Below are 55,455 nucleotides of genomic sequence, written 5' to 3' on the forward strand. Positions count from 1 at the left end.
CCGCCCCCGGGGGCTCGACCGCTCCCCCGTCCGGCGCCGTGAACGACCCGGCCGGCGCGAAGGCCTACGCCGCGAGCCAGGTCGGCACCGGTGCCGAGTACTCCTGCCTCGTCCAGCTCTGGAACAAGGAGTCGGGGTGGCGGACCACCGCGACGAACCCGTCGGGAGGCGCGTACGGCATCCCGCAGGCCCTGCCGGGTTCGAAGATGGCCAGCGCCGGCCTCGACTGGCGGACGAACTACCGGACCCAGGTCGACTGGGGCCTCAGCTACATCCACGGCCGGTACGGCACGATGTGCGCGGCCTGGGCGCACTCCGTCGCGAACAACTGGTACTGACGGGCGCTTCGGCGGCCCCGGAACGAGGACGGCCCCCCTCCTGCGTGCAGGAGGGGGGCCGTCGTCGAGACGTGCGGTCGACTAGCGACGGAGACCGAGGCGACCGATCAGCGTGCGGTAGCGCTCGATGTCGACCTTGGACAGGTAGCCCAGGAGGCGACGGCGCTGGCCGACGAGGAGGAGGAGGCCACGACGCGAGTGGTGGTCGTGCTTGTGCTCCTTGAGGTGCTCGGTCAGGTCGAGGATGCGCTGCGTCATCACGGCGACCTGGACCTCGGGGGATCCGGTGTCGCCGGGGTGCGTCGCGTACTCTTCGATGATCGCAGTCTTGACTTCGGGTGCAAGGGCCATGTCTGGGATCCCCTTCCTCTTCGTTGCGCGGCGCCCGTCACAGGATGTGCAGGCTCTCTTGATCCGCGGCCGTTCTGACGGCAACCTGAGGAGCTTACCAGGCCGGGCTCTGCCGCGGCGACCGGCCGCGGCGACGCGACCGGCGACTCCTCGGCAGGACGAGGCCGACGAAGGCCGCGCCGATCGCGGCTCCGAGGGTGTTCATCAAGAGGTCCTGCGGGTCCGCGAAGCGCGTCGCCGACAGCACCGTCGCCTGGTACGACTCGATGGCCACGGTCGCGACGAGGCCGACCACGACGCCGACCCACCACGCCCGCTTCGGCAGCAGCAACGCCGGGAACATGCCCATCGGCACGAACATCGCGACGTTCGCGGCCGCCTCGACCCGGGCGAAGGTGATCCAGTCGGTCTCCTCGTGCCGGGCGGCGAGGTCGAGCACCCGCCAGAGCAGCTCGGAGGTGCCGTCGCCGTAGACGGTGGGTCGGAGGGTCATCCAGGCGACCCCGGCGAGGTACGCGAGGGTGGCGAGGAGGAGGACGGCGCGGCGCATCCCTCCATGGTGGGGCACGCCCGGCCGAGACAGCTGCCAGGCGGCCGAGGTTCATCCCTCGGACGGAGCCCGGGAGGCGCCTCCTAGGCTGGCCGGATGACCACCGCACCCGAGACCGTCGCCGACCTCTGGGCCCGGGTCGCCGAGCGCGCCGCGCCCCTGCCGCCGGAGTGGACGGCCGCGGCGGTCGCCGTCGGGGCGCTGCTCGTGCTCGTCCCGACGACCTGGCGCCTCGTGCGCCACGCGGTCACCGTCGTGCACGAGGGCGGGCACGGCCTGGCCGCGGTGCTCAGCGGGCGACGCCTCTCGGGCATCCGCCTGCACGGCGACACCTCGGGCCTCACGGTGTCGAGCGGGCCGCCGACCGGCCTCGGGATGGTCGTCACGCTGCTGGCCGGCTACCCGGCGCCCGCGCTCGCCGCGCTCGGGGCCTCGTGGCTGCTCGCCGCGGGGTTCGCGGCGGGGCTGCTCTGGGCGCTGGTGCTGCTGCTGGCGCTGATGCTCGTGCAGATCCGCAACTGGTTCGGGCTCTGGGTCGTGCTGGTCGGGGCCGCCGTCGTCGGCGGCGTGACGTGGCTCGCCCCCGTGGTGTGGCAGCAGTCGTTCGGCCTTGCGCTCGTCAGCGTGCTCGGCCTCGGAGCCGTCCGTGCCTCGCTCGAGCTGCAGTCCAGCCGCCGCCGCAGCGCCCGCCGCGGCGGGTCGACGCAGTCGGACGCCGACCAGCTCGCCCGCCTGACGCACGTGCCGGGAGTGCTGTGGGTCGGCGTCTTCGTCGCGGTGACGGCGGCCTGCGTCGTGGGCTGCGGCCTGCTGCTCTTCCCCGGCTGGCCCGCGCCGTAGGGCCCCGGCCTAGGCCGGTGCGCTCGAGAGGGCGTGGACGGGCAGGCGGGAGGCGAGGCGGTCGCGCCCGGGCAGGCCGTCGAGCTCGAGCAGCACGGCGATGCCGACGACCTCGTAGCCCGCGCGCTCGAGGAGGGTGACGGTCGCCTCGGCGGTGCCGCCGGTGGCGAGCACGTCGTCGACGACGAGCACCCGGGTGCCCGCGGGCAGCTGGCTCGGGCGCAGCTCGAGGGTCGCCTCGCCGTACTCGAGCGCGTAGCTCTCGCTGAGCACCTCGCCGGGGAGCTTGCCGGCCTTGCGGACGGTGAGCACGCCGACGCCCTGCTCGATCGCGATGCCGCCGGCCAGCGCGAAGCCCCGGGCCTCGATGCCGGCCACGGCCTGGAAGGCGCCGTCGAAGGGCTCGCTCAGCGCGGCCGTCACCGTCGCGAAGGCGTCCGCGTCGGAGAACAGCGGCGTCACGTCGCGGAAGAGGATGCCCGGCACGGGGAAGTCGGGGACGACGGCGATCATGCGGTCGACCAGGGCGGAGGCGTCGGAGGCGGTCATCCGGTCAACGCTACCGGGGCGGCGGGGCGGCCCCGTGCGCCGGGTCGCCGAGCGAGTGTGGGGGCCGGCCGGTCGGAGGCGCGGCGCAGGCCTGCGGGAGGCGCGGTGCGGGCCCCCGGAGCGCCTCCCGTGACGATCGTGTGAACTGTCGGGCCGATGTCGGGGGCCGGTGCGAGAGTGCAGCCATGACCCGCTTCATCGTGCCGCCCTACCTGCTCGACCACCTCGCCCGGGCCGACTCGCCGCGCCTGTCACGGGCCCCCGAGGCCGCCCGCCAGGGCCTGCGGCAGATGGAGGAGGTGCGGGCGCTCCGCGCGGCGGTGCCTCCGGCCCGTCAGGCCGCCGTGGCCGTCGACGGCCCGCTCGAGCGCACGATCTCGGACGCCGGGGGCACCGAGGAGCTGCCCGGCCGCGTGGTGCGCCGCGAGGGCGAGCCGCCGACGGACGACGTCGCCGTCACCGAGGCCTACGACGCCCTCGGGGCCACGCACGCGCTCTTCCTCGAGGCGTACGGCCGGTCGTCGATCGACGGCTCGGGCCTGCCGCTCGACGCGACCGTGCACTACGGGCTCGACTACGACAACGCCTTCTGGGACGGCCGGCGGATGGTCTTCGGCGACGGCGACGGCGAGGTGTTCCGCCGCTTCACGGCGTCGGTGAGCGTCGTGGGCCACGAGCTCGCGCACGGGGTGACGCAGTACACGACGGCGCTCGAGTACCAGGGGCAGTCCGGGGCGCTCAACGAGTCGATCAGCGACGTCTTCGGCGCGCTCGTCGAGCAGCACCTGCTCGGGCAGACGGCCGACGAGGCCAGCTGGCTGATCGGTGAGGGCCTCTTCACCGACGAGGTGCAGGGGCGGGCGCTGCGCTCGATGGCCGCCCCGGGGACGGCCTACGACGACGACGTGCTCGGGAAGGACCCGCAGCCGGCCCACATGGACGACTACGTCGAGACGACGGAGGACGCCGGGGGCGTGCACCTCAACTCGGGGATCCCCAACAAGGCCTTCCACCTCGTGGCCACGGCCCTCGGCGGCCCCGCGTGGGAGCGCGCCGGGCAGGTCTGGTACGACGCGATCACGAGCGGCGACGTGTCGCCGGCCTCGACGTTCGCCGAGTTCGCCGCCGTCACGGTCGCCGCCGCGGAGGGGCGGTGGGGCGCCGGGTCGAGCGAGGCCCGCGCGACGACCGAGGGGTGGCGCGGGGTCGGGGTGCTGCCCGCGGCCTGAGGCGGGGCGACGGGGCGACGGGGCGGCGGGGCGGCGGGCACGCTCCCCAGCGCCCGGCGGGCGCCCTGCCGTCGCCCTGCCGTCGCCCTCCCCTCGCCCTGCCGGCCCCGGGGCACCCGGGGTAGCATCGCGGCCATGATCGTCACCGTGCAGCGCACCGGCGGCTTCGCGGGCCTCACGCGGTCCTGGCAGGTCGACGTCGAGGCCGAGCCCGACACCGAGTCGTGGCTCGTGCTCATCGACGGCCTCCCCTGGTTGTCGACGCCGTCGACCGCCGACGGCGCGCAGCCCGACCGCTTCGTCTGGGTGATCGTCGTCGAGGCCCAGCCCGTGCGCGAGGCGACGCTGCCCGAGCAGCAGCTCACCGGACCGTGGCGCGAGCTCGTCGACCGGGTGCGCACGGTCGGGTCGGCCGTCGCACCTCACGCCGACGCGACCTCTGCCACGGGCGCCGGCGCGACCTCCACCACGGGAGCCGGTGCCGCCTCCGGCACGGGCGCCGGGGAACGATGAGCCCTTCCCGGCGGGCCCTCCTCCCCCTCGTCGCCAGCGCGCTCGTCGTCGTCGGCGGCGGGGTCGGCGTCGCGGTGGCCCAGTCGTCGAACCCCGCCCGCGTCGTCGGGGCCGAGACCGCCCCGCCGTGGCCGGTGCCCGACGTCGACGACCGGCCCGGGCGGGCTGAGCTCGCCGGCCTCGAGAACGTCTGGGGCCAGGACCTCGCCATGCACGTGCACAGCCACCTGTCGATCACCGTCGACGGCGAGCCGGTGACCGTGCCCGGCGACATCGGCCACGACTCGGGGACGAAGTTCGCGGCGCCGATCCACACGCACGACACGTCGGGCATCGTCCACGTCGAGTCGCCCCGCCGTGAGTCGTTCGTGCTCGGCCAGCTCTTCACGGAGTGGGGCGTGCACCTCGACCAGTCCGGCGTGGGCGACCTCGGGGGCGACGACGGGCGGTCGCTCACCGTGTTCGTCGACGGGAGCCGCTACGGCGGCGACCCCGCGGGCATCCGGCTCAGCGACTTCGAGGACGTGGCGCTGGTGCTCGCGCCGGCGGGCGAGGCCGTCACCGCGCCTCCCGGGTTCGCCTGGCCCGCCGACTACAACTGAGCCGGCCCCCTGCCCGACCCGACACGACGCCGACGGGGGCGACGGGGGCTGGTGCCGGGAGCCGCGACGCGGCACCCTGGGGGCCATGGACCAGAAGGAGACGCTGCAGCGCTACCTCTCTCGCCAGCGGGGCGACCTGCTCGGCAAGCTGGAGGGCCTCGGCGAGCACGACGCCCGTCGACCGCTCGTGCCGAGCGGGACCAACCTGCTCGGCCTCGTCAAGCACACGGCCCTCGTGCAGCTCGGCTACCTCGGCGACGTCTTCGGCCGGCCGTCGCCGCTCTCGCCCGCGTGGTCCGACGACGAGGTCGACCCCGACGCCGACCTGTGGGCGACCGCCGACGAGAGCCGCGCCTCGATCGTCGACCTGGCCCGGCACTCCGCCGAGCACGCCGACGCGACGGTGCGCGAGCTCGACCTCGACTCCCCCGGCCTCGTGCCGTGGTGGTCGGCGGGTCGACAGGAGGTCACGCTGCACACGGTGCTCGTGCACCTCTGCGTCGAGACCGCCCGGCACACGGGGCACGCCGACCTCGCCCGTGAGCTCGTCGACGGTCGCCTCGGCTCCGGGCCGGGCGACCCGAACGTGCCCGACCGAGACGCGACGGGCTGGCGCGCCCACCACGACCGGGTCGCCGAGGCCGCCCACCGGGCGGCCGGGCTGGAGCAGCCCCTGCGCTAGCCGACGACGGTGAGGCGCTGCGTCGGGCGGGTCATCGCGACGTAGAGGCTGGCGGCGCCGCGGGCCGACGAGGCCCGCACGCCCTCGGGGTCGACGATCACGACGGCGTCGAACTCGAGGCCCTTCGACGTCGCGGGGCTGAGCACCGAGATCGGCTTGGTCAGCGACGCTGTGCCGGGGGCGACCTGCCCCGGGAACAGCTCGACGAGCCGGTCGACGAGCGGGCCCACCAGGCCCTGCGGGGTGATGACGGCCAGCGTCCCGGAGTCGTCGACGGCCCGGTCGGCGGCGACCGCCTCGACGCCGGCGGCGACGAGGGCGTCACGACCCGCGACTCCCCCTGCTCCTCCGGCCCCGACGGCGACCTCGCGCACGGGCCACTCGCTCGACCGGACGGAACGGCTGGGCGTGATGCGCAGCCCCGCCTCGATCGCCAGCCGCTCGGCGTGGTCGACGATCTGGCTCGGCGTGCGGTAGTTGACGGTCAGCTCCTCCAGGCGCCAGGGCGCCGAGGTGCCGGCGACCGACGAGCCCCGACGGCGACCGAGCAGGCTCTGCAGCGCGACGTCCCACGAGGAGGCCGCGGCGGGGCTCGACGCCTGGGCGATGTCGCCCACGACGGTGAACGAGCGCAGCGGGCAGCGTCGCGAGAGCAGGCGCCACTGCATCGGCGAGAGCTCCTGCGCCTCGTCGACGACGACGTGGCCGAAGGCCCAGGTGCGGTCGCCGGCGGCGCGCTCGGCGGTGGTCATCGACGCGGCGCGCTCGGCGAAGCCGCCCGCGATCTGCTCGGCCGAGACCATGCCCTCCACGCCCATGTTCTCGATGGCGCGCTCGGCGTTCTCGATGTCGCGCTTGCGCTGCTGCTTGCGGGCCAGCCTCTCGGGGTCGACGCCGGCCTGGAACTCGCCCAGCAGCTCGGCGGCCTCGTCGAGCAGCGGCACGTCGGAGATCGTGAACTCGGAGCCGCGGGGCCGCTGCAGCAGGGCACGCTGCCGCGGGCTCCAGCGCTGGGTGATCGTCGCGAGCCACTGCGGGCGCGCGTAGAGGTCCTCGATCAGCTTCTCGGCCGACAGGGGCAGCCACGCGGTGTTCAGCAGCACCTTGACGTCGTGGGTCTGGCGGATGTCCTCGCGCAGCACGGCCTCGTCGGACTCGTCGACGGTCGTGCCGTGGTCGCGCATCTGCGCCACGAGCTGGCGGGTCAGAGCCGAGAGAGCCGCCTTGTTGAAGGTCACGCGGCCGACGTTGTGCTGCTTGCCGCGCTCCTGCGCCTTGCGCATCGCCTCGGCGACGAGCTCGGGCTGCACGACGAGCCGCTCGCCGTTGACGTCGATCGTCGTCGGCTGCGTCGGTCGCACCTGCCGCGACCGCACCGCCCGGCGGATCAGGTCGGCCATCTCGGCCGAGCCCTTGAGGGCCGCGACCTCTGGCGCGTCGTCGGTCTGCGCCTCGACGCCCGGGTAGAGCCCGCCGAGGCTCGAGAGCACGACGCCGGTCTCGCCGAGCGACGGCAGCACCTGCTCGATGTAGCGGAGGAACGACCGCGACGGGCCGACGACGAGCACGCCCGACCCGCGCAGGCGGTCGCGGTGCGAGTACAGCAGGTACGCGGCGCGGTGGAGGGCCACCGCCGTCTTGCCGGTGCCGGGCCCGCCCTGGACGACGAGCACGCCGTCGAGGGGCGAGCGGATGATGACGTCCTGCTCGGCCTGGATGGTCGCGACGATGTCGGTCATGCGGCCGGTGCGCTGCGCGGTGAGCGCCGCCATCAGGGCGCCCTCGCCCTGCAGCTGGACGTCGTCGCGGTCGAGCAGCTCGGGGTCGAAGACCTCGTCCTCCAGGCGCGTGACGCGACGGCCGTCGAGGGTCAGGTGCCGACGAGCCCGGGCGCCCATCGGCGTCGCCGCCGTGGCCTGGTAGAACGCGCTGGCGCCGGGCACGCGCCAGTCGAGCAGGATCGGGTGGTGCTGCTCGTCACGGAGGCCGATGCGGCCGATGTAGCGGTAGCGGCCGCCCGTGCCGGGCATCGCCACGGCGTCGCCCTGGCCCAGCTCGTCCGGCTGCTCGAGCTCGAGGCGGCCGAAGGCGAGGCGCTCGTCGACGGCGCCGAGCTGCGCGATGGTGTCTTCGTAGAGACGTGCGTAGGCGTCGCGCTCGCTGCGGCTCTGGTGGTTGCCGCCCACGGACTCGGCCCGGACGCGCTCGAGGCGCACGCGGGCGTCCTCCTTGAGCTCGTCGAGACGGGCGTAGAGCGTGCCCACGTAGGAGCGTTCGCGGTCGAGCTCGGATGATGTCACTGGCGGTCGCACCCCTCGGGAAAGTCGGCGCATCAGTCTACCGTCCACGCGACTCCCCCCGGCTCCACCCCCGGTGCCGCCGGGGCCGCGGGCACCACGACGAGACCGCACCGGCCCGGTGCGGGTCGGTGCGGTCCCGGGGTCGTGCCGGAGGCGCGGTGAGGGCCTAGAACTCCTCGTGCGTCTCCGGGTCGCCGTCCCACAGCCGGCCGCGCTCCAGGCCGCTGATCGCGACGACCTCGGCCTCGGTGAGCTCGAAGTCGAAGACGTCGAGGTTCTCGCGCTGCCGGCCGGGGTCGGCCGACTTCGGCACCGGCACGGCGCCCAGCTGGACGTGCCAGCGGAGGACGACCTGCGTGGGCGTCTTCCCGTGGGCACGGGCGATCTCGGTGACCACCGACTCCGTCAGGAGCTCGCTCTGCTTGGCGAGCGGGCTCCAGCTCTCGGTGACGATGCCCATCCGCTCGTGCACCGCGCGGAGCTCGGCCTGCGGGAAGTACGGGTGCAGCTCGACCTGGTTGACGACGGGCACGACGCCCGTCTCGTCGGCGAGGCGCTGCAGGTGGGCCTCGGTGAAGTTCGAGACGCCGACGGAGCGGACGAGGCCGTCCTCCTGCAGCTTCACGAAGGCGCGGAACGCGTCGACGTACTTGTCGACCCGGGGCAGCGGCCAGTGGATCAGGTAGAGGTCGACGACGTCGACGCCGAGCGTCGCCCGGCTCTCCTCGAAGCTGGCCAGGGCCTCCTCGTAGCCGTGGTGGCGGCCGGGCAGCTTGGTCGTGACGACGAGCTCGTCACGGGGCACGTCGACGCGGCGGATCGCCTCGCCGACGGCGCCCTCGTTGCCGTAGTTCAGGGCGGTGTCGAGGAGGCGGTAGCCCGACTCGATCGCGCCGGCGACCTGCGCCGCGCCCTCGTCGCCGTCCATGCCGTAGGTGCCGAGCCCCAGCGCGGGGATCGTGTGCCCGTCGGCCAGGCCGACCGACGGGGCGGGACGCAGGGCCATCAGCTGACGCCGAGGAGGTCGATGACGAAGATCAGGGTCTTGCCCGAGAGCGGGTGGCCGCTGCCGGCGGGGCCGTAGGCCAGCTGCGGCGGGACGACGAGCTGGCGGCGGCCGCCGACCTTCATGCCGGGGATGCCCTCCTGCCAGCCCTGGACGAGCGCGGCGAGGGGGAAGTTCACGGACTCGCCGCGGCTCCAGGAGGAGTCGAACTCCTCGCCGGAGTCGAACTCGACGCCGAGGTAGTGGACGTCGACGGTCGAGCCGCGCTGGGCCTCGGCGCCGTCGCCGACGGTGATGTCGCTGATCTCGAGGTCGGCGGGGGCCGGGCCGGTGGGAGCGTCGATCTCGGGCTTGGTCTGGGGGTCGTGTGTCATGCCTCCCATCCAAGCACCCGACCCCGGCACCACGGTGCGCGCGCGTGGACGATGATGGAGGCTTGTCCACTCCAGACCCCGCCCCCGAGACCGCGCCGTCCGAGGGCGCCCCGAAGGCCGCCGAGGCGCGCCGGCCGCTCTTCGTCGACACGACCCCGCTCCGGGCGAGCCCCGCCTTCGCACGGCTGTTCGTCGGCAACACGATCAGCGGCATCGGCACGCAGCTCACCCTCGTGGCCGTCGGGCTCGAGGTCTACGAGATCACGCGCTCGACGTTCTCCGTCGCCCTCGTCGGCGTCGTCTCGCTGGTGCCGATGATCCTAGCCGGCCTCTACGGCGGCATGCTCGCGGACGCCTTCGACCGCCGCAAGGTCGCGCTCGTCGCGGCCGTCTTCGCCTGGCTCTCGACCGGGGCGATCGCCCTGCACGCCTGGCTCGGCCTCCGCGAGGTGGTGCTGCTCTACGCCCTGACCTGCGTCAACGCGGTCGCGGGCACCATGATCGCGACCTCCCGGGCCTCGATCATCCCGCGCCTCCTGCCGGTCTCGCTGCTGCCCGCCGCCTCCGCCCTCAGCGGGATCGGCACCGGCCTGATGCTGACGGTCGGCCCGGCGCTCGCGGGGATCCTCGTCGCCGGCGTCGGCTTCCCGCTGACGTACACGGTCGACGTCGTCCTGTTCAGCACCGCCTTCCTCGGCATCGTCACCCTGCCGCCGATCCGGCCCGAGGGCGAGACGCAACGGCCGGGGCTCTCGTCGCTGATGGTGGGCCTGCGCTTCCTCCGCCGCTCCCCCAACATCCGCACCACGTTCGTGCTCGACATGGTCGCGATGACCTTCGGCCAGCCGCGCGTGCTCTTCCCCGTCGTCGGGGCCGTGGTGATCGGAGGAGGCGCGGTGACGGTCGGTGTCCTCACCGCCTCGTACGCCTTCGGGGCGCTGCTGAGCAGCGTGTTCAGCGGCCGCCTCGGCCACGTGCGCCTCCAGGGGCGCGCCGTGCAGCGGGCCATCGCGGTCTACGGCGGGTTCGTGCTCGCCTTCGGCCTCGTGCTGCTGCTCGCCCCCGGCCACGGGTCGGGCGGCCTGACCGAGGGCCTGGCCGAGGCCGACCTGCTGCCGCTCGCGGCGGCGGCGCTGGCGCTGGCCGGCGCGGGGGCGGCCGACAACGTCAGCTCGATCTTCCGCTCGACCATCCTGCAGGCCGCCGCGCCCGACTCCATGCGGGGGCGGCTGCAGGGCATCTTCATCGTCGTGGTGACCGGCGGGCCTCGGGTCGGCGACCTCTTCGTCGGGCTCGTCGCCGTGGCCGGCGTCGCCTGGCCCCCGCTGCTCGGCGGCGCGCTGATCGTGGTGCTGATGGTCGTCGCGGCCCGGCTCACGCCCTCGTTCGGCCGCTACGACGCCGCGCACCCGACGCCGTGACCGCCTGACGCCTGACCACCGGACGCCTGACCGCCGGACGCCTCACCAGTGCGGCGGCGGGACCGGCCGACCCCAGGGGTCGGTCTGCGGCGCCGCGCCGCCGGACTGACCGCCCTGCCAGTACGAGCCCTGCCCCCCGGCGGGCGGAGCGCCCCAGCCGGCCTGCGTCGGCGGCAGCTCGGGCCGCGGGGCGTGGCCCACGAAGGCGGCGGTCGGCGCCTGCAGGGCCGCCCGGCTGCGGGCGAGGGCCGTCAGCAGCTCGCCCTCGTCGCGCTGGGCCGACGGGTCGCCGCCGCGGCTGCCCTTGACCATCCGCTGCCGGGTGAACGCGAGGCGCGTGGCGTCGGAGACGAAGCGCTTCATGGCCGGCCCCACGCCCGCCGCCGCCGCCCAGCGCCGGGCCCGTCGACGACCGGCCGAGGTCGAGAGCATCGCGACCTCGTCGGCGCTGAACCAGCCCACGGCCGCGTACTCCGCGAGACGGGCGTGCGTCACGCGCCGCTCGTTGCGGCGCAGGAAGACCACGAGGCCGATCATCGCCAGGAAGATCGGCACCTGCACGAGCAGGTAGTAGACGAAGAAGGAGTCGCCCACCACGACGAGCGCGCCGTTCCAGAGCGCGTGCAGCAGCACCGCGGGCACGAGCCCGAGGAAGAAGAAGCCGATCGCGCCGTAGGGGCCCGTCCGCCGGGCCGCGTAGCCGAGCGCGATGCCCGTGCACGCGGTGTACATGACGTGGGCGAACGGCGACATCAGGGCCCGCACGACGAAGACGAAGACAAGCCCCTGGCTGCCGCTGAACAGGTCGTCGGTCACCTGGACCGCGAAGTACTGGATGTTCTCGACGAAGGCGAACCCGGCCGCCACGGTCGCGGCGTAGACGATGCCGTCGACCGGCCCGTCGAAGTGGCGGCGGAAGATCCACAGCACGAGCAGCACGCCGAAGCCCTTGGCGGCCTCCTCGACGATCGGCGCCTGGACGACCGCGCCGAGCACCTCGGAGCCGCTCGAGGCGCCGATGCCGACCAGCGACTGGACGGAGCCGACCACGAGGTCGACGATCAGGGCCGTGCCCACCGACACCGCGCCTCCCCACAGGAAGGCGAAGAGCAGGGCGACGCGGGGCTCGGGCTCCCAGCGGTCGACGAGCCAGATGCCGGTCAGCACGATCGCGAGCGGCACGAAGGCGAGCACGCTCGCCGCGACGATGACGGCCGGCTGCAGGAAGAGCAGGAAGTAGACGACCACGGCGAGCGCGAAGACGCCGATGACGGTGAAGCCGACCGCGAGCGAGACGGTGCTCGCCACGCGGCGTCGCGGGGGCGCCTGGGTGAAGACGGGCTGCACGGGGTACCAGACGGGGTCGGGGTTCGAGACCACGGGGCGCTGGGGGTCGTGGGGCCAGGGCTGCTGCCCGCGAGGGTCGGTCCAGGTCATGGCACGACCCTACGCACCCGGCACGGGGAGGGCGCGCCGCGACGGTACCCTCGGGGGATGCCGTCGACGAGGTCCCTGCCGGAGAACCCGTCGCTCACCCGCTACGTCGTCATGCGGGTCTGGCACGACTTCCTGCGGCACCGCACGATCGACGCCGCCGCGGCCCTCACGTTCTTCTCGACGCTGTCGATCCTGCCGACCGCCCTGGCGCTCGTCTCCGGCGTCGCGCTCTTCCAGGAGGGCGAGGAGGCGGTGGACGAGATCTTGGGGGTCGCCCGCTACGTGCTCACCCCGTCGGCGGTCGACACCCTCCGGGGCCCGCTGGAGCAGATGCTCAGCCTCTCGAACCCCGGCGTCGCGTTCGGCATCGGGCTGTGGCTGACCCTGTGGTCGCTCTCGTCGTACACGACCGCGTTCGGCCGGGCGATGAACACCGCCTACGACGTCGAGGAGGGGCGCCGGATCTGGAAGTTCCGGGGCCACATGATGATCGTCACGCTCGTGCTGATGGTGTCGTTCGCCGTCATCGCGACCATCCTGCTCGTCACGCCGACGCTCGCCCGCGGCATCGGCGACGCCGTCGGGTTCGGGGAGCCGTTCCTCACCCTCTGGAACGTGCTGAAGTGGCCTGTGCTCGTCGCGCTGGCGGTCTTCGCGGTCGCGATGCTCTACTACTTCACCCCCAACGTGCGCCCACCGCACCTCCGCTGGGTGTCGTACGGCGCCATGTTCGCCCTCGGCATCTGGGCGGTCTGCACCGTCGGGTTCGCCCTCTACGTGACGACCTTCTCGAACTACGACCGCTTCTACGGCTGGCTCGGCATGGTCATCGTCGTGCTGCTCTACTCGTACATCAGCAACTTCGTGCTCGTCATCGGCGGCGAGCTCGACAGCGAGGTGCTGCGGCTGCGGCAGCTGCGCCGCGGCCTGCAGGCCGAGGAGGTCATCCCCCTGCCGATGCGCGACACCGCCCGCAACCACATCCTCGCCCGCAACTCGGCGTGGGACGTCAGGGTCGGGCGCGCCATCCGCGAGCGGGCGCTCCGCGAGAACGGCGGCGTGCTCGACGCGGACGAGCTGCGGCACCTGCAGCTGCGCGGCGGGCGCCTGATCGGCGAGGGGACCATCCGCCGCGCCTTCGGGCACGAGGACGAGCCCGAGGTCGAGACGGACTGAGGCCGGCGCCCTCGCGTCAGCCCGCGGTCTCGTCGCCGGGGTTCCGCGCACCCGACTCGGCGGCGGCGCGCGTGACGGCCTCGACCGGGTCGGCGTCGACGTCGATGACCGGGATGGCGCTCGTGACCGCTTCGAGCCCCGACAGCCGCGCCGGCGAGAGCACCTTGCGGACCTGCTCCTCGCTCATCAGCCCGGCCGCGACGACGAGCGTCGAGATCGAGGCGTTCGTCGTGAGGGCCGTGTGCGCGATCGAGGCCGCCGCCGAGTAGCCGATGTAGGGCGTCAGCGCCGTCACGCTGCCCACGTTGGTGTCGACCTGCTGGCTGAGGCGGGCGCGGTTCGCCTCGATGCCGTCGACGCAGTTGACCCGGAGGGTGCGGCAGGCCGCGGTCATCCACTGGAGGCTCTGCATCACGGAGTGCGCGATGACCGGCTCGAAGGCGTTGAGCTGGAGCTGCCCCGCCTCGGCGGCCATCGTGACGGTGACGTCGGCCCCGGCCACGGAGAAGGCCACCTGGTTGACGACCTCGGGGATGACGGGGTTGACCTTGCCCGGCATGATCGACGACCCGGCCTGGCGCGGCGGCAGCGTGATCTCGCCGATGCCGGCCTGCGGGCCCGACGAGAGGAGGCGGAGGTCGTTGCAGATCTTCGAGAGCTTGATCGCGCTGCGCTTGAGCGCCCCGCTGAGGGTCATGAACACGCCCGTGTCGCTCGTCGCCTCGATGAGGTCGGGCGCCGTGACGAGCTCCATGCCGCTGAGCTCGCCGAGGTGGCGGCGCACGGCCTCGGCGTAGAGCGGGTCGGCGGTGATGCCCGTGCCGATCGCGGTCGCGCCGAGGTTGATCTCGCCGAGCAGCGGCACGACGTCGCGAAGCCGCTGCACGTCCTCGCCGAGGGTGTGCGCGAAGCCGACGAACTCCTGCCCGAGCGTCATCGGCACGGCGTCCTGCAGCTGGGTGCGGCCCACCTTGAGCACGTCGTGGAACTCGGCGCCCTTCGTGGCGAAGGCCGTCGCGAGCAGGTCGAGCTCGTCGAGCAGGCGGCGCAGCGTGAGCACCATGCCGATCTTGACCGAGGTCGGGTACGTGTCGTTCGTGCTCTGGCTGCGGTTGACGTCGTCGATCGGGTGCAGGTGCTCGTACTCGCCCTTGCCGTGGCCGAGGAGCTCGAGGGCGCGGTTCGCGATCACCTCGTTGCTGTTCATGTTCGTGCTCGTGCCCGCGCCTCCCTGGATGACCCCGACCGCGAACTGGTCGTGGAGCGCCCCGCCGCGGATCTCGACGCAGGCCCGCTCGATCGCCTCGGCCTTGCGCGGGTCGAGCACGCCGATCTCGACGTTCGCCCGCGCGGCCGCCTGCTTGACGAGGGCGAGGGCGACGACGAGGTCGGGGTAGACCGAGATCGGCCGCATGCTGATCGGGAAGTTCTCGAGGGCCCGGGCGGTGTGGATGCCCCAGTATGCGTCGGCGGGGACCTCGCGGCTGCCGAGCGAGTCGCTCTCGACCCGGGTGGCGGCCCGGGCCGCGCGGCGCGTGCGCCCGGCGGCCGCGGCGCCGGTCGCGGGCCCGGCCTCGTGCTCGGGCCCGGGCTGGGGCGCGCCCTGGAGCAGCGGCGGAGCCGCGTCGGGAGCGTCGAGGGGGGTCAGGTCGTCAGTCGTCACGGTCGTCGTGCCTCCGTCGTCGTGCGCCCCGCGGCCTCGTGAGCTGCGGTGGTCGGCCCTGCCGAGCCTAGCGAGACGAGGAGGCGCGGGTCGGGACTCCGGGCGATGATCGACAGCTGTCGGTCACCTCCCGAACTCGTGGGAAGCTTCTCGGGCCGGCGAACGTTGCAGTGCCTGCACCTCGACCCGCTCCACCGCCGCCTCCGGGCCCCTGCCGAGAAGACAGATGACGCTGACCCACGACGACGCCCAGCCGGGCGACCCCACCCCCACGGCCCCCTCCCGCTCGGCCTCGCAGGCCGACGCGACCGCCGCCTCCCCCGGGCCCTCCGCGGAGCCGGGCGACCGGCGCCGCGCCCGGGAGCGCGCCCGGCTGACGCGCACCCGCGACCCCCGCGTCGTGATCGCCGTGCTCGCCTTCTCGGGCATGGTGGCGGCGCTCATGCAGATGCTCGTCATCCCGATCGTGCCGTCGTTCCCGGAACTGCTCGACGCCGACCCGGCCGACACCACCTGGATCATCACGGCCACCCTGCTCGCCGGGGCCGTCGTCACGCCGATCGCGGGCCGCCTCGGCGACCTCTACGGCAAGCGCCGCATCGTGCTCGTGCTCGTCGTCGTGATGGTGATCGGCTCGGTCGTCGCCGCCACGACCTCCGAGCTGGTGCCGCTGATCGTCGGCCGCGCCCTGCAGGGCACGGCGCTCGGCATCATCCCGCTCGCCATCAGCATCCTCCGCGACACGCTGCCGGCCGAGCGCCTCGGCGGCGCCGTCGCGCTCGTCAGCGCGACGCTCGGCTTCGGCGGCGCGATCGGCCTGCCGCTCAGCGCGTACATCTCGGTCACCTTCGACTGGCACGTGCTGTTCTGGACGGCCGCCGCGCTCGGCGTCGTGGTCTTCGCCCTCGTGGCGACGCTCGTGCCCGTCAGCACCCTCAAGACCCCCGGGCGGTTCGACCTCCCCGGGGCGATCGGCCTCGCCGTGGGCCTCACGGGCCTGCTGCTCGCCGTCTCGAAGGGCAACGACTGGGGCTGGGCGAGCACCTCCACGCTCGTCTCCGGCCTCGCCGGCCTCGTCGTGCTCGTCGCGTGGGGCGCCTACCAGCTGCGCGTCGCGAGCCCCCTCGTCGACCTCCGCGTCGCCGTCCGGCCCGCGGTGCTGCTCACCAACCTGGCGTCGGTCGCCCTCGGCTTCGCGCTCTTCGGCAGCAACGTCTCGCTGCCGCAGCTGCTCGAGCTGCCCGCGGAGACCGGGGTCGGCCTCGGCCAGACCGTCATGGTCGCCTCGCTCTGCCTCGCCCCCTCCGGCGTCGTGATGATGTTCATGGCCCCGGTCGCCGCCCGCGCCACCGCCCGCTTCGGCGCCCGGCTCTGCCTCGTCGTCGGCGGCGCGATCATCGTCGTCAGCTACGCGGTCGCGGCGCTCGCCTTCCGCGAGGTGTGGCAGATCGTGCTCGTCTCGGTGCTGATCGGCTTCGGCATCGGGCTCGCCTACGCGGCCATGCCGACGCTCATCATGCACGCGGTGCCCGCGACCGAGACCGCCGCGGCGAACGGCCTCAACACCCTCATGCGGTCGCTCGGCACCACGAGCGCCTCGGCCGTCGTCGGCCTGCTGCTCACCGCGAACTCCGTGCCGTTCGGCGACGCGTCCGTGCCGACCGAGGCGGGCTTCCGCCTCACCTTCGTGCTCGGCGGGGCGGTCGCCCTGGTCAGCGTGCTGCTGGCCCTGGCCATCCCGCGGCGCGAGCCGGAGTACGAGCGCGTGGCGCTGCCGACCGGGCCGGTGCGCACGAGCTGACCCGCGCCTCCCGCACCACCGAGAGGGCCCCGACGTCGTCGACGTCGGGGCCCTCTCGCGCTGCCGCCGCCGCGGGGAGGCGGGGCGGCGGATGAGCGGGGCGACCTCAGCCGTGCAGGCCGGGGACGATCAGGTAGATGCCGTAGAGCACCCCGAGCGCGCAGACCACGAAGCACGCGTAGCCGGCCGCCGCGCGGGCGGTGCTGCGGCCCTCGAGCGTCACGAGCCGCAGGCCCAGCGAGTACACGCTGACGAGCGCGGCCGCCGAGAACAGCGAGACGAGCGCGACGACGACGAACGCGGACCAGTCGATCATCGGTTCTCCTCCTTGTCGGGGCGGGGGCCGCCCGAGAGCGTGCCGCGCGGGGCGACGGTCGGGGCCGCCTCGTCGAGGCGCACGAACGGGGCCTCGACGCCGGAGGCCGGCGTGTCGACGCGGCCCTTCTTCTCGAGCCGACGGGCCCGGCGGCGCGAGAGCACGCTCGTCGCGGCGACGTCGACCTCCATCGCGGCGCCCTGCTCGTGCGGGCGTCGCCGCGACAGCAGGAAGATGCCGCCGATCACGACGATGCCCACCACGACGTCGACGACGAGGCCTGGCGTGCCGAGCGTCGCGATCAGGGCGGCGACGGCGCCGACGGCGGCCGAGGCGGGGAGCGTGATGAACCAGGCGGCGACGATCTTGCCGGCGGTGCTCCACTGGATCTTCGAGCCGCGGCGCCCGAGGCCCGCGCCGATGATCGAGCCGCTGGCGACCTGCGTCGTCGACAGCGCGAAGCCGAGGTGGCTCGAGGCGAGCACCGTGGCCGTCGTCGACGCCTCGGCCGCGAAGCCCTGGGTCGGCTTGACCTCGGTGAGCCCGCCGCCCATGGTCTGGATGATGCGCCAGCCGCCGGTGTAGGTGCCGAGCGCGATCGCGAAGGCGCAGACCACGACGACCCAGAGCGGCGGTCCGCTGCCGGCGCCGAGGGCGCCCGAGGCGATCAACGTCAGGGTGATGACGCCCATCGTCTTCTGGGCGTCGTTGGTGCCGTGGGCGAGGGCGACGAGCGACGAGGTGAAGATCTGGCCGTAGCGGAAGCCCCCGCGCTCGCTCTTGTCGTCGCGGCGGCGCGTGATCGTGTAGGCCAGGCGGGTCGCGGTGTAGCCGACGAGGCCGGCGATCAGCGGCGCGAGGAGCGCCGGCAGCACGACCTTGGAGAGCACGACCGAGAAGTCGACCGAGCTGACGCCCGCCCCGACGACCGCGGCGCCGATGAGGCCGCCGAAGAGAGCGTGCGACGAGCTGGAGGGCAGGCCCCGCAGCCAGGTGATCATGTTCCAGACGACGGCGCCGATCAGGCCCGCGAAGATCATCTCGGGAGAGATCTGCACGCCTCCGTCGCCCTCGCGGATGATGCCGCCCGACACGGTCTTGGCGACCTCGGTGCTGAGGAAGGCGCCGACGAGGTTGAGGACCGCCGCCACCGTGACCGCGACCTTGGGCTTCATCGCCCCCGTCGCGATCGGGGTCGCCATGGCGTTCGCCGTGTCGTGGAAGCCGTTGGTGAAGTCGAAGAACAGGGCCAGGGCGATGACCAGGACGACGATGAGCGTGAGATCCACCGGGGAACTCTCGCAGCATGGTGAACGCCGGTCAACTCGGAGGTGGACGGCGGGGTACAGGCAGGTGGACGACAGGTGTCCGCGCGCCGTCCGCAGGGCTGCCCGGGCCGCCCACCCGCTCAGATGTGCGGCACGAACGCCTGCCAGGCCCGACGGCGCTCGCCCCGGGGGTCGTGCTCGACGCGGTCGCGCGCGTCGATGATCAGGGTGCGCCGTCGGAAGGGGTCGTACGGGGGCCAGCCGTCGACCTCGCCCGTCCGCACGAACTCGATCCAGCGGGCGCGCATCCGCGCCGCCGTCCGCAGGAAGGCCCGGCGCCCGCCGAGGGCGCTCATCGCCCAGCCGAACGCCGAGCCCATCCGGTCGTGCAGGGCCATCAGCTCGAGCCCGTGGAAGGCGTCGACGCCCGCGACGGCGAGCATGCGCGGGGCGGCGTCGAACCGGTAGAAGTACACGGGCTGGTGCACGGCGTGCCGCTCGGCGACCTTGACGGTCGGGAACCAGAACGCGAAGTCGCCCCCGAAGTCGAGGGCGGCCCGGCGGTCGGCGGGCAGGCCGGGGTACTGCCGCTTGATCGCCTTCCGGCTCTTCTTCTCGGTGGCGGCGAAGATCGCGCGGATGCGCGGCTTGGTGGTCGCGAGGATGTCGCGACGCCCCGTGAAGACCGAGCCCTCGCGGTCGTTGGTGCCGATGATCAGCGGGACGGGGTGCGCGCGGCCCGCCTTGAAGGCGTCGAGCGGTCGCTCGGGCAGGAAGTCGCCGTCGATGACGGGGCTGAGGCTGATGGTGCCGGGCTGCTCGTCGGGAGTCCGCAGCTGCAGCTCGGCCGAGGCCCGCACGACCGCCGCGACGGGCGCCTCCGCCAGCATCCGCCCGGCGTCCTCGACGGAGGTCGACTCGAGGTCGTCGTCGCTGACCTGGTGCGTCAGCAGCTCCAGGAACTCCCCCGCCCAGCGGCGCGTGACGTCGGGCGGGTAGAGCGCGTTCGTCGGCGAGCTCTGGGCGATGGCGCGGTGGAACAGCCCCCGCGCGGCCGGGACGGTCATCAGGGTGGTCACCGCGTTGCCGCCCGAGCTCTCGCCGGAGAGCGTCACGGCGCCCGGGTCGCCGCCGAACGCGCGGACCTCATCGCGGACCCACTCGAGCGCGGCCACCTGGTCGCGGAGGCCGAGGTTCGACTCCAGCGGCCGCTCGGGCGTCGACCAGGCCGTGAAGTCGAGGTAGCCGAAGGCGCCCAGCCGGTAGTTGAAGCTCACGTAGACGATGCCGCCCTCGCGGACGAGCGCCTCCCCGTGCCGCGGGTGCTCCCGCGAGGAGCCCACGCTGTAGGCGCCTCCGTGCACGTAGACGAGCACCGGGAGGTCGTCGCCAGGACGGGAGCCCTCGGGGGCGACGACGTTGATCGTGAGGCAGTCCTCGTCGGTCGGCGTCGTCGCGTCGACGCCGACGAACTGGCCGCGGTCCTGCGGGGCGGCCGGCCCGAAGTGCGCGGCGTCGCGGACGCCCCGCCAGGGCTGCGCGGGGGCGGGCGCCCGGAAGCGCCGCGGGCCGGTGGGAGGCGCGGCGAAGGGCATCCCCCGCCACGCGACGACGCCGCGCTCGTGCACGCCGCGCACCCGGCCGTGCGTCGTGTCGCGCAGCAGGTCGGCGGCCTCGACGGCGGGGGCGGGTCGGGCGGCACGGGTCATCCCCCGACCCTACGACCCGCGGGCGCGGACGCCGGGGCGCTGCCGCCCGGGCGACGCCCGTCGTTCATCCGGCCGCCTCCCGCCGGTCGCCTGCGAGACTGGGTGCAGACCGTGCACCGAGCCGCGTCGAGCCGCGTCGAGCCGACCGGCTGGCGCCGCCGCACGCACCACCGCACCGCACCGCACCGCACCGCACCGCACCACGACCCCGGAGGACCCGCGCCGCATGGAGCTCGCCGAACTGCTGATCATCCTGAGCGGCTCGCTCCTCGTCACGGCGTTCGCGCGCTGGCGGGGCCTGCCCGCGCCCCTGCTCACGGTCGGCGTCGCGCTGCTGGTCTCGTTCGTGCCCGGGGTGCCCGACATCGAGATCGACTCCGAGGTGATCCTCACCGTCGTGCTGCCTCCCCTGCTCTACTCGGCGTCGCTCGACGTGTCGCTGCTGAACTTCCGCGAGAGCCGCGTGCAGATCCAGCGGCTGGGCATCGGCGCCGTCGTCGTCACGGCGTTCGTCGTCGGCGGCGTCGCGTACCTGCTCATCCCCGACATGACCCTGCCGGCTGCGATCCTCGTCGGCGCCGTGGTCGCCCCGCCCGACGCGGTGTCGGCGGCGGCGATCGGCCGCAAGCTCGGCCTGCCGCGCAAGGTGATGACCGTGCTCTCGGGCGAGAGCCTGATCAACGACGCGGCCTCGCTGACGCTGGTGAAGGTGTTCCTCGCGATCGTGGGGGGCGCCTCCCTCACCCTCTGGCAGGACCTCGGCATCTTCGGCCTCGCGATCGGCGTGGGGGTCGCGGTCGGCCTCGTGCTCGGCGTCGTGGCCCACCGGGTGCGGATGCGGATCGACGACCCGGTCATCGAGAACGTCATCGGGCTGCTGCTGCCGTTCGTCGCGTACATCCTCGCCGAGGAGCTCAGCGGGTCGGGCGTGCTCGCGGTCGTCGCCGCCGGCCTCTACGTCGGCTTCAACTCGCCCCGCACGGGCTACGCGACGCGGCTGCAGGAGCGGCCGTTCTGGGCCGCCGCCGACGTGCTGCTCGAGGGCTTCGTCTTCGCGCTGATCGGGCTGCAGCTGAAGACCGTCGTGCTCGACGTCGCCGAGAGCGACCGCGGGCTCGCGCAGAGCGTCGGGGTGGCGTTCGTCGTGCTCGCCGTCGTGGTGCTGGTGCGGCCGGCGTTCGTCTTCGCGACCTACTACGCGGCCCGCGTGCTGCGGTACCTGCTGCTCGGCCGCCTGCTCCGTGGCCTGCGACGGGTGCCGGCCCTGCGCCGCCTGCGGTACCGCCCCCAGCCTCGCCTCGACCGGCGGCAGCTCACCGTGATCTCGTGGACGGGCATGCGCGGCGTGGTGACGCTCGCGGCGGTCGTGTCGATCCCGGCCGTGACCGACAGCGGCGTGCCCGTGCCCGCCCGCGACACGATGTTCCTCATCGCGTTCGTCGTGACGGTGGGGACGCTGCTGCTGCAGGGCCTGACGCTGCCGGCCCTCATCCGCCGGCTCGGCGTGCAGGACACCACGCAGCGCGACCGCGACCTCGCGGCGCAGCTGGCGCTCCTCACGACGAGCACCGACGAGACCCTCGCGTACGTCCAGAGCCGCCGCCCCGCGTGGGAGGAGCTCTACGGGCCCGAGCTCACCGAGCGCGCGGTGCAGGCGACGACCGTGCGGCTCGTGCGCCAGTCGGAGGCGCTGCGGCGCGGAGCCCTCGAGGACGCCGAGGACCGCGAGCCGTCGAGCGCCGAGCGCGACCGACGGCGTGCGGTGCCCCGGGCGATCGGCCAGATCCGGCGCGAGCTGCTCGCGAAGCGCCGCGAGGTCGTGCTGCGCGAGCGCGACGCCGGGAAGCTCGACGAGGAGGTCATGCGGCAGGTGCTGCTCGGCCTCGACGCCGAGGAGCTCGCGATGGACACGAACGCGGTGTCGAGCACGCGCTCGTGAGGCGTAGCGTGGCGGCGTGATCGTCGGCCGCGGGGTCGGCGGCGCCGGAGGAGGACGAGGACACGTGACGCGAGGCCGGGCAGACGACGGGGCCACGACCACGGGGGCGGGCCGTGCCACGGGGGCCGGCGGGACCGCCGTCGCCGACGGGGCCGAGAAGCCGCCGGTCGGCGCGTTCCGCCGCTGGTACTCCACCCTCCACCCGTCCCTCCAGCTGATCGGCCTGCAGCTCTGGCTGCCGCTCTTCTTCATCGTCGGGTTCTGCCTCTGCTACATCGCGGCCTTCCACGCCCCGCACCCGCACGACGTGCCGATCGCCGTGGTGGGCTCGTCGTCGGCCGCGTCGACCCTGCAGGCCGACCTCGACGACGCACAGCCCGGCGTCTTCGACGTGCGCTCGTACGACGACCTCGACACGGCGCAGGAGGCGGTGCTCCGGGGCCAGGTGGCGGTCGCGGTCGACCCCGGCGACGCGCAGCTCTACAAGGCGAGCGCCCACCAGTACCAGGTCTCCGCCCTGATCCCCGCGATGCTCACGCCGGTGCTCACCGCCGAGGGCGACGCCCCGACCGTCGTCGACCTCGCCCCGCTGCCGGCGTACGACGAGTACGGCACGGTCTCGCTCTACCTGATGCTCGCCTGGTGCATCGGCGGCTACATGGTCGCCATGTTCATCGGTCTCATGGGCGCGCCCCTGCGGCACCGGACCCGCGTCACCGTGATCCTCGTCGGGGCCGCGGTCATCTCGCTCGTGACGAACCTGCTCGCGGGGCCCGTGGTGGGCGCCGTGCAGGGCCACTTCGCCGAGCTCGCCCTGCTCGGCTGGGCCTGGATCGTCGCCATCGGGCTCGCGGTCAACGGCATCAGCTACTTCGTCGGCCGCTTCGTCGCGCTGCCCGCGATGATCGTCTTCGTCTTCCTGTCGATGCCCGCGTCGGGCGGCGCGTACCCGGCGTGGTTCATGCCCCAGCCGTTCGCCGCCCTGAACGCCGTCGTCGTGGGCAGCGGCATCACCGAGATGCTCAAGCGCGTGCTCTACGACGTGGGGCCGGGGTACTCGCGCGGCCTGACGATGATGGCCTCGTACGCGGTGGCCGGCGTCGTGCTCATGCTCGTGGGCAAGCGGTGGTGGGAGGCCCGGCGCGTGCGGCGGATCGTCGAGGGGCGGACGACCATGTTCGCGGACGCCCAGACCGCGAACCGCGAGTTCCTCACCGCGGAGCGGGACGAGGTGCTCGCCCGCCACGGGCTCGTCGCGACCGACACGGGCACGATCCGCACCGTGCCCGACGACGAGCGGGCGCAGCTCGACGAGGGCGGCGACATGATGTTCGGCGCCGCGGGCGGCCTCGAGGCCGAGGAGCTGCCGACCCGCCCCGTGCGCGTGGTCGACGAGCGGGACGCCCGCCAGGGCTGAGCGAGCCGCTAGAGGTCGACGCCGCCGCGGTGGGCGCCGTCGAGGTGGACGCCCTGCCACGAGGCGCCGTCGAGCTGCTCGGCGAGCGTGCGGGCGGCGGTGCGGTCGGCGCTCGCCGAGGCGAGGGCGGTGACCCCGAACCCGACCAGCAGGGCGAGGAGGCCGAGCGTCGAGACGAGCATGCCCGGCCCCCCGACGACGGCGCCGACGACGAACAGGCCAGCGGCGGCGGTCCAGGCGACCACGACGGCGGCGGTGCGGACGGCCGAGAGGAGACGCGAGGAGGCGGTGGCCCGGCGGCGGATCCGGGGGGCGTCGAGGGCCAGGCCGTCGTAGCTGCTCACAGGGGTCCTCCGCAGGGGGTCGTGGGGGCGTTCTGTCACCCGGTGTGACGTCTCCCCTCGACACTACGGAGGGCCGCGGGGGCCGTCTGCCCCCTCTCCCGGTGACACCCGAGAGGGGGAGGGACAGGCCCGTGTCCCCCTTGTGGCCGACGGGTCAGCGGGGGTCGGACGAGCCTGCGGCGGCCTCCGAGACGACCGTCGCGAGGTCGGCCCCGAAGGTGTACGTCGCCGCGACGTGTCCCCCGGCGAGCACGCCGGGCAGCCAGCGCCGGGCGTCGTCCCACATGGCGTCGAGCGGCAGGGCGTCGACGTCGTGCCACGCGGGGTCGAGCTCGTCGGTCTCGACCGGCTCGCCCCGCCAGCGGCGCGCGACGAAGACGGACGACCGCTGGCTCCAGGCGGGCCGGTGCGGGAAGAGGTAGAGCAGCTCGCCCCGCGCCTCGAGGTCGGCCGGGTGCACCTCGACCCGCGCCTCCTCGACGATCTCGCGGACGGCCGCCTCGACGGGCGTCTCGGAGCCCTCGAGCTTGCCGCCGAGGCCGACGTGGTAGCCGACGCCGAGCCCGGTCTTCTTGCGGCCGAGCAGCACCTGCCGGCGCCCGTCGACCTCGCGCAGGAGGTAGGTGACGCACACGTCGTAGGCCATGTCGGCAGGCTAGCGGTCGACCGGGTCGTCAGCCTGCCCGGCGTAGGCTCGACGGCATGCCCGAGACGCCCGACGCCCTCCGCGGCGGCGTGCCCGAGTTCCGCGGGGCGGGTCGCAGCCTCGAGGTGCTGCGCGCCGAGGCCCACGACGAGCTGGCGGCCCTGATCGAGCTCCGCTGCCGGGGCGGCGAGGACCCGTGGGACGTCATCCCGGGCCTCCCCACCGTCGACGAGCAGGTGGTCATCTCGCTGCGGGCCGACGCCCGCGGGGTCGACGGCGTGCCCTACGGGGGCGGCGGGGGCGCGGACGACGAGCTGCGGTTCCTCCGCGGCGTGGCCCTCTGGCACCCGGAGCTCTCCCGCGCGGTGTGGTCGCTGATGGGCCGCATCGACGCCGCCTCGCGCTGACTCCCCCTGTCGGTGGGCGGCCGTAGCCTGGCCGCATGCTCTGGACCGACGTCGTCACCGTCACGCTGGGCGCCTTCGTGGGCGCCGGCGCCGCCTTCGGCGCCAACCTGCTCGTGCGCTGGCTCGAGTCGCGGCGGGCCGAGGCCTCCGCGCTGAACGAGCTCGTCACCGAGATCCACTTCCGCCGCGTGCTTCACCGCATCGTGCCGACGCGCAGCCCCGACGCCGAGACCGCCGACCCCGACTGGGCGACCGCGCGGCGCTCGATCGGCGGCCTGCGCGGCGTCGTCCGCTCGGCCCGGCGGCAGACCCGCCCGCGGTCGTCGGCGCTGCCCGTGCTCAACGAGATGACCCTCGCCTGCAACACCTTCCTCGACGACAGCGAAGACGCGCCCGACCTCTACCGCCTGCACCTCATGCAGCTGCACGCCCGGCTCAACGCCGGCGTGCGGCGGCTGCGCTCGCAGCGTCGCGCGATCGCCGACCTCGAGCCGGGCCAGGCGCGGCTCGGCCCGACCGTCGCGGGGCTCCGGGCGCCGACCGCCGTCGCCGACGGGCCGGCCGACACCGAGGCGGGGAGGCGCGGGTAGCGTCGGCCGCATGAGCGACGCACCCGAGACCCCCGCCCCCGCCGACGCCACCGCGACCGACCCCGTCGAGGCGGCCGACGAGCAGGCCCAGTTCGACGCCGCCCGCCTCGCCGCGGGCGAGGACGTCGACGGCACGGCCACGCTCTCCACCGCCTCCTCGGCCGCCGCGCCGGAGAAGGCCGGCACGCAGGACGCCCTCGACGACGCGGCCCGCGAGGCGGCCGCGCCCGACCCCGCCGACGTCCACGTCGCCTCCGACGAGTACCCCGAGCGCCCGCGCCTGGGCGGGATCACCGCGAGCGACACGCAGATCTGACCCGCGCCTCCCCGGGGGCCCTCGAGCCTCCGCGGGGCTCGGTGGCCCGTGCCCGCCCGGGTGGCGGCGACGGGGGGCGCCGGCCAGGACGGGAGCGCTGGCTAGGCTGGGCAGATGGCCTCGTCCCCCGCGCCCCGCGCCCCCCGGAAGCCCGTCACCCGCCGCCACCACGGTCACGAGTTCGTCGACGACTACGAGTGGCTGCGCGCCAAGGAGGACCCGGAGGTCATCGCCCACCTCGAGGCCGAGAACGCCCACACCGAGGCCGAGACGGCGCACCTCGCCGCCCTGCGCGAGACGATCTTCGAGGAGATCAAGGGCCGCGTGCAGGAGACCGACCTCGGCGTGCCCGTGCGCGAGGGCGAGTGGTGGTACTACTCGCGCACCGCCGAGGGGGCCCAGTACGGCATCCACTGCCGGGTGCCCGTCGCCGACGCCGACGACTGGACCCCGCCGACGATCAGCCCCGACTCCGCCCCGGCGGGCGAGCAGGTGCTGCTCGACGGCAACGTCGAGGCCGACGGCCACGACTTCTTCTCGCTCGGCAGCTTCGACGTCTCGGCCGACGGCAGCCTGCTCGCCTGGGCGATCGACACCACCGGCGACGAGCGCTACGAGCTGCGCGTCCGCGACCTGACGACGGGCGTCGACCTGCCCGACCGGGTCGCCGACACCGCCCCCGGCGCCGTCTTCGACGCCACCGGACGGTTCGTCTTCTACCCGACGGTCGACGAGTCGTGGCGCCCCGACACCATCTGGCGCCACGAGGTCGGCGGCGGGGGCGACGACGTCACCGTCTTCACCGAGCCCGACGACCGGTACTGGATCGGCGTGGGCCTCACGCGGAGCCGCCAGTACCTCGTCGTCGACGTGGGCTCGAAGATCACCAGCGAGACCTGGCTGCTCGACTCGGCCGACCCGACCGGGGAGTTCCGCGTGGTGTGGCCGCGGCGCGAGGGCGTCGAGTACGACGTCGAGCACGCCGTCGTCGCCGGCAGCGACCGCCTGCTCGTCGTGCACAACGACGGCGCCGAGAACTTCGAGCTCGTCGACGTGCCCGCCGACGACCCGACCTCGGCCACCGACCGCCGCGTCGTCGTCGCCCACCGCGACGACGTGCGGCTCGAGTCCGTCGACGCCTTCGCCGGCCACCTCGTCGTCGAGCACCGCCGCGAGGCGCTGCCCCGGCTCTCCGTGCTGCCGCTCGGCCCCGACGGCTACGGCGACCTCGTCGAGGTCGAGTTCGACGAGCCCCTCTTCGCGGCGGGCGCGGGCGGCAACCCCGAGTTCGCGCAGCCCACCGTGCGCTTCGGCTACGCCTCGTTCGTCACGCCGTCGACGGTCTATGACCTCGACGTGCGCACGGGCGAGCGCCGGCTGCTGAAGCGCCAGGTCGTGCTCGGCGGGTACGACCCGGCCGACTACGAGCAGGCCCGCGAGTGGGCGACGGCGGCCGACGGCACGCGCGTGCCGATCTCGCTCGTCTGGCGGCGCGACGCCGTGACGCCCGGCGAGCCCGCGCCGCTGCACCTCTACGGCTACGGCTCGTACGAGCACAGCATCGACCCGGGCTTCAGCGTGGCGCGCCTCTCGCTGCTCGACCGGGGCGTCGTCTTCGCGGTCGCCCACGTGCGGGGCGGCGGCGAGATGGGCCGCGCCTGGTACGAGCAGGGCAAGACCCTGACCAAGACGAACACCTTCACCGACTTCGTCGACGTCGCCCGCCACCTCGTCGCCGAGGGGCGCACCACGCCCGCGCAGCTCGTCGCCGAGGGCGGCAGCGCCGGGGGCCTGCTCATGGGCGCGGTCGCCAACATCGCGCCCGAGCTGTTCGCCGGCATCGTCGCGGCCGTGCCGTTCGTCGACGCCCTGACGAGCATCCTCGACCCCGATCTGCCGCTGACCGTCATCGAATGGGACGAGTGGGGCGACCCCCTGCACGACGCCGAGGTCTACGAGTACATGCGCGGCTACTCGCCCTACGAGAACGTGCGGGAGGGCGTGCGCTACCCGCGCATCCTCGCGGTGACGTCGCTCAACGACACCCGCGTGCTCTACGTCGAGCCCGCCAAGTGGACGGCCCGGCTGCGCGACGTCGGCGCGCCGGTGCTGCTCAAGACCGAGATGTCGGCCGGCCACGGCGGCGTCAGCGGCCGGTACGAGTCGTGGCGCGAGCGGGCCTTCGAGCTCGCCTGGCTGCTCGACGTGCTCGGGCGGGCCTGAGGCGCGGAGGAGAGGGAGGCGCGGGGGCGCGGTCGTGGGCGAGGGCACGGGCGACGGCCGGCCGACGGCCAGCCGGCGGGCTGACGCGCCCGCCGCGTCGGCGGGCGCCGTCGACCACGTCGCCCTCTGGCGGGGCATCAACGTCGGCACGGCGAAGCGGGTCGGCATGGCCGACCTGCGGGCCGTCGCCGCGGGCCTCGGCCTCGTCGCGCCGGCCACCGTGCTCGCCAGCGGGAACCTCGTCGCCGGCGTGCCGACCGACCGGGCCGGCGACCTCGCCGCCGAGCTGAGGGCCGCCGTCGCGGCGGCCACCGGGGTCGACGCGGCCGTGCTCGTGCTCACGGGCGACGCCTTCCGCGCCCTCGCCGCGGCGAACCCGCTCCGGCGCGACGAGCGCCCGCCGGCGCGGGTGTCGGTGGCGGTCGCGGAGGTGCCCGGTGCGCTCGCCGGCACCGCGCCTCCCGCCGTCGACCTCGGCGACGAGGAGATGGTCGTCGCTCCGGACGCCGTCTACCAGTGGCTGCCCGACGGCGTGACGGGGTCGCCGGTGCCCGCCGCGTGGTGGCGGGGGCTGCCCACGACGGTCACGGCCCGGAACGACGCGACGGTGCAGAAGATCGTCGCCCTGCTCGACGCCCGGGCCGCGTCGAGGGGCTGAGCGAACCTGCCGCGAGCCCGCCGACGAGGGGGCTCACGCTGACCCGGCGTCGGGGCCGGCACCGGGCCGGCGCCGGGTCAGTCGCCGAGCCCGAGGGCGAGCTTGGAGCGGTGCGCCGAGGGCCGAGCCCCGGCGGCGCGCAGCCGCGACGCGAGCGTGTCGAGCAGGGCGTCGCCCTCGGGGCCGTCGACGCCGGGGCCGAGCTCGGCCTCCCACTCGCGCCAGGTGCGGACCCGCCCGTCGGCCACGCGCGTCGCGCTCACGACGTCGTCGGCGACCTCGACGAGCTCGCGCCCCTCGTCGTCGAGCAGGTGGTGGGCCGTCCGCCGCGTCTCGAGCAGGAGGACGGGCCGCAGCGCGGACGCCCCGTCGCCGTCGCCCCCGGTCGCGAGCAGCGCCGCGACCCGGTCGAGCAGCGCGGCGGGCACCGGCTCGTCGTCGGCGCCCAGCGGGTGGTGCACCTCGCGGCGCCCGCCGCCCGCGACCTCGGGCGGCAGCTTGAGGTGCCAGCCCGCGTCGTGCCCGCCGGTGCGACGTCGGAGCGTCACCCGGGCCCCGAGGAGGCGGTGGTCGGGCGTGTCGTGGTAGGTCGCCGAGAGCGAGGCGGCCGGGTCGGGCACGACGCGCGCGACCTCGAGGGCGCGACCCGCGCCTCCCCCGGCCCCGGCTCCGGCTCCGGCCCCGACGCCGACGCCGACGAGGTCGGGCACCGCGGCCTCGTCGTCGACGTTGTACTTGCGCTCGATCTCGATCTGCTCCGTGCCGGTCATCACCCCGTTGTAGTCGATCGGCCGGGCCCGCGTCGACGCGGACCGGGCCCGCGTCGACGCCGACCGGGCCGTCACCCCGCCGGTCGGCGTACTGTCGGGGCCATGAGCGATGTCGCCCCGAGTCTGGCTGGTTGGATGGCGCGACAGCGCTGGTACGCGACGAAGGGGCGCACGCCTGCGATCCGGGTGATCGGGTCGTTCGAGGCCGACCTCGACGGCGTGCTCGCGATCACGCTCCTCGTCATCGACGAGGCCCCCGACGTGCCCGTGCTCTACCAGGTGCCCGTCGTGGCCCGGCGCAGCCCCCTGCCCGGCGGCGACGCGGCCTTCATCGGCTCGGCCGACGACCTCTACCTCTACGACGCCCCCCACGACCCGGCGTACGCGCGGCACCTCTTCGAGCTGCTGTCGTCGACGAGTCACGTCGACGGGTCCGACGTCGCGGTCGACGGCACGCTGCACGTCGCCGCCGGCACCGTGACCCGCTCGCGCGTGCTCTCGGGCGAGCAGTCGAACACGTCGATCATCTACGACGTCACGGGCGGCCCCGTCGAGCACGCCATCGCCAAGGTGTTCCGCGTGCTGCACCACGGCGACAACCCCGACGTGACGACGCAGGCGGCGCTCACCGAGGGCGGCAGCACCCGCGTGCCCACCACCTTCGGCTCGCTGCACGCCACGTGGCCCGACCCGGGCCGCGACGGCGGCGTCGCGAGCGGCCACCTCGCCTTCTCGCAGGAGTTCCTGGCCGGCTCGGAGGACGCCTGGCGCGTCGCCCTCGACGCGGCGTCCGCCGGCCGGGGCTTCACGACCGAGGCCCACGACCTCGGCGTCGCCGTCGCCGAGGTGCACGCCACGCTCGCGCGTCAGCTCGGCACCGTCGAGGCCGACCAGGACGCCGTCGACGGGGCCCTCGTCAGCATGCGACGACGCATCACGACGGCCGCCCGCGAGGTGCCCGAGATCGCCCCGCACGCGGACGCCATCCTGCGGGTCTACGACGCGGCCGGTGCGCTCACCTGGCCGCGCCTCCAGCGGATCCACGGCGACCTGCACCTCGGCCAGGCGCTCCAGTCGCCGACGCGGGGCTGGACGCTGCTCGACTTCGAGGGCGAGCCCCTGCGGCCGATGCCCGAGCGCTCGCGCCCCGACCTGGCCCTGCGCGACGTCGCCGGCATGCTGCGGTCGTTCGACTACGTCGCCGGGTCGCTCGCGCAGCAGACGCCGCCGGTCGACGTCGGCACCTGGGCGCACGACGCCCGCGCTGCGTTCGTCGACGGCTACGTGGCGTCGTCGGGCGTCGACGTGCGGGCCCAGCGGGCCCTGCTCGACGCGTTCGAGATCGACAAGGCCGTCTACGAGGCGATCTACGAGAGCCGCAACCGGCCCGACTGGATCGGCATCCCGATCGCCGCGGTCGAGCGCCTCGTGGCGCGCTCCGCCCCCGCCGCCGGCGACTAGGCCGCCTCAGGCCGCTCTGGGCAGCCTCAGGCCGCGCACGGCCGCCCGAGTGGTCACCATCTGCCGCTCCCGTCACCGGGAGGAGCAGCTCGTGACCACTCGGCGCGCACCGCCGGAGGCGCGGGTCAGGGGCGCGGGACGTTGCGCAGGTTCGAGCGGGCCATCTTCACGACCTCGCCCGCGCCTCCGTTCATGACGATCTTCGACATCGCCAGCGAGAAGCCCTTCACCTGGGAGCCCGTGATCGCCGGCGGCAGCGAGAGCGCCTGCGGGTCGGTGGCGATGTCGATCAGCGCCGGGCCGTCGTGCTCGAAGACGGCCTCGAAGCCGTCACGGAGGTCGCCCGGCTGGTCGACGTGCACGGCGTGGATGCCGATCGACCGGGCCACGGCCGCGTAGTCGACGTAGGGCACGTCGACGCCGAAGTCGGGGTAGCCGTCGACGAGCATCTCGAGCTTCACGAGACCGAGCGTCGAGTTGTTGAACACGACGATCTTGACCGGCAGCTCGTACATCTTCGCCGTGATCAGCTCGCCCATGAGCATTGAGAGCCCGCCGTCGCCCGACATCGACACGACCTGGCGGCCCGGGTGGGCGAACTGCGCGCCGAGCGCGTGCGGCAGGGCGTTCGCCATCGAGCCGTGCAGGTACGAGCCGAAGATGCGGCGGCCGGCCGTCGGCGTGATGTAGCGCGCCGCCCACACGTTCGACATGCCCGTGTCGGCGGTGAAGATCGCGTCGTCGGCCGCGACCTCGTCGAGGACGGAGGCCGCGTACTCGGGGTGGATCGGCACGAGGGCGTCGGCCTTCTTCGTGTACGCCCCGACGACGCCGTTCATCAGCTTGTCGTGCTTCTTGAGCGTCTTGTCGAGGAACCTGCGGCTCTTCTTGTCGCGCACGAGCGGGGCGAGCGCCCGCAGGGTCGGGAGCACGGCCCCGTGCACGGGCACGTGGACCGTCGCGCGCCGCCCGATCACGGCGGCCTCGACGTCGACCTGGGCGATGCGCACCTGGTCGCCGTCGGGGAGGAACTGGGGGTACGGGAAGTCCGTGCCGAGCAGCACCAGCAGGTCGGCGTCGTGGATGCCCGCGTGCGCGGCGCCGTAGCCGAGCAGGCCGGTCATGCCGACGTCGTAGGGGTTGTCGTGCTGGATGACGTCCTTTCCGCGCAGGCTGTGCCCGATCGGCGCCCCCACCCGCCCGGCGAGCTCGATGATCTCGTCGTGCGCGCCGCGGCCGCCCTCCCCCACGAAGAACGCCACGGTGCCGGCCTCGTTGATCGCGTCGGCGAGGGCCTGGACGTCCTCCTGCGCGGGCACCAGCTCGGGCGCGCGGGTCGTGAGGTGCGGGGGCGTCGCGCCCTCGGCGTCGAGCTCGGCGACGTCGCCCGGCAGCGTGACCACGCTGACGCCGTGCCCGGCGAGCGTGTGACGGATCGCCGCGGCGACCACCGACGGCGACTGCACCGAGGTCGAGATCATCTCGCTGTAGCCCGAGCACTCGACGAACAGCCGGTCGGGGTGCGTCTCCTGGAAGTAGTCCGAGCCGATCATGGCGCTCGGGATGTGGCTGGCGATCGCGAGCACCTTCGCGCGGCTGCTGTGCGCGTCGTAGAGGCCGTTGATGAGGTGCAGGTTGCCGGGGCCGCACGAGCCCGCGCAGACGGCGAGCTCGCCGCTCATCTGGGCGTCGCCCGACGCCATGAACGCCGCGGCCTCCTCGTTGCGGACGTGGATCCAGTCGATGCCGCCCGCCTCCGAGCCGCCCGTGCGGCGCACCGCGTCGACGATCGGGTTGAGGCTGTCGCCCACGATGCCGTAGATGCGGCGGACCCCCGCCTGGACGAGCTGCGCGATGATCTGGTCGGCGACCGTGTCTGCCATGGGGTGTCTCCTTCGTCGAGGTCGTGGGGCGATCGACGGCGGGCCCGCGGGGGCGCTCGTCGCGACCTGCTCCCAGCCAACTCCCCCGCGCCTCCCCGGCTCCTGGGCTTAGCCTTGGACGATGACCGACACCGCCACCTCCTACGTGCCCGACGCGGGCACCATCACCATGTTCAGCACCTCGTGGTGCGGCTACTGCGCGCGCCTCAAGCAGCAGCTCGGCAAGCAGGGCATCGGCTTCACCGAGGTCAACATCGAGGAGGTGCCGGGCACCGCCGAGATCGTCGAGAGCGTCAACGGCGGCAACCAGACGGTGCCGACCGTCATCTTCCCCGACGGCTCCACCGCCACGAACCCCTCGCTCGCCGACGTGCAGGCCAAGCTCGGCCTCTAGCGGGCCGACCGCGTCGCGCCCCCGAGGGCGGGCGCCGAGACGACACGACGCCCCGTGCCTCCCGAGGGAGGCGCGGGGCGTCGTCGCGTGCGGGTCGCGTCAGCCCTGCGGTGCGGCCGCGAAGAACTCGATCTGGTTGCCGTCCGGGTCCTTCACCATCAGCGTGGTGCCGAACTCCGGGTCCTCGAGGTGGGAGTCGATGCCGACCGAGCGGGCGTGCTCCTGCCAGGCGACGACGCCGTCGCGGTCCGCGACGGCGAGGCCGATGTGGTCGAGCCCCGGCACGGTCGGGTCGAACGGGACGGCCTTGCCCTCGGTGTAGGCGGTGACCCCGAGGATCTGCCCGCCGCCGACGGAGAACAGCCGGCGGTCGAGGCCGTCGAGCTCGATGCGGCCGACCGGCGGGGCGCCGAGCAGCGACTCGTAGAACGCGAGGCTGCGGTCGAGGTCGGACACGGTGATGGCGACGTGGGCGTAGCCCTGGACTTCCGGCACGGGGTGCTCCTTCATTCGGGGATGGTCACCCCACCGAACGCGCCGCCGCTGGGAGCCGCACGGGCGCGGGGCCCGCAGCGGCCCGCGGCGCGCCGGGCGGACGGCCCGGCGCGCTGCGCGGCTAGCCGCCGAGCGCCTCGGTGAGCAGCGCGACGAGCGCGCTGTGCTGGATGTCGGCCGAGTCCACGACCTCGCTGTCGTCGCCGTCGAGGGCACGGGCGGCGAGGCCGGCCTTGCTGTCGATGAGCTCGGCGATCTTCGTGTCGATCGTCTGGGCCGCGATGACGCGCCACGCGGTGACGGGCTCCTCCTGGCCGATGCGGTGCACGCGGTCGATCGCCTGGGTCTGCTCGGCGTCCGTCCACGACAGCTCGGCGAGCACGACGTTGGAGGCGACCTGCAGGTTGAGGCCGACGCCCGCCGCGGTGAGCGAGCAGACGACGATCTCGACCTCGGGGTCGTCGACGAACGCGTCGATCTGGCGCTGGCGCACGGCCGGCGTCTGGTCGCCGCGGATCGAGGCGTACTTGATGCCCCGCTTCGCGAACGTCTGCTCGGCGGTGTCCATCACGTCGATGTGCTTCGCGAAGAAGACGACCTTGCCGACGTTGCGGGCCAGCTGAGCGGTGTAGTCGGCCGCGAGGCCGGCCTTCGCCTGGCCGATGCGGCGCACCATGCTGAAGACGTTCTCGCCGCTGCTCGAGCTGCTGGCGTCCTCCAGCTCCCACTTCGCCACCTGGCGCACGAGGTCGTGGTCGATGCCCTCGACCCTGGCTCCGGAGGTGCGGGCCGCGAGGGCGGAGCGGTACCGGCTGACGAGACGGCGGGCCAGCTCGCGCTCGGCCTCGCGGATCGACCGGCCGGCCTCGTCGTCGAGCTCGACCGGCAGGTCGGCGACGCGACGGGCGGGGATGTCGGCGGCCACGTCGACCTTGCGGCGACGGACGATGCCGAGGTCGATGACGATCTCGCGGGCGGACGGGAAGAAGCCCGGGTCTGCGGGGGTGAGCCCCGCCTCCTCCAGCTGCTCCATGAGCTCGGCGGCCGGCTTCTTGTCGCCGATCCAGCCGAGGAACTGCCAGATCGCCCGGAAGTCCTCGATGTCGTTGATCAGCGGCGTGCCGGTCAGAGCCATCAGGAGGGGGTGCGCGGTGCGGGCGCGGATGCGCTCGGAGAGCTGCAGCACGTGCCGTGACCGCTGCGACTCCTTGTTCTTGATGAAGTGGGCCTCGTCGACGATCATGCCCTTGAAGCCGAGGTCGCCGAGCCAGCCGACGTGCCGGTCGAGCACCTCGTAGTTGACGATCACGACGTCGGCGAACGCGTCGAGGGTGTCGCCGTCGCCGTGGATGACGGTGGCGGTGCGGGTCGGGGTCCAGAGCTGGACCTCGCGGGCCCAGTTGGTCTTGACCACGTTCGGCACGACGACGAGCAGCGGGTAGGCCCCGGCGGCCTGCGCGGCGAGGAGCGACTGGGCGGTCTTGCCGAGGCCCGGCTCGTCGGCGAGCAGGTAGGTGCGGTGGCCCTGGCGGGCGGACTCGACGAGCTGCGCCTGGTGGTGCATGAGCGTCGCGCCGGCGGGGGCGTCGACCGTGCTGGGCTCGGGCAGGGGCATGCACGCCGAGCCGCCGCCCGCGCCGTACTCGAACGCCTTGAACAGGGGCCCGAAGAGCTCCCAGTTGGCGAGGCGCACGGGGTGCACCTCGCGCGAGACCTCGGCGAGCGAGAAGTCGGGCGGCAGGAACGGGTTCGCCAGCTGGCGCGAGACGACCGACTGCGGCACGACCTGGCGCTCGGAGACGGGGGCGACGGGTGCGGCCTCACGCACGACGACCTGCTCCTCCGGGGCGAGCTCCATGCCCGCGGAGAGCTGCATGTCGCGCTTCAGCGCCCTGGCGCTCTCGGAGACGACGGCGTCCTCGCCGAGGAGGGCGATCAGCGACGTGTCGCGCGCGGCCGTCTTGGCGAGGATCTGCGCGACGCCGTCGAGGCGCTTCATCTGCTCGGCGCGCTCGCCGTCGGTGATGGCCTTGTCGACCTTCACCCGGGCGCGCTCCTCGCGCATCAGCAGGGCGATGACCTGGAACTTCGTGCGGCTGGAGGGCTTGACCTGCCCCCGCTGGGCCGCGGCCTCGACCTCGCGCACGGCGCGGGCGAGCACGGGGATGAGCCCGTCGTTGTCGACCTCGCGGCGACGGTGCGGACGCTGGGCGGTGCGGGTGCCGCCGGATCGGTTCTGGCCTGGTCGAGCCAAGGCTCCTCCTCGTGGTCGACGGTCACGTCGACGGTGCTGTGTCGTCGATGCGACGACGGGTGCTGCACCGGCCGACCCGCGGTGTGCGGGGGCCGGGACCGCGCACCGCGGCGATCGGGGCTGATCGCGGTCGATCTGGTGCGGCACGGGCGTACGACTGGGACGTGCGGGAGCGGACGGCCCGGAGGCCAGGCCCTCGCCCGGGGCACCGTCGCGCGAGGCGGGCCTCGAGGGCCGGCACGACGCTCAGATCTGCGCCTGTCGATCGGTCGGGGCACCGTGTCGGAGCCGACACGGACGGTGCTGCGCGCCACTTTACGCGGTCGACGGGGCTGGGCGCCACCTGCGCCGGGGCGTGTCCGCCGCTCAGACGGCGGCGACGGGGCGCGGCCAGAGGGTGCCGGAGGCGGCGCCCAGCAGCTGCACGGCCTTGCGGCGGCCGCTGTCGGTGCCGAGCGTCGCCTGCCCGCCCGCGTGCGCGAGCAGCTGCGACGCCACGGCGGGCGCGAGGCGGTCGGCGATCGCGGGCGCCTTCCCGACCCAGGTGCGGCTCACCTCGTCGGCGAGCCGCTCACAGGCACGCGCCTCGGCCTCGTCGCCGTTGCCGCGGTGCCACTGGCCGGTGACGACGAGGTGGGCGACGAGCGCGCCCGCGTCGCGGGCCGGGTGCCCCTGCCCGGCGGTGTCGATGTCGAGCAGGCCCGTGACGCGCCACGGCTCGGCCGGGTGCACGAAGAGCTGCTCGAGGTGCAGGTCGCCGTGGATCACGCGCCGCGGGTCGCCGGCCCAGGAGGCGCGGCGCCGGTCGATCTCGTCGTAGAGGCCGTCGATCTCGGCGGCCCGCTCGGGGAGGGCGCTGCGGAGCGTCGCGCGGTGCCACGCGCCGTGGTCGAGGGCGTCGGACTGCGCGCTCGACGTCACGTCGACCCGGGCGGTGCGGACGCCGAGCTCGACCACCTGCGCGACGAACCGCGGGTCGTCGGCCAGCTCGATGACCTTCTGCCCGGCCGGCACGCCCGGCACGCGCTCGAGCACCAGGAGGCCGTCGGCCCGGGAGGCGAGCACCCGGGGCACCGGCAGCCCCTGAGCCCGGAAGGCGGCGTGCAGCGCGACGATCGGCGCGACCCGGTCGGGTCGGATCACCTTGAGGAAGAGCGTCGTCTCGGCGCTGTCGAGGCGGATGACGGCGCGCTTGCCGGGCCGGTACGCCGCGACGGCGAGCGTCGGCGCGGTGACCTCGATGCCGAGGGCGGCGAGCGACTCCTCGACGCGGTCGGGGTAGGTCACCCCGGCGAGCGCCGGCAGCAGCGGGTCGGCCGGGTAGGCCCACACGGCGAGGGGCTGGCCCGTGCCGGGGTCGGTGGTCAGCACGCTCGAGGCGTCGGCGCCCGTGACGTCGGTGTCGATGAAGGTCAGGACGGTCGCGGTGACGCCCGCCGCGTCGACGGTGTCGACCTCGTAGCCGTAGAGGAACCCGTGGCCCGACGGCTCGACCGAGTGGGGGCGGAAGGCCACGACGGTGACCCCGGAGCCCTCGAAGGCCGCGGGGAGCACCTCAGCGGAGTTCGGCCACACGCGTCCATCAAAGCGCGTCGGAGGCGCGGCGGGCGCCAGGCGGGCCCGTCACGTCGCCACGGTGACCTGATCGTGATCTGCCGGGGCCTGGCTACGCTGGCCGGATGAGGATCGTCTCGCGGGTGCGCCAGACGAAGCGCACTCCCCTGCTGCAGGTGGTGAAGACCAGCGTCGCCGTCGTCGTGGCCTGGTTCGCGTCGATCGCCCTGGTGCAGCAGCCCCTGCCGATCTTCGCCGCCATCGCGGCCCTGCTCGTCGTGCTGCCGAGCGTCAACCAGTCGTTCGTGCGCGGGCTGGAGCGCAGCGTGGGCGTGATCGCGGGCGTCGTGATCGCCTACGGCGCGGGCCAGCTGCTCGGCGACGGCAGCGGCGTGGTGCTCGGCATCGTCGTGGTCAGCCTGCTCGTCTCCTGGGCGCTCCGCCTGACCCCGAGCTCGGCGAACCAGGTGCCCATCTCGGCGATGCTCGTGCTCGCGATCGGGGCGCAGACCCCCGACTACGCGCTCGACCGCATCGTCGAGACGATCATCGGGGCCGTCGTGGCGCTCTCCGTCAACGCGCTCATCGTGCCGCCGGTGCTGCTCGCGCCGGCGCACCTGGCCGTGGGCCGCCTGGCGCGCGGCCTCGCCGGCGTGCTCGACGACCTCGCGGGCGTCCTCGAGGCGCCGACGGCTCCCGACCGCGTGACGGCGGTGCTCACCCGGGCCCGTGACCTGCGCGACCTGCAGGCGCGAGCGGTCGCGGCCGTCGCCGCCGGCGAGGAGAGCCTCATGCTCAACCCGCGGGCCAGCCGGCAGCGCACGGTGCTGCAGGCCGACGCCGCCCTGCTCGTGCGGCTCACCGTGCTCGTCAACCGCGTCGTCGGCATGACGCGGTCGGTGCGCGACAACTACGAGCCCGAGCTGGCCGACGACCCGGTGGTCGAGGAGATCTCGGTCGAGCTGCGACGCGCCGCCCACGACGTGCGCCTGCTCGCCCGCGACGTCGAGGGCGTCCGGGCGACGCCGGCGGCGGGCACGGCCCCCGCCGCACCCGGGGGCCCCGACGACGCGCCCGCCCTCACCGCCCCGGTGCAGGTGCTCCGCCCCGACCCCGTGCACTGGGTGCTGGTGGGGTCGCTGCTCGAGGACATCCGCCGGGTGCGCGAGGAGATCATCGGTGCCTGACGCCGGCGGGCCCTCCCAGTACGCGCCCTTCGGTCTCGACGACGACCCCGCGGCGCTCGGGCTCGCCCGGCTGGTCGTCCCCACCCCCGACGGCGCGGTGCTCGTGCACCACCGGCGAGCAGACCCGGCCGACCCGGCCGACCCGGCCGACGCGGGCGACCCCGCCGACCCGGTGACGATCCTGCTGCACGGCGCGGCGGGCTCGTGGACGACCTGGACCCCGTACCTCCGTGCCGCCGCCGAGGCTGGCCGCCCCGTCACGGCCCCCGTGCTCGTCGACCTGCCGGGCTGGGGCGGGTCGCCCGCGCCGACGCCCGCCCTCGACGTCGACGCCGCCGCCCGGGTCGTCCTCGCGGTGGCGGACGCCGTCGGGGCCCAGCGGTTCGAGCTCGTCGGGCACTCCCTCGGCGCGCTCGTCGCCCTGCACGTCGCGGCGACGAGCCCGGGCCGCGTCACGCGGCTGGGGCTCGTCTCGCCGACGACCTTCTCGGCGCTCGAGGCCGTCGCCCGCCCGTGGAGCGGGGTGCGGCGGCTGCCGGCCCTGGTGCTGCTGCGGGGCGTGTTCACGGTGCTGCCCCGCGCCTCCTCGGTGCTCCTCCGGGCCGCGGCCCGCGTCGGGCTGCTCACGGCGCTGGCGTCGCCGGTGTTCCGGCACGCCCGGCGGGTGCCGCGGTCGGTGCGGGAGGCGTTCGTCGCGGAGGTGCGACCGGTCGCCTTCGTCGTCGCGACGCGGTCGGCCCCGGGGTACGACACGTCCGCCTGGTCGGCCTACCGCGGCCCGGCCTCGGCCGTGGCGGGCGCCGACGACGCCTTCGCGGAGCTCGACGACCTCGTGCGCCTGCGGGCGGTGCTGCCGCAGTGCCGCACGACGCTGCTGCCCGAGTGCGGGCACTTCGCGCACGTCGAGTGGCCCACCGCGACGGTCGACGCGCTCGCCTGACCGCGGGGCGGACCGGACGGCGCCCGCCCCGGTGCCTCGGTCAGCCCACGTCGTGCGCCGCGGCGTCGGGCCCGTGCTCGACCGCGGCGACCACCATGTCGATGCACTCGGGGTTCCCGAGCGGACGGAAGTGGCCGTCGACGGGGAACGTCACGTTCGTCGCCCCGGGCAGGACGCTGCCCTCGGTCACGTGCGCGTCGAAGCCGGACGCCATCGAGGTGATGCGCGAGTTGGCCTCGAGCTGGTCGGCCAGGCGCAGCAGGTCGGCGTCGCGGGGCGAGAAGGCCTTGAGCGTCCGGTTCGGCAGGTACAGCGACCAGCGCGTGCCCGAGAAGGGGCTGTTCACGGTCACCATCCGGGCGAGGCGGCCGTCGTGGTCGGTGGAGACCATCATCGTCTTGCCGATCAGGCCGCCCTTGCTGTGCGCGAGCACGACCACGTCGCGCAGGTCGTGCGCGTCGACGATGCGCTGGGCGACGGTCGCCGTGGCGGCGATGGGCCGCCGGTTGTGGCCCATGCCCGGCACGACGACGATCGGGTGCCCGAGCTCGTGGAGGCGCTCGGCGATCGGGCGGAGGAACCGCCAGGTCTCGTAGACGCCCGGCAGGAGAAGCACGGGGGCGCGGTCGCCGCGGCGCCAGTCGGCCGGGACGCGGCGGGCGGACCGGGGCACGAGGTGCACGCGGACGACGTAGGGGTAGTCGAACAGCAGCGTGCGGACGAAGCGTCGGAGGCCGACCCGGCGGTGCCCCTCGCCGCGGGTGGGAGTGGAGCTCATGGGGTCGACGGTAGGCGCAGGGAGTCGCCCCCGCCCGGCGTGCCGCCCCCTACGCCACGCGGGAGGACAGGCCCTGGTCGCCCGCCGCCCCGGAGGCGCCGGCCAGCGGCCAGCCCTCGGGCCAGGCGACGCACTCCACGGCCTCGATCGAGACGCGGAGCGCGTGCTCCCACTTCGTGCAGATGCCGGCCCAGGGCGGCGGGAAGGCGAGGGCGTCGTGCAGGAGCGACAGGGCGGCCTCGCCCCAGCCGGCCCGGGCGGCCGCGTTGGCCGCGTCGGGCAGGGCGCCGACGACGTACCGGACGACGAGCACGCGGTGCTCCCACGTCATCTCGTCGATCGCGTCGAACGCGCCCCAGGCGCTGTCGATCTCGCGCCGCAGGCGAGTGATCTCGTCGGAGTCGAACCCCGGTGTGCCGTTGATCATGCTGAGCCCCCCTCAGAGCAGATCGCCCGCCCCTCGGGGCGGCCGAGCGACGTCGCGGTCGCTCCCCGGAACATACCACCCGGACGGTACCCACCGGTATCCAGACGCGCCTCCGCGCACGCCCGGTCTGTCCCCCGCTGCCTGGACCCGGGCCGAGGGCGACGGTCTACCGTGCACCACGCACCCACCGGTGCGACGACTCCGCACTGACCCACGACGAACGGGAGAACCATGTTCCAGGGATCCGACACTCTCCGCGAGAACCTCCAGAAGGTCCTCGTCGACCTCATCGAGCTGCACATCCAGGGCAAGCAGGCCCACTGGAACCTCCTCGGCTCGAACTTCCGCGACCTCCACCTGCAGCTCGACGAGATCGTCGACGCGGCTCGCGAGTTCTCCGACGAGGTCGCCGAACGCATGCGCGCCGTCTACCTCATTCCGGACGGCCGCTCGAACGTCGTCTCCGGCGGCACGAGCCTCCCGCAGTTCCCCGAGGGGCCGGTCGAGACGACCGACGTCGTCGACCTGATCGTCGACCGCATGTACGCCGCGACCGACACCATCCGCACCGTGCACGACGACATCGACGACGAGGACCCGACGACGGCCGACGTGCTGCACGGCATCCTCGAGCGCCTCGAGCAGCTGGCCTGGATGACCGGCGCCGAGAACCGCCACCCGCAGCGCGACGCCGCCGACGCCGGCACCCGTCAGCGCGACGAGGAGGCGGCCGAGGAGGGCCTCGACCGCGTGGGCGCCATCGCCAACTAGCACCGCCTCCGCCCGTGGCACCACGGGCGCACACCGACTGGGCACCGCCCCGGAGATCCCCTACGCGACCTCCGGTGCGGTGCCCTCGCCACGACCAGGAGACGACCTTGACCGACACCACCACCCCCGACGGCGACGTCACCGCAGCCGCTCCCGTCACCGAGGCCTTCGACCACGTCGTCGTCGGCGGCGGCATGACCGCCGACGCCGCCGCGACGGCGATCCACGAGGCCGACCCCGAGGCGACCGTCCTCGTGGTCAGCGACGACGTCGACGAGCCCTACACCCGCCCCGCGTTGTCGAAGAAGCTCTGGATCGACCCCGACTACACCGAGGCCGACAACGACCTGGGCACCCGCGAGGCCTCGGGGGCCGAGATCCGCCTCCGCACCTCGGTGACCGCCGTCGACCGCGAGCGCCGCACCGTGACGACCAGCGACGGGCGGACGGTGTCGTGGGGGCGCCTCCTCCTGGCCACGGGCGGCTCACCGACGCGTCTGGACCTGCCCGAGGACGACCGCGTGGTCCACTTCCGCACGGCCGCCGACTACCGCCGCCTGCGGGCGCTCTCCGGCGACGGTCGCCGGGTCGTCGTCGTCGGCGGCAGCTACATCGGCACCGAGCTCGCCGCGGCGCTCGTGCAGAACGACACGCGCGTGACCCTCGTCACGCCGGACGACGTGCTCGGCGGCTCGGTGTTCCCCGCCGCCGTCGCCGCGCGCTTCCAGGCCGCCTTCGAGGAGGCGGGCGTCACCCTGGTGACCGGGCGTCGCGTCGAGGGCGGCACGGCCTCCGAGGCCGGGCTCGTGGTCAGGCTCGACGACGGCTCGACGCTCGACGCGGACGCCGTCGCGGTGGGCCTCGGCATCACGCCGTCCACGGAGCTGGCCGAGGCCGCGGGCCTGGAGGTCGAGGACGGCGTCGTCGTCGACGCCTCGCTGCGCACCTCCGACCCGGACGTCTTCGCCGCCGGTGACGTCGCCTCCTACCCCGACCGCATCCTGGGCCGCCGCCGCGTCGAGCACGTCGACAACGCCAAGGAGCAGGGCGCGCTCGTCGGCCGCGTCATGGCGGGCTCGGCCGAGGAGTACGACCACACGCCGTACTACTACTCGAAGGTCCTCGACATCTCGTACGAGGCCGTCGGCACGCTCGACGCGTCGCTCGAGACCGTGGTCGACGATAAGGGCGACGGGTCGACCGTCGTGTACTACCTCACGGACGGCGCGGTGGTCGGCGTGCTGCTCTGGAACGTCGAGGACGCCCGCGACGCCGCCCGGGCCGTGCTCGCCGAGGGCACGGCCGTCGACCGGGACGGGCTCGTGGGCCGGATCTGAGCCGGAGCGGCCTCAGCCGCGCGGGCCGAAGAGGAACGGCGCCCGCCCGGCCCGGTCGAGGTCGAGGGCGAACACCCCGCCGCTCAGGGGGTGCTCGGCGAGCTGCGCCTCGTCGAGCCCCTCGCGGGCGGAGAGCACGAAGAGGGTCCGCAGGTCGGCGCCCCCGAAGCCGATGCCCGTGAGCAGCGGCACGGGGAACTCGACGCGCTCGAGCACCTCCCCGTCGCGGTCGAGGTGGACGACGACGCTCTCGCCGTGCACGGCGCCCCAGAACTCGCCGTGCTCGTCACGGGCGAGCCCGTCGTGCGAGCCGCCCGTCGAGAACGGCTCCAGCTCGCCGAGGGCGCCGTCGGCGCCCCACGAGGCCCGGTAGATGGTCTCGCGGTCGGTGTCGGTGAGGAAGATCTCGGAGCCGTCGTCGTTCCACTCGAAGCCGTTGGTGGTCGTGAAGTCGTCACGCAGCGTCGTGACGCCGCCGTCGGGGCCGACGCGCCACAGGCCCGCGACGGGCTCGCCGTCCGGGTCCATGGCGCCGACCACGAAGGCGCCGAACGGGTCGCACTTGCCCTCGTTGAGCCGCATGCCCTCCTTGGCGAGCTCGATCGTCGCGAGCACCTGGAGCGATCCGCCGTCGTCGTCGGTGAGGACGACCTGGTCCTCGAGGGCCGCCACGAGCCCGCCGCCGCGTCGTCGCTGGAAGCTCGGGAGGGGCGGGTCGACCGGCAGGGAGCGGTCTCGGAGACCGTCGGCGGAGGTGCGGTGCAGCAGCCCGGGGGTGATGTCGGTCCAGACGAGCTCCTGCGCGTCGACGTCCCACACGGGGCTCTCGCCGAGCGTCGCCCGGGCGTCGAGGAAGAGTCGGGGACGGGGCGTGGCGCTGTCGGTCATCCCTCCCGTGTACGCGCCCGACCTGGTCACCCGCTCCTCCCCAGGGGTACGCGACGGCCCCCAGCACACAGCCTCCTGCGAGCGCCGAGCGCGAGGAGGCGCGGGAGAGCACCGTAGGAGGGGTGACCGACACCCTCGAGAGCGTCCACGAGACGACTGACTCCTTCCGCGACGAGCCCGACGCCTGGCAGGCGCCCGACCCCCGGGAGGACGGCTACGTCGCCCTGCGCTCCTACGGCGCGATCGGCGACGGCCGCACCGTCGCCCTCGTCGCCCGCGACGGGCAGATCGACTGGCTGCCGATGCCGTCCCTCTTCACCGACCCCGTCTTCAGCGGCATCGTCGACTCCCGCACCGGCGGCCGCGTCGAGCTGCGCCCGGTCGACGACGACTTCACCGTGCAGCGGGCCTACGTGCCCGGTACCAACGTGCTGCGCACGCGCTTCCGCACCTCCACCGGCATCGTCGAGGTGACCGACGCCCTCATCACGGGCGTGGCCGGCCGGCTGCCCTGGAGCGAGCTGGCCCGTCGCGTCGACGGCCTGCGGGGCCGCGTCGAGATGCGCTGGGCCGTCGTGCCGGGCAACTCGTTCGGCACGCACCCGATCCGCCGCGTCGACACGCCGCACGGGCCGGTGCTGCGCGCCGCCGACATCAACCTGGCCCTCGTGGGCTTCGAGCACGGCCGCACCGACCCGACCGAGCCCGGGCACGGCGACGAGGCCGACGGCCCGCTCGAGTTCCGCGGGTCGTTCACCACGTCGCCCGGCTCGCGCTCGCTGCTCTGCCTCTGCGGCGTCGACGACGAGCCCCTGCACCTGCCCGACCCGCGGGTGGTCGACCAGGGCGTCGACCGCACGATCGAGAACTGGGAGACCTGGTCGACCGAGTTCAGCTGGGACGGCCCCTGGGCGAAGGCGGTGCACCGCAGCGCACTCGCCCTCAAGCTGCTGATCTTCAGCCCCACCGGCGCGATCGCCGCGGCGGCGACGACGGCCCTGCCCGAGAACTTCACGGGCGACAAGAACTGGGACTACCGCTTCGCGTGGGTGCGCGACCTCGCCTACACGGTGAACGCGCTGCTGCGCTTCGGCCTCCGCGAAGAGACCCACGGTGCCGTCTCCTGGATGCTCAAGGCGCTCAAGGCGAACGGGCGCGAGATGCACATCTTCCTGCGCCTCGACGGCTCGGTGCCCGACGGCACCCACGAGACCGGCTCCGAGGGCTGGCGCGGCATCGGCCCGGTCTACAAGGGCAACCCCGCCGGCGAGCAGCTGCAGCTCGGCGTCTTCGCCGACATCCTCGCCGTGATGAGCCAGTACGCGGAGGGCGGCAACATCCTCGACGAGTCGACCGCCGACCTGCTGGCCGGCTTCGCCGACGACGCGTGCCGTCGCTGGCAGGAGAAGGACAGCGGCATGTGGGAGCTGCCGGAGGAGCAGCACTACGTGAGCAGCAAGATGGGCTGCTGGCAGGCCATCACCTCGGCCCTCGAGCTCGCGGAGCAGGGGCAGATGCACCCCGACCCCGACGACCTCGAGCACTGGAAGGCGAACCGCGACCTCATCGTCGAGTGGATCGACGAGCACGGCTGGTCGGAGGAGCGCGGCGCGTACCTGATGTACCCGGGCAGCGACGCGATCGACGCCTCGGTGCTGCTGCACGCGCCGAGCGGGTTCGACCGCGGCGAGCGCATGTCGCGCACCATCGACGCCCTGCGCGACGAGCTCGGCGCCGGCCCGCTGCTCTTCCGCTACAGCGACGTCGCGGAGGAGGAGGGCACGTTCGTGGCCTGCGCCTTCTGGCTCGCGGGCGCCCTCGCCTGCGTCGGCCGCGTCGACGAGGCCGTCGAGCTCATGGACCAGCTCGTCGAGCAGTCGAACGACCTGGGGCTCTTCACCGAGATGATCAGCGCCGACGACGGGCAGTTCCTCGGCAACATGCCGCAGGGCCTGAGCCACCTCGCCCTGGTCAACGCCGCGATCACCATCGACGAGATGCGTCGCGCGCGCGGCGAGGACGTCGACGACGCCTCGGACGACCGGGCCGACGAGGCCAGCCGCGAGCAGTAGCGGCACCGACACCGGCAGCACCGCCACCAGCAGCACCCACCCACCGCCAGGAGGAGAACCGATGAGCGACCACAGCGCGTCCCCCGCCGCCCCCGCGAGCCCCGCCACGCCCGACGAGCTCGAGCTCGTCGACGCGTGGTGGCGGGCGGCCAACTACCTCACGGTGGGCCAGATCTACCTCCGCGAGAACCCCCTGCTGACCCGCCCGATCGCGCGCGACGACATCAAGCCGCGCCTGCTCGGGCACTGGGGCACCTCCCCCGCGCTGAGCCTCGTCTACGCGCACCTCAACCGGGTCATCCGCCGCGACGACCGCGACCTGCTCTACGTCTGCGGCCCCGGCCACGGCGGGCCCGCGATGGTCGCCAACACCTGGCTCGAGGGCACCTACAGCGAGCTCTTCCCGGACGTCAGCCTCGACGAGACCGGCATGCAGCGGCTCTTCCGGCAGTTCAGCTCCCCCGGCGGCATCCCCTCCCACGCCGCGCCGGAGACGCCCGGCTCGATCAACGAGGGCGGCGAGCTCGGCTACTCGCTGAGCCACGCCTACGGCGCCGTGCTCGACGACCCCGACCTCGTCGCCGTGTGCGTGATCGGCGACGGCGAGGCCGAGACGGGCCCGCTGGCGACCAGCTGGCACGCGAACAAGCTGCTCGACGCCGTCCACGACGGCGCCGTGCTGCCGATCCTCAACCTCAACGGCTACAAGATCGCCAACCCGACGATCCTCGCGCGCATCCCCGAGGGCGAGCTGCTCGAGCTGTTCCGCGGCTACGGCTACCAGCCGATCGTCGTCTCGGGCGGCTTCGACGGCGAGGACCCGATGGTGGTGCACCGCCAGATGGCGGCGGCGCTCGACGAGTCCTTCCGGCGCATCGACGAGATCCAGCGGGAGGCGCGCTCCGGCGACGGCGTCGAGCGCCCGCGCTGGCCCATGATCGTCCTGCGCAGCCCCAAGGGCTGGACGGGCCCGAGGGAGGTCGACGGGAAGAAGGTCGAGGGCACCTGGCGTGCCCACCAGGTGCCGCTGAGCGGGGTCCGCGAGAACGACGAGCACCGGGAGCAGCTCGACGCCTGGATGCGCTCGTACGGCGCGGAGGGGCTCTTCGACGAGTCGGGGGCGCCGGCCGCGTTCCTCGACGCGCTGCGCCCCCGGGGCGAGAAGCGGATGAGCGCGATCCCGGTCTCGAACGGCGGCCTCGTGCGCCGTGACCTGTCGCTCACCGACTACCGCGCGCACGCCGTGGAGACGAGCGACGACCGCCGCACCACCGCCGAGGCGACCCGCGTGCTCGGCCGCTGGCTGGCCGACGTCGTCCGTGACAACCCCGAGACCTTCCGGCTCTTCGGGCCCGACGAGACGGTGTCCAACCGCCTCGACCCGGTGTTCGACGTCACCGACCGGGTCTGGGCCGCCGACATCGAGGCGGACGACGAGCACGTCGCGCGGAGCGGCCGCGTGATGGAGGTGCTCAGCGAGCACCTCCTGCACGGCCTGATGGAGGGCTACCTGCTCACGGGGCGCCACGGCCTGCTCAACACCTACGAGGCCTTCGTGCACATCGTCGACTCGATGTTCAACCAGCACGCCAAGTGGCTCGAGAGCGCCGCCGAGATCGAGTGGCGCGCCCCGATCTCGGGCTTCACCTACCTGCTCTCGTCGCACGTCTGGCGACAGGACCACAACGGCTTCTCGCACCAGGACCCGGGCTTCCTCGACGTGGTCGTCAACAAGCAGGCGCACCTCGTGCGGATCTACCTCGCGCCCGACGCGAACACGCTGCTGGCCGTGGCCGACCACGCCCTCCGCACCACCGACGTCGTGAACGTCATCGTGGCGGGCAAGCAGGAGGCGCCCGCGTGGCTCTCCCTGGAGGAGGCGGAGGCGCACGTCGCCGCCGGGGCCGGCATCTGGGAGTGGGCGGGCACGGAGGGCACGCCGGTCGAGGGGGTCGACCCCGACGTCGTGCTCGCGTGCGCCGGCGACGTGCCCACGCTGGAGACCGTCGCCGCCGCCGACATCCTGAAGGAGCGACTCCCCCAGCTCGTCACGCGGGTCGTGAACGTCGTGGACCTCATGCGCCTGCAGGACGTGCGGGAGCACTCGCACGGGCTCACGAGCGACGACTTCGACGCGTTGTTCACGACGTCCGCGCCGGTCGTCTTCGACTTCCACGGCTACCCGTCGCTCGTGCACCAGCTGACCTACCGGCGCACGAACCACGACTCGCTGCACGTGCGCGGGTTCCAGGAGAAGGGCACGACCACGACGCCCTTCGACATGGCGATGCTCAACGACATCGACAGGTTCCGGCTCGTGCTCGACGTGCTGCACCGCGTGCCGGGCCTCGCCGACGAGCACCCCGAGCTCGTCGCCGAGTTCGAGGCGAAGCGCGAGGAGGCGCGGACGTACGCCTACGAGCACGGCGAGGACCTGCCCGAGGTCGTCGAGTGGGAGTTCGGCCGCTAGCGGCCCGGGGCGCCCGGGTCGCGGGCGCCCCTGACCCAGGCTCTGCTCAGAGCTGACGCACCAGTGCCGGGATCCGTTCGCGGAACGGGAAGAAGCCGCGGGCGGCGTGGGGCCAGGCGGTGCCGTCCCACCGGCGGCGGACCGTCACGAGGGCGATGCCCTCGGCGTCGAGCACGGGGCGCAGCGCCTCCAGTCGCTCAGCGACGGGCCCGACCGGGGCGAACGGCACGACGACCGTGTCGAGGCCCTCGGCCCTCGCCCAGCTCAGCACCGTCGCGGGCGCCGCGTCGGCGAGGACCCGGGCCGGGCGCCCGCTCGCGTCCGGCGTGCGCGCCGCGGCGTCGGCCACGGCCCCGGCCGTGAAGGCGGCGACGACGGGTGAGACCCCCGAGGGGGACCGCGCACCGGCGTCGGCGCTCACGGCCGTGGCCAGGAGCGTGTGGACGAGGTCGGGCCGCTCGGCGAGCAGGCTGCCGGCCTCGAGGTCCTCCTCGTGCAGCAGCAGTCCGACCCGGTCGCCGACCCGCCCCACGACGTCGTCCGGGTCGACGGGGGTCCGGGCTGGCAGCGCCTCCTCGTCGAGGGCGCGGGCCGTCGTGGCCAGGCCGGCCGGCGAGAAGCGGCCGTCGGTGAACCGCGAGATGTTCGAGGCCGTCGCGAGGTACGTCTTGCCCCGCGTCTGCAGCCCGGCGACCCAGCGCCACGAGAGCGTGTTCGAGGCGGCGTCGCCGTCGAGCAGGTGCCGGTGGAAGAAGTCGGCGCCGAGCTGCCACGGCAGGCCGAGCGTGAACACCCAGATGCTGGCGAACCACATGCGCGTGTGGTTGTGGAGGTAGCCGGTGTCGACCAGCTCGCGCACCCAGGCGTCCATCGCCTCGATGCCCGACCGCCCCTCGACGGCATCGTGGTGGCCCGGGGGGAGGTCGCCCGCCGTGAGCTCGGCGACGTCGTGACGGTACCGCCGCCAGACCTCGGGGTTCTGCTCCAGCCACCCCTTCCAGTACGTGCGCCAGAACACCTCCTGGACGAACTTCTCGGCGGCCCCGAGGCTGGTGTGGGCCAGGACGGCCTCGACGACCTCCTGCTCGGTCACGAGGCGGTGGCGCAGGTACGGCGACAGCCCGGAGACGTTGCTCCGGGAGGGCCCGTCGTCGTGGTTGCGGTCTCGGGCGTAGGCGGCGCCGGCGCGGGGGACGAAGTCCTCCAGCGCGTCGAGGCCGGCGGCTCTGGTGGGGGTGGGGGTGGGCACGGGCCCATCATGCGCCCCGCGGGGTGGGCGACGCCGGGGCGGCGGGACAGCGCGGCCGACGCGGCGTACCGTCACGGGCATGCCGAAGGACGAGACACCCCCGCAGCTGAAGAACCCCGAGATGTACGAGGCCCTGCGTGAGGAGGGCGCCTCGAAGGAGAAGTCGGCGCGCATCTCCAACGCCGCCGCGCAGAAGGGGCGCAGCGAGGAGGAGGTCGCGGCGAAGGGCGGCCGGTCGGGGTCGTACGACGACTGGACCGTCGACGACCTCCGCGGCCGCGCGAAGGAGCTGGGGCTCAGCGGGTACAGCGACCTCAAGAAGGACGAGCTGATCGAGATGCTGCGCGACCACTGAGGTCGCGGCGACGGCCCCGACGGGTCAGCTGGCCTTCTTCGTCGCCGCGGCCTTCTTCGCCGGAGCCTTCTTCGCGGGAGCCTTCTTCGCCGGAGCCTTCTTCGCGGAAGCCTTCTTCGCGGGTGCCTTCTTCGTGGGCGCCTTCTTCGCGGCCGCCTTCTCGGCCGGGGCCTTCCCGCTCGCCGACCCCGCGCCTCCGGTGCGCTTCTTCGCGGGGGCGCGTGACGACCCCGCCGACCGGCTGCGCTCGACCGACTGACGCAGCGCCTCCATCAGGTCGATGACCTCGCCGTCCGACCCGCCGTCGCCCTCGTCGTCGTCGCCGCCGCGGCCGAAGGTCGCGTCGGTGTCGAGCGACTCGCCCTCCTCGAGCTTGGCGTCGATGAGCTTGCGCAGCTCCTCCTGGTAGTCGTCCTCGAACTGCGACGGGTCGAAGTCGTCGCCGAGCGACTCGACGAGCGAGCCCGACATGTCGAGCTCCTTCGAGCTGATCCGCACCGTCTGGTCGAGCACCGGGAAGCGCGCCTCGCGCACCTCGTCGTCCCAGAGCAGCGTCTGCAGCATCAGCACGTCGCCGCGCACGCGCAGGGCGGCGAGGCGGGTCTTCTGGCGCAGCGAGAAGTGCACGATCGCGGTGCGCTCGGTCTCCTCCAGCGTGCGCCGCAGCAGCACGTAGGCCTTGGGCGACGACGAGTCCGGCTCGAGGAAGTAGCTGCGGTCGAACATGATCGGGTCGAGCTGGTCGCTCGGCACGAACTCGAGCACGTCGATCTCGCGCGAGCGCTCCTCGGGCAGCGACTTCAGGTCGTCCTCCGTCAGCACGACCGTGCGGTCGCCGTCGTCGAAGGCCTTGTCGATGTGCTCGTAGTCGACGACCTTGCCGCAGATCTCGCAGCGTCGCTGGTAGCGGATCCGCCCGCCGTCGGCGTCGTGCACCTGGTGCAGCGAGACGTCGTGGTCCTCCGTGGCGCTGTAGAGCTTCACGGGCACGTTGACGAGCCCGAACGTGATCGCGCCCTTCCAGATCGATCGCATGGGGTCATCATGCCTCCGAACGCACCCCGAACGACCGGGTTCGGGGTACAACGGCCGAGCACGGGGAGGCGTGCGGGAGCACGGTGGACCGCATGAGCCAGTACGACAAGAAGAACCCCGTCGACCTCTACCCCGTCCCGCCCTTCCCCGAGCAGGAGCAGTCGCTGCCGGGCGAGGCGCGGCGGATGGACCCGAAGCCCGACCACGGCGAGACCAGCTACGTCGGCAAGGACCGCCTCTCCGGCTACCGCGGCGTCGTCACCGGCGCCGACTCGGGCATCGGCCGCGCCGCCGCCATCGCGCTCAGCCGCGAGGGCGCCGACCTCGTGCTCAGCTACCTGCCCGACGAGCAGGCCGACGCCGAGGAGGTGCGCGACCTGCTCGAGGGCGAGGGCCGGAAGGCCGTGCTCTTCCCCGGCGACATCGGCGACGAGCAGTACTGCCACGACCTCGTGTCGAAGGCGGTCGAGGAGCTCGGCGGCCTCGACACGCTCGTGATGGTGGCCGGCCACCAGGAGAGCCACGAGGACATCCTCGAGATGACGACCGAGGGCATCGACCAGACGATCAAGACCAACGTCTACTCGCTCTTCTGGCTGACGCAGGCGGCGCTGCCGCACCTCGAGCCCGGCTCGGCGATCGTCACCACCGGGTCGATCCAGGGCACGCAGCCCTCCCCCGACAAGCTCGACTACGCCCTGACCAAGGGCGCCATCGGCGTGTTCACGGCGGGCCTCGCCCAGCAGCTCGCGCCGAAGGGCATCCGCGTCAACCAGGTCTCGCCCGGCCCGATCTGGACGCCGCTGCAGCCCGCCTCGCAGGACGGCGAGACCGTCTCCGAGTTCGGCATGCAGGCCCCGTACGGCCGCCCCGGCCAGCCCGCCGAGCTCGGTGCGGCGTACGTGCACCTCGTCAGCCCCGAGTCGAGCTACACCAGCGGCGCCACGATCACGATCGCGGGCGGCACCCCGGCCGTCTGACCGGCACCGCGCCTCCTGCCGGCCCGCCGTCCGCCCGTCGGACGGCGGGCCGCTCCGTGCCCGACGCGGCGCGGAGCGGGTAGAACGAGACCACCAGCCACGGACGACGAGGAGGCGCGCCATGGGCCCGAAGGGACGCGGCGAGCGCGTGCAGGTCGGCGGCCACACGCTGCAGCTCACCAACCTCGACAAGGTCCTGTACCCCGCCACGGGCACGACCAAGGGCGACGTGCTCGGCTACTACGCCGCCGTCGCCGAGTGGATGCTGCCGCACGTCGAGGGTCGCCCGGCCACTCGGAAGCGCTGGGTGAACGGCGTCGACGGCCAGGTGTTCTTCGAGAAGAACCTGCCCGACTCGGCGCCGGAGTGGGTGGCGCGTCACGAGATCCAGCACAGCGACCACGCCAACACGTACCCGCTCGTCAACGATCTCGCGACGCTGACCTGGCTCGGCCAGGTCGCCGCGCTCGAGGTGCACGTGCCGCAGTGGCGGTTCGGCCCGCGCGGCGCGCCGCGGAACCCCGACCGGCTCGTGCTCGACCTCGACCCGGGCGAGGGAGTCGGCCTCGCCGAGTGCGTCGAGGTCGCGCAGCTGCTGCGGCCGCTCCTCGAGGGCGTGGGCCTCGAGCTCGTGCCGGTCACGAGCGGCAGCAAGGGGGTCCACCTCTACGCGCGGCTCGACGGCCGGCAGACGAGCGCCCAGGTCAGCGACGTCGCCCACGAGCTCGCCCGGGCCGTCGAGGCCGACCACCCCGACCTCGTCATCAGCACGATGGGCAAGGCCGACCGCCGCGGCAAGGTGCTGCTCGACTGGTCGCAGAACAACGGGAACAAGACCACCGTCGCGCCGTACTCGCTGCGCGGGCGCGAGCGGCCGACGGTCGCGACGCCGCGCACCTGGCGCGAGCTGGCGTCGAGGCAGCTGCGGCAGCTGGAGTACCCCGAGGTGCTGGCGCGCCTGCGGCGACGCGGCGACCCGCTGGCCGACGTGTCGAGCGGGACTCCTGTGCCGCCGGGTGAGCTCGGCGACGACATGCGCAACACCGAGTCGCCCGAGCACGATCCGTCGGGCGACGGCGAGACCCGCCAGCGCCACGACCGGCTCGCGACGTACCGCTCGATGCGCGACCCCGCCAAGACGCGGGAGCCCGTGCCCGCCGAGGCACCGCCGACGAGCGACGGCCGCAGCTTCGTGATCCAGGAGCACCACGCGAGCCGCCTGCACTGGGACTTCCGCCTCGAGCACGACGGCGTGCTCGTCAGCTGGGCGCTGCCGAAGGGCGAGCCCGACGACCCCGGCCAGAACCACCTCGCCGTCCAGACCGAGGACCACCCGCTCGAGTACGGCACCTTCGAGGGCACGATCGCGAAGGGCGAGTACGGCGCGGGCGAGGTCACCATCTGGGACTCCGGCACGTACGAGCTCGAGAAGTGGCGGGAGGGCAAGGAGGTCATCGCGGTGCTGCACGGCGAGCAGCGCGGCAGCCGGCGGGTCGCCCTCATCCACACCGGGCACGGCGGCGGGTCTTCGGAGAAGAACTGGCTGATCCACCGCATGGCCGACGACGCGGGCGGTGGGGGCGCCGACGGGCACGGCGGCCACGGAGGCCACGGCGGGCACGGCTCGACGGGGGTCGCCGCAGGGAAGAAGAAGAAGGGCCGGACGGTGATCGGCTCGGGGGCCGGCAGCGGCTCCGCCCGCTCGACCCGCGACTCCTCGGGGTCGTCGCCCTCGTCGAGCGGCCGCGGCGACGCGGGCGACCTCGAGCCCGTCTCCCCCATGCTCGCCGTCGCCGGCACCGCGGCCGACGTCGACGACGACTGGGCCTACGAGATGAAGTGGGACGGCATCCGCGCGGTCGCCGTCGTCCAGGGCGACAGCGTCACCCTGACCAGCCGCAACGGGAACGACCTCACCCCCGCCTACCCCGAGCTGCAGGCGCTCGCCGCCCTCGTCGACAGCGAGGGAGGCGCGGTGCTCGACGGCGAGGTCGTGGCCGTCGACGAGACCGGTCGCCCCGACTTCGGCCTGCTGCAGACGCGGATGGGCCTGACGAAGCCGCGCGAGGTGGAGGCCGCGGCGAAGGGCGCGCCCGTGCGGTACCTGCTCTTCGACGTGCTGCACGCCGAGGGCAGGTCGCTCGTGCGACGCACGTACGACGAGCGCCGCGAGGTGCTCGAGCGCGTGGTGCGGCCGGAGGGCGCGGTCGACGTGCCGGTCGTCTTCGACGGCGACCTGGAGGCGGCGATGCGGACGTCGCAGCGCCTCCGGCTGGAGGGGGTCGTGGCGAAGCGCCGCGACGCGGCCTACAGCCCCGGCCGGCGCTCGCGGGCCTGGATCAAGATGAAGCACCACGCGACCCAGGAGGTGGTGATCGCCGGGTGGCGGCCCGGCAACGGTCGCCGCGCCTCCGGGGTGGGCTCGCTGCTGATGGGCGTGCCGGGCGACGACGGGCTGACGTACGTCGGGCGCGTCGGCACCGGGTTCCGCGACCGCGACCTCGACGAGCTGCTCACCGAGTTCCGCCGCGTCGAGAGGAAGACCAGCCCGCTCGTCGGCGTGCCGGCGGCCGACGCCCGCGACGCCCACTGGATCACGCCGTCGCGCGTCGGCGAGGTGTCGTTCGCGGAGTGGACGTCGACCGGGCGACTGCGGCAGCCGTCGTGGCGCGGCTGGCGACCCGACAAGTCGCCGGGCGACGTGGTGCGCGAGAGCTGAGCCGCGCCTCCCCGCCGCGGGGAGGAGACTCGGGGCATGACAGACGCCCGCGGCCAGCGCATCGTCCTCGTGGTCGCGGTGCTCGCGTCGTTCGTGGCCTTCCTCGACGGATCGATCGTGACGGTCGCGCTGCCGGCCGTCGCCGGCGAGCTCGGCGGCGACCTCACGCTGCAGCAGTGGGTCGTCGACGCGTACCTGCTGACGCTCGGCTCGCTGATGCTCGTGGCCGGCTCGCTCAGCGACACCTTCGGGCGCGTCCGGGTGCTGCGCGCCGGGCTCGTCGCCTTCGCCGCCACGAGCGTGCTCGCGGCCCTCGCCCCCGACCCCGGCCTGCTCATCACGGCCCGCGCGCTGCAGGGCGTGGCCGCGGCCCTCCTCGTGCCGAGCAGCCTGGCCCTGATCACCTCGACCTACAGCGGCCCCGAGCAGGGCCGCGCCATCGGCCGCTGGACGGCCTGGACCGGCGTCGCCTTCCTCGTCGGCCCGCTCACCGGCGGCGCCCTCGTCGACACGATCGGCTGGCGCTGGGTCTTCGGGGTGGTGGTGCTGCCGGTGGCGGTGACGCTGGTGCTCATGACGCGCCTCCCCGGCGACGCCCACCGCGGCACGCCCGACGCCCCGGCCCGCGTCGACGTGGTGGGCGCCGTGCTCGCGGCGGTCGGCCTCGCCGGGCCCGTGTTCGCGCTGATCGAGGGGCAGCGCGTCGGCTTCGGCACCTGGTTGGTGCTCGTGCCGCTCGTCGTCGGCCTCGTGGCCCTCGTGGCCTTCGTC

51 protein-coding genes (2 of these 51 cut by a window edge) are annotated in these 55,455 nt (G+C 74.1%); 28 read left to right on the forward strand and 23 right to left on the reverse strand.

Annotated features, from left to right (window positions below; genetic code table 11):
• Positions 1-338 carry the 3' portion of a lytic transglycosylase domain-containing protein gene (locus IFT45_RS11850; protein WP_371810990.1) on the forward strand. The gene continues 949 nt to the left of window position 1, outside the view, so the window shows 338 of its 1,287 coding nt (coding positions 950-1,287); its start codon lies beyond the left edge, outside the window; the stop codon is at positions 336-338.
• Between the two features lie 81 nt (positions 339-419).
• On the opposite strand, the gene rpsO is transcribed toward IFT45_RS11850, so the two are convergent.
• Both rpsO and IFT45_RS11860 read right to left on the reverse strand, forming a co-directional pair.
• Entirely contained in the window at positions 420-689 is a 270-nt protein-coding gene (gene rpsO / locus IFT45_RS11855; RefSeq protein ID WP_056056254.1) for a 30S ribosomal protein S15, read from the reverse strand.
• Positions 690-783: 94 nt separating this feature from the next.
• Positions 784-1,239, reverse strand: coding sequence for a VanZ family protein (locus IFT45_RS11860; RefSeq protein ID WP_192128322.1), 456 nt, complete (start codon positions 1,237-1,239; stop codon positions 784-786).
• 96 nt (positions 1,240-1,335) lie between these two features.
• Here IFT45_RS11860 and IFT45_RS11865 point away from each other — a divergent pair, with 96 nt between their 5' ends.
• Positions 1,336-2,079, forward strand: a complete 744-nt coding sequence (locus IFT45_RS11865; RefSeq protein WP_192045959.1) for a M50 family metallopeptidase — start codon at positions 1,336-1,338, stop codon at positions 2,077-2,079.
• A 9-nt stretch (positions 2,080-2,088) separates the two neighbouring features.
• On the opposite strand, the gene IFT45_RS11870 is transcribed toward IFT45_RS11865, so the two are convergent.
• On the reverse strand, positions 2,089-2,628 hold the full coding sequence (locus IFT45_RS11870; protein WP_056056260.1) for an adenine phosphoribosyltransferase: 540 nt from the start codon (positions 2,626-2,628) through the stop codon (positions 2,089-2,091).
• 185 nt (positions 2,629-2,813) lie between these two features.
• Here IFT45_RS11870 and IFT45_RS11875 point away from each other — a divergent pair, with 185 nt between their 5' ends.
• The 4 genes from IFT45_RS11875 (at position 2,814) to IFT45_RS11890 (ending at position 5,654) form a co-directional block, all read left to right on the forward strand.
• Positions 2,814-3,857, forward strand: coding sequence for a M4 family metallopeptidase (locus tag IFT45_RS11875; RefSeq protein WP_192128324.1), 1,044 nt, complete (start codon positions 2,814-2,816; stop codon positions 3,855-3,857).
• A 135-nt stretch (positions 3,858-3,992) separates the two neighbouring features.
• Entirely contained in the window at positions 3,993-4,370 is a 378-nt protein-coding gene (locus tag IFT45_RS11880; protein ID WP_192128326.1) for a protealysin inhibitor emfourin, read from the forward strand.
• The gene (locus tag IFT45_RS11885) at positions 4,367-4,972 is read left to right on the forward strand and encodes a hypothetical protein (RefSeq protein WP_192128328.1); all 606 of its coding nucleotides are present in this window, start codon (positions 4,367-4,369) and stop codon (positions 4,970-4,972) included. The genes IFT45_RS11880 and IFT45_RS11885 overlap by 4 nt, the downstream gene beginning before the upstream one ends.
• A gap of 85 nt (positions 4,973-5,057) precedes the next feature.
• Positions 5,058-5,654, forward strand: a complete 597-nt coding sequence (locus IFT45_RS11890) for a DinB family protein (protein WP_192128330.1) — start codon at positions 5,058-5,060, stop codon at positions 5,652-5,654.
• On the opposite strand, the gene IFT45_RS11895 is transcribed toward IFT45_RS11890, so the two are convergent.
• The 3 genes from IFT45_RS11895 to IFT45_RS11905 all read right to left on the reverse strand — a co-directional run bounded on the left by IFT45_RS11895 (position 5,651) and on the right by IFT45_RS11905 (position 9,334).
• The gene (locus tag IFT45_RS11895) at positions 5,651-7,987 is read right to left on the reverse strand and encodes a UvrD-helicase domain-containing protein (protein ID WP_192128332.1); all 2,337 of its coding nucleotides are present in this window, start codon (positions 7,985-7,987) and stop codon (positions 5,651-5,653) included. The genes IFT45_RS11890 and IFT45_RS11895 overlap by 4 nt on opposite strands.
• 133 nt (positions 7,988-8,120) lie before the next feature.
• Positions 8,121-8,960, reverse strand: a complete 840-nt coding sequence (locus IFT45_RS11900) for an aldo/keto reductase (protein ID WP_185232997.1) — start codon at positions 8,958-8,960, stop codon at positions 8,121-8,123.
• Entirely contained in the window at positions 8,960-9,334 is a 375-nt protein-coding gene (locus tag IFT45_RS11905) for an FKBP-type peptidyl-prolyl cis-trans isomerase (RefSeq protein ID WP_056056273.1), read from the reverse strand. Before IFT45_RS11905 ends, IFT45_RS11900 begins: the two co-directional genes overlap by 1 nt.
• Positions 9,335-9,396: 62 nt before the next feature.
• Here IFT45_RS11905 and IFT45_RS11910 point away from each other — a divergent pair, with 62 nt between their 5' ends.
• Positions 9,397-10,755, forward strand: coding sequence for an MFS transporter (locus IFT45_RS11910; protein ID WP_192128334.1), 1,359 nt, complete (start codon positions 9,397-9,399; stop codon positions 10,753-10,755).
• A gap of 42 nt (positions 10,756-10,797) precedes the next feature.
• Here the strand turns inward: IFT45_RS11910 and IFT45_RS11915 are convergent, their stop codons facing one another.
• Complete coding sequence (locus IFT45_RS11915) at positions 10,798-12,192, reverse strand: PrsW family intramembrane metalloprotease (RefSeq protein ID WP_192128336.1); 1,395 nt, start codon at positions 12,190-12,192, stop codon at positions 10,798-10,800.
• Between the two features lie 57 nt (positions 12,193-12,249).
• On the opposite strand from IFT45_RS11915, the gene IFT45_RS11920 reads away from it, so the two are divergent.
• Positions 12,250-13,368, forward strand: coding sequence for a YihY/virulence factor BrkB family protein (locus IFT45_RS11920; protein WP_192128338.1), 1,119 nt, complete (start codon positions 12,250-12,252; stop codon positions 13,366-13,368).
• A gap of 16 nt (positions 13,369-13,384) precedes the next feature.
• On the opposite strand, the gene IFT45_RS11925 is transcribed toward IFT45_RS11920, so the two are convergent.
• The gene (locus IFT45_RS11925) at positions 13,385-15,031 is read right to left on the reverse strand and encodes an aspartate ammonia-lyase (RefSeq protein WP_235491234.1); all 1,647 of its coding nucleotides are present in this window, start codon (positions 15,029-15,031) and stop codon (positions 13,385-13,387) included.
• Between the two features lie 226 nt (positions 15,032-15,257).
• Between IFT45_RS11925 and IFT45_RS11930 the strand changes: the two genes are divergently transcribed.
• Complete coding sequence (locus IFT45_RS11930; RefSeq protein ID WP_244637965.1) at positions 15,258-16,832, forward strand: MFS transporter; 1,575 nt, start codon at positions 15,258-15,260, stop codon at positions 16,830-16,832.
• 106 nt (positions 16,833-16,938) lie between these two features.
• Here the strand turns inward: IFT45_RS11930 and IFT45_RS11935 are convergent, their stop codons facing one another.
• From IFT45_RS11935 to IFT45_RS11945, 3 genes are all read right to left on the reverse strand, one after another.
• Entirely contained in the window at positions 16,939-17,148 is a 210-nt protein-coding gene (locus IFT45_RS11935) for a hypothetical protein (RefSeq protein WP_192128340.1), read from the reverse strand.
• On the reverse strand, positions 17,145-18,437 hold the full coding sequence (locus tag IFT45_RS11940; RefSeq protein WP_192128342.1) for an inorganic phosphate transporter: 1,293 nt from the start codon (positions 18,435-18,437) through the stop codon (positions 17,145-17,147). Before IFT45_RS11940 ends, IFT45_RS11935 begins: the two co-directional genes overlap by 4 nt.
• Positions 18,438-18,556: 119 nt before the next feature.
• Positions 18,557-20,125 (reverse strand): carboxylesterase/lipase family protein, encoded by a 1,569-nt coding sequence (locus tag IFT45_RS11945; RefSeq protein WP_192045970.1) that lies wholly within the window; start codon positions 20,123-20,125, stop codon positions 18,557-18,559.
• A gap of 226 nt (positions 20,126-20,351) precedes the next feature.
• On the opposite strand from IFT45_RS11945, the gene IFT45_RS11950 reads away from it, so the two are divergent.
• Entirely contained in the window at positions 20,352-22,064 is a 1,713-nt protein-coding gene (locus IFT45_RS11950; protein WP_192128343.1) for a sodium:proton antiporter, read from the forward strand.
• Between the two features lie 16 nt (positions 22,065-22,080).
• On the forward strand, positions 22,081-23,481 hold the full coding sequence (locus tag IFT45_RS11955) for an ABC transporter permease (protein ID WP_156370010.1): 1,401 nt from the start codon (positions 22,081-22,083) through the stop codon (positions 23,479-23,481).
• Between the two features lie 8 nt (positions 23,482-23,489).
• On the opposite strand, the gene IFT45_RS11960 is transcribed toward IFT45_RS11955, so the two are convergent.
• Together IFT45_RS11960 and IFT45_RS11965 are read right to left on the reverse strand one after the other, a co-directional pair.
• Entirely contained in the window at positions 23,490-23,825 is a 336-nt protein-coding gene (locus IFT45_RS11960) for a hypothetical protein (RefSeq protein ID WP_056056285.1), read from the reverse strand.
• A gap of 154 nt (positions 23,826-23,979) precedes the next feature.
• The gene (locus tag IFT45_RS11965; protein ID WP_056056287.1) at positions 23,980-24,471 is read right to left on the reverse strand and encodes an 8-oxo-dGTP diphosphatase; all 492 of its coding nucleotides are present in this window, start codon (positions 24,469-24,471) and stop codon (positions 23,980-23,982) included.
• Between the two features lie 56 nt (positions 24,472-24,527).
• Here IFT45_RS11965 and IFT45_RS11970 point away from each other — a divergent pair, with 56 nt between their 5' ends.
• The 5 genes from IFT45_RS11970 (at position 24,528) to IFT45_RS11990 (ending at position 28,665) form a co-directional block, all read left to right on the forward strand.
• Positions 24,528-24,878, forward strand: a complete 351-nt coding sequence (locus tag IFT45_RS11970; protein WP_056056289.1) for a hypothetical protein — start codon at positions 24,528-24,530, stop codon at positions 24,876-24,878.
• A gap of 35 nt (positions 24,879-24,913) precedes the next feature.
• Complete coding sequence (locus tag IFT45_RS11975; RefSeq protein WP_192128344.1) at positions 24,914-25,468, forward strand: hypothetical protein; 555 nt, start codon at positions 24,914-24,916, stop codon at positions 25,466-25,468.
• Positions 25,469-25,478: 10 nt separating this feature from the next.
• Entirely contained in the window at positions 25,479-25,784 is a 306-nt protein-coding gene (locus IFT45_RS11980) for a hypothetical protein (protein WP_056056292.1), read from the forward strand.
• A 114-nt stretch (positions 25,785-25,898) separates the two neighbouring features.
• Complete coding sequence (locus IFT45_RS11985; RefSeq protein ID WP_192128345.1) at positions 25,899-28,007, forward strand: S9 family peptidase; 2,109 nt, start codon at positions 25,899-25,901, stop codon at positions 28,005-28,007.
• Positions 28,008-28,041: 34 nt separating this feature from the next.
• Positions 28,042-28,665, forward strand: a complete 624-nt coding sequence (locus IFT45_RS11990; protein ID WP_192128346.1) for a DUF1697 domain-containing protein — start codon at positions 28,042-28,044, stop codon at positions 28,663-28,665.
• A gap of 77 nt (positions 28,666-28,742) precedes the next feature.
• On the opposite strand, the gene IFT45_RS11995 is transcribed toward IFT45_RS11990, so the two are convergent.
• A complete protein-coding gene (locus tag IFT45_RS11995) occupies positions 28,743-29,435 on the reverse strand; it encodes a CYTH domain-containing protein (RefSeq protein WP_192128347.1) in 693 nt (230 codons plus the stop codon).
• Positions 29,436-29,537: 102 nt separating this feature from the next.
• Here IFT45_RS11995 and IFT45_RS12000 point away from each other — a divergent pair, with 102 nt between their 5' ends.
• Positions 29,538-30,896, forward strand: coding sequence for a phosphotransferase (locus IFT45_RS12000; protein WP_192128348.1), 1,359 nt, complete (start codon positions 29,538-29,540; stop codon positions 30,894-30,896).
• A 125-nt stretch (positions 30,897-31,021) separates the two neighbouring features.
• Here IFT45_RS12000 and IFT45_RS12005 read toward each other — a convergent pair whose 3' ends face one another.
• Positions 31,022-32,779 carry a pyruvate dehydrogenase gene (locus tag IFT45_RS12005; RefSeq protein ID WP_192128350.1) on the reverse strand — a complete coding sequence of 586 codons (1,758 nt, stop codon included), beginning with the start codon at positions 32,777-32,779 and terminating at the stop codon, positions 31,022-31,024.
• Between the two features lie 121 nt (positions 32,780-32,900).
• Between IFT45_RS12005 and IFT45_RS12010 the strand changes: the two genes are divergently transcribed.
• A complete protein-coding gene (locus IFT45_RS12010; RefSeq protein ID WP_056056304.1) occupies positions 32,901-33,173 on the forward strand; it encodes a mycoredoxin in 273 nt (90 codons plus the stop codon).
• 99 nt (positions 33,174-33,272) lie between these two features.
• Here the strand turns inward: IFT45_RS12010 and IFT45_RS12015 are convergent, their stop codons facing one another.
• From IFT45_RS12015 to IFT45_RS12025, 3 genes are all read right to left on the reverse strand, one after another.
• Positions 33,273-33,683 (reverse strand): VOC family protein, encoded by a 411-nt coding sequence (locus IFT45_RS12015; RefSeq protein ID WP_082514500.1) that lies wholly within the window; start codon positions 33,681-33,683, stop codon positions 33,273-33,275.
• Between the two features lie 106 nt (positions 33,684-33,789).
• The gene (locus tag IFT45_RS12020; RefSeq protein WP_056056309.1) at positions 33,790-35,922 is read right to left on the reverse strand and encodes a DEAD/DEAH box helicase; all 2,133 of its coding nucleotides are present in this window, start codon (positions 35,920-35,922) and stop codon (positions 33,790-33,792) included.
• Positions 35,923-36,288: 366 nt separating this feature from the next.
• Positions 36,289-37,497, reverse strand: coding sequence for an aminoglycoside phosphotransferase family protein (locus IFT45_RS12025; RefSeq protein ID WP_192128352.1), 1,209 nt, complete (start codon positions 37,495-37,497; stop codon positions 36,289-36,291).
• A 104-nt stretch (positions 37,498-37,601) separates the two neighbouring features.
• Here IFT45_RS12025 and IFT45_RS12030 point away from each other — a divergent pair, with 104 nt between their 5' ends.
• A complete protein-coding gene (locus IFT45_RS12030) occupies positions 37,602-38,663 on the forward strand; it encodes an aromatic acid exporter family protein (RefSeq protein ID WP_192045981.1) in 1,062 nt (353 codons plus the stop codon).
• On the forward strand, positions 38,656-39,603 hold the full coding sequence (locus IFT45_RS12035) for an alpha/beta fold hydrolase (protein ID WP_192128354.1): 948 nt from the start codon (positions 38,656-38,658) through the stop codon (positions 39,601-39,603). Before IFT45_RS12030 ends, IFT45_RS12035 begins: the two co-directional genes overlap by 8 nt.
• Positions 39,604-39,643: 40 nt before the next feature.
• Here the strand turns inward: IFT45_RS12035 and IFT45_RS12040 are convergent, their stop codons facing one another.
• Positions 39,644-40,381: a triacylglycerol lipase gene (locus tag IFT45_RS12040; protein WP_192128356.1), complete on the reverse strand. Its 738-nt coding sequence runs from the start codon at positions 40,379-40,381 to the stop codon at positions 39,644-39,646.
• Positions 40,382-40,430: 49 nt separating this feature from the next.
• Positions 40,431-40,808: a hypothetical protein gene (locus IFT45_RS12045; RefSeq protein WP_192128358.1), complete on the reverse strand. Its 378-nt coding sequence runs from the start codon at positions 40,806-40,808 to the stop codon at positions 40,431-40,433.
• Between the two features lie 231 nt (positions 40,809-41,039).
• Here IFT45_RS12045 and IFT45_RS12050 point away from each other — a divergent pair, with 231 nt between their 5' ends.
• Both IFT45_RS12050 and IFT45_RS12055 read left to right on the forward strand, forming a co-directional pair.
• Positions 41,040-41,579, forward strand: coding sequence for a Dps family protein (locus tag IFT45_RS12050; RefSeq protein WP_192128359.1), 540 nt, complete (start codon positions 41,040-41,042; stop codon positions 41,577-41,579).
• Between the two features lie 107 nt (positions 41,580-41,686).
• Positions 41,687-42,916, forward strand: coding sequence for an NAD(P)/FAD-dependent oxidoreductase (locus IFT45_RS12055; protein ID WP_244637966.1), 1,230 nt, complete (start codon positions 41,687-41,689; stop codon positions 42,914-42,916).
• A gap of 12 nt (positions 42,917-42,928) precedes the next feature.
• Here the strand turns inward: IFT45_RS12055 and IFT45_RS12060 are convergent, their stop codons facing one another.
• On the reverse strand, positions 42,929-43,804 hold the full coding sequence (locus IFT45_RS12060; RefSeq protein WP_192128361.1) for an SMP-30/gluconolactonase/LRE family protein: 876 nt from the start codon (positions 43,802-43,804) through the stop codon (positions 42,929-42,931).
• 122 nt (positions 43,805-43,926) lie between these two features.
• Between IFT45_RS12060 and IFT45_RS12065 the strand changes: the two genes are divergently transcribed.
• Together IFT45_RS12065 and IFT45_RS12070 are read left to right on the forward strand one after the other, a co-directional pair.
• On the forward strand, positions 43,927-45,876 hold the full coding sequence (locus IFT45_RS12065; RefSeq protein ID WP_192045986.1) for a glycoside hydrolase family 15 protein: 1,950 nt from the start codon (positions 43,927-43,929) through the stop codon (positions 45,874-45,876).
• Between the two features lie 61 nt (positions 45,877-45,937).
• Positions 45,938-48,346: a phosphoketolase gene (locus IFT45_RS12070; RefSeq protein WP_192128363.1), complete on the forward strand. Its 2,409-nt coding sequence runs from the start codon at positions 45,938-45,940 to the stop codon at positions 48,344-48,346.
• Positions 48,347-48,392: 46 nt separating this feature from the next.
• Here the strand turns inward: IFT45_RS12070 and IFT45_RS12075 are convergent, their stop codons facing one another.
• Positions 48,393-49,595 (reverse strand): FAD-binding domain-containing protein, encoded by a 1,203-nt coding sequence (locus IFT45_RS12075; protein WP_371810992.1) that lies wholly within the window; start codon positions 49,593-49,595, stop codon positions 48,393-48,395.
• A 79-nt stretch (positions 49,596-49,674) separates the two neighbouring features.
• Between IFT45_RS12075 and IFT45_RS12080 the strand changes: the two genes are divergently transcribed.
• Entirely contained in the window at positions 49,675-49,950 is a 276-nt protein-coding gene (locus IFT45_RS12080; RefSeq protein ID WP_192128367.1) for a Rho termination factor N-terminal domain-containing protein, read from the forward strand.
• Between the two features lie 24 nt (positions 49,951-49,974).
• Here IFT45_RS12080 and IFT45_RS12085 read toward each other — a convergent pair whose 3' ends face one another.
• Complete coding sequence (locus IFT45_RS12085) at positions 49,975-50,985, reverse strand: Ku protein (protein WP_192128369.1); 1,011 nt, start codon at positions 50,983-50,985, stop codon at positions 49,975-49,977.
• Between the two features lie 92 nt (positions 50,986-51,077).
• On the opposite strand from IFT45_RS12085, the gene IFT45_RS12090 reads away from it, so the two are divergent.
• The 3 genes from IFT45_RS12090 to IFT45_RS12100 all read left to right on the forward strand — a co-directional run.
• The gene (locus IFT45_RS12090) at positions 51,078-51,965 is read left to right on the forward strand and encodes an SDR family oxidoreductase (RefSeq protein WP_192128371.1); all 888 of its coding nucleotides are present in this window, start codon (positions 51,078-51,080) and stop codon (positions 51,963-51,965) included.
• Between the two features lie 121 nt (positions 51,966-52,086).
• Positions 52,087-54,684 carry an ATP-dependent DNA ligase gene (locus IFT45_RS12095; protein ID WP_192128373.1) on the forward strand — a complete coding sequence of 866 codons (2,598 nt, stop codon included), beginning with the start codon at positions 52,087-52,089 and terminating at the stop codon, positions 54,682-54,684.
• A 36-nt stretch (positions 54,685-54,720) separates the two neighbouring features.
• Positions 54,721-55,455 carry the 5' portion of an MFS transporter gene (locus IFT45_RS12100; RefSeq protein ID WP_192128375.1) on the forward strand. Its footprint extends 684 nt past the window's final position, so the window shows 735 of its 1,419 coding nt (coding positions 1-735); the start codon lies at positions 54,721-54,723; the stop codon falls past the right edge of the window.

This window comes from Frigoribacterium sp. CFBP 13707 (assembly GCF_014842245.1).
Classification (GTDB): domain Bacteria; phylum Actinomycetota; class Actinomycetes; order Actinomycetales; family Microbacteriaceae; genus Frigoribacterium; species Frigoribacterium endophyticum.

Excerpts from the sequence above, each read along its gene's own strand:
- rpsO (WP_056056254.1), bottom strand. The coding sequence starts at position 689 with ATGGCCCTTGCACCCGAAGTCAAGACTGCGATCATCGAAGAGTACGCG.
- IFT45_RS11860 (WP_192128322.1), bottom strand. The coding sequence starts at position 1,239 with ATGCGCCGCGCCGTCCTCCTCCTCGCCACCCTCGCGTACCTCGCCGGG.
- IFT45_RS11865 (WP_192045959.1), top strand. The coding sequence starts at position 1,336 with ATGACCACCGCACCCGAGACCGTCGCCGACCTCTGGGCCCGGGTCGCC.
- IFT45_RS11870 (WP_056056260.1), bottom strand. The coding sequence starts at position 2,628 with ATGACCGCCTCCGACGCCTCCGCCCTGGTCGACCGCATGATCGCCGTC.
- IFT45_RS11875 (WP_192128324.1), top strand. The coding sequence starts at position 2,814 with ATGACCCGCTTCATCGTGCCGCCCTACCTGCTCGACCACCTCGCCCGG.
- IFT45_RS11880 (WP_192128326.1), top strand. The coding sequence starts at position 3,993 with ATGATCGTCACCGTGCAGCGCACCGGCGGCTTCGCGGGCCTCACGCGG.
- IFT45_RS11885 (WP_192128328.1), top strand. The coding sequence starts at position 4,367 with ATGAGCCCTTCCCGGCGGGCCCTCCTCCCCCTCGTCGCCAGCGCGCTC.
- IFT45_RS11890 (WP_192128330.1), top strand. The coding sequence starts at position 5,058 with ATGGACCAGAAGGAGACGCTGCAGCGCTACCTCTCTCGCCAGCGGGGC.
- IFT45_RS11895 (WP_192128332.1), bottom strand. The coding sequence starts at position 7,987 with ATGCGCCGACTTTCCCGAGGGGTGCGACCGCCAGTGACATCATCCGAG.
- IFT45_RS11900 (WP_185232997.1), bottom strand. The coding sequence starts at position 8,960 with ATGGCCCTGCGTCCCGCCCCGTCGGTCGGCCTGGCCGACGGGCACACG.
- IFT45_RS11905 (WP_056056273.1), bottom strand. The coding sequence starts at position 9,334 with ATGACACACGACCCCCAGACCAAGCCCGAGATCGACGCTCCCACCGGC.
- IFT45_RS11915 (WP_192128336.1), bottom strand. The coding sequence starts at position 12,192 with ATGACCTGGACCGACCCTCGCGGGCAGCAGCCCTGGCCCCACGACCCC.
- IFT45_RS11920 (WP_192128338.1), top strand. The coding sequence starts at position 12,250 with ATGCCGTCGACGAGGTCCCTGCCGGAGAACCCGTCGCTCACCCGCTAC.
- IFT45_RS11930 (WP_244637965.1), top strand. The coding sequence starts at position 15,258 with ATGACGCTGACCCACGACGACGCCCAGCCGGGCGACCCCACCCCCACG.
- IFT45_RS11935 (WP_192128340.1), bottom strand. The coding sequence starts at position 17,148 with ATGATCGACTGGTCCGCGTTCGTCGTCGTCGCGCTCGTCTCGCTGTTC.
- IFT45_RS11945 (WP_192045970.1), bottom strand. The coding sequence starts at position 20,125 with ATGACCCGTGCCGCCCGACCCGCCCCCGCCGTCGAGGCCGCCGACCTG.
- IFT45_RS11950 (WP_192128343.1), top strand. The coding sequence starts at position 20,352 with ATGGAGCTCGCCGAACTGCTGATCATCCTGAGCGGCTCGCTCCTCGTC.
- IFT45_RS11965 (WP_056056287.1), bottom strand. The coding sequence starts at position 24,471 with ATGGCCTACGACGTGTGCGTCACCTACCTCCTGCGCGAGGTCGACGGG.
- IFT45_RS11970 (WP_056056289.1), top strand. The coding sequence starts at position 24,528 with ATGCCCGAGACGCCCGACGCCCTCCGCGGCGGCGTGCCCGAGTTCCGC.
- IFT45_RS11975 (WP_192128344.1), top strand. The coding sequence starts at position 24,914 with ATGCTCTGGACCGACGTCGTCACCGTCACGCTGGGCGCCTTCGTGGGC.
- IFT45_RS11980 (WP_056056292.1), top strand. The coding sequence starts at position 25,479 with ATGAGCGACGCACCCGAGACCCCCGCCCCCGCCGACGCCACCGCGACC.
- IFT45_RS11985 (WP_192128345.1), top strand. The coding sequence starts at position 25,899 with ATGGCCTCGTCCCCCGCGCCCCGCGCCCCCCGGAAGCCCGTCACCCGC.
- IFT45_RS11995 (WP_192128347.1), bottom strand. The coding sequence starts at position 29,435 with ATGACCGGCACGGAGCAGATCGAGATCGAGCGCAAGTACAACGTCGAC.
- IFT45_RS12000 (WP_192128348.1), top strand. The coding sequence starts at position 29,538 with ATGAGCGATGTCGCCCCGAGTCTGGCTGGTTGGATGGCGCGACAGCGC.
- IFT45_RS12005 (WP_192128350.1), bottom strand. The coding sequence starts at position 32,779 with ATGGCAGACACGGTCGCCGACCAGATCATCGCGCAGCTCGTCCAGGCG.
- IFT45_RS12010 (WP_056056304.1), top strand. The coding sequence starts at position 32,901 with ATGACCGACACCGCCACCTCCTACGTGCCCGACGCGGGCACCATCACC.
- IFT45_RS12015 (WP_082514500.1), bottom strand. The coding sequence starts at position 33,683 with ATGAAGGAGCACCCCGTGCCGGAAGTCCAGGGCTACGCCCACGTCGCC.
- IFT45_RS12030 (WP_192045981.1), top strand. The coding sequence starts at position 37,602 with ATGAGGATCGTCTCGCGGGTGCGCCAGACGAAGCGCACTCCCCTGCTG.
- IFT45_RS12040 (WP_192128356.1), bottom strand. The coding sequence starts at position 40,381 with ATGAGCTCCACTCCCACCCGCGGCGAGGGGCACCGCCGGGTCGGCCTC.
- IFT45_RS12045 (WP_192128358.1), bottom strand. The coding sequence starts at position 40,808 with ATGATCAACGGCACACCGGGGTTCGACTCCGACGAGATCACTCGCCTG.
- IFT45_RS12050 (WP_192128359.1), top strand. The coding sequence starts at position 41,040 with ATGTTCCAGGGATCCGACACTCTCCGCGAGAACCTCCAGAAGGTCCTC.
- IFT45_RS12060 (WP_192128361.1), bottom strand. The coding sequence starts at position 43,804 with ATGACCGACAGCGCCACGCCCCGTCCCCGACTCTTCCTCGACGCCCGG.
- IFT45_RS12070 (WP_192128363.1), top strand. The coding sequence starts at position 45,938 with ATGAGCGACCACAGCGCGTCCCCCGCCGCCCCCGCGAGCCCCGCCACG.
- IFT45_RS12080 (WP_192128367.1), top strand. The coding sequence starts at position 49,675 with ATGCCGAAGGACGAGACACCCCCGCAGCTGAAGAACCCCGAGATGTAC.
- IFT45_RS12085 (WP_192128369.1), bottom strand. The coding sequence starts at position 50,985 with ATGCGATCGATCTGGAAGGGCGCGATCACGTTCGGGCTCGTCAACGTG.
- IFT45_RS12090 (WP_192128371.1), top strand. The coding sequence starts at position 51,078 with ATGAGCCAGTACGACAAGAAGAACCCCGTCGACCTCTACCCCGTCCCG.
- IFT45_RS12095 (WP_192128373.1), top strand. The coding sequence starts at position 52,087 with ATGGGCCCGAAGGGACGCGGCGAGCGCGTGCAGGTCGGCGGCCACACG.